Raw genomic sequence first — 57,671 nt, 5'->3', positions numbered from 1 at the left:
TGGAACAGTTCGCTGTTTGTGCAAGACACGAAAAACGAGATAGAACGGTTGATTTACCGTTGTTATGTTCGTCTTTGCACTCGGCTGCCTCGTGCCATTAATGGGCATTCCAGCACCGCTGAGACAACCTTGCTTTCTGATCTTGGAAAGCTGATTAATCGAATGCCACAATTATGTCCGGCCTATTTTTTATTGGATGCGATTCATTCGCTGTCTGACATTGCCGTCCCTTTTGAGATACAAGGGGTATTTGCAGGATTGGCCTTATCGATTGCTCCCTCTTCAAACGAAGAAGATGAACAACAAAACGTGATGTTAATGATGAGAAGTGCCGCCAGCCAATGCCATCTCACTCCGGATTCTCTGGGGGATTTCTGTTATGGGTTGGGCTTAGTCGACACGCAAATATACCAATATTATGATGCGATCCAACCGGCGTTAGATCAGATCATTTCTGAGTTTGATGAACACGATTTTCTGCACACGCTTCCCGCTTTGCGTCGCGCCTTTATGCTTATGACCCCTAATCAAATCGAAGAGTTTGGGCACTTATGTCACCAAGAGAGCGATACTTTATGGCTCAATTTAACGATACCAAGTCATGATACTTTACTTCAAGCGAATCAACTTCAACACCTAGCTGAAGAGTGGCTATCATTATGGGGGATCTCTCATGACTAATGAGCAAAATCGACGGTGGCGGTTAATCTTAGGCCAACGCTATTCACACACCCTTAATCAAGAAGACGCATTAAAAGATCAGTGTCTGGATCAACTGTATTCACAGGAATATAAAGACCGATTTACCGTGTCGTCTAAAAGTGGCATCAACAGCGGTTTACCTAGCCCAATAACATGGCTCTCAAGCGTAAAAAAAGCCTTTCCTAAATCCACCGTAGAAATTTTACAACAACACGGTTTAGCGCGCTATGGCTTAACATCGCTGCTACTCGATGAAGATACCCTCAAGCAACAAACGGCCGATTTGGATTTATTGCAACTGCTGTTATCGTTTCGCGAACAAATCCCAGCCTCTCTTCATTCTGAGCTAGAACGCATTATTCAAACCGTATGCAAAGAGTTAGAAGAGGTACTCGTACAACAAATTCGCAGTGTTTTTTCTCATCACAGAATACCGATGAGCCACGCACAACCGATGCCGTTATCCTATACGCATTGGCATCACACCATTAAACGAAATTTAAAGCACTACCAAATTGACACAGAGACGTTTATTTTAGAACGCCCTTTCTTTTATCAAACCCAACAAAATAAAGTGCCGTGGGACATTCATTTGGTGGTTGACCAAAGTGGTTCGATGTTAAATTCCTTGATCCATGCCGCTGTGGTAGCCACCATTTTTTGTCGATTGCCTATGCTCAATGTCAAACTTTATTTATTTGATACACGGGTTGTCGATGTCACCGATCATGCAGGGGATCCTCTGGCCATCTTGTTGAATTCTCAATTAGGTGGTGGGACAAACATCGGTTTAGCCATGCAATACACGCATGAACGCATCACGGATCCGGCTCGTAGCATGGTGGTATTGATCAGTGATTTCTATGAAGGTGGCTCACCCGCTTCGCTGTATCACTATACTGAAAAAATGCACCGCGATGGCGTAACCCTGCTTGGATTAACGGCATTAGATACGGCGGGCATTCCACAGTACGACAATCAAATCACCAACCAACTGTTACATAAGGGGATGGAGATAGCATCAATGACGCCCGAACATTTAAGTCAATGGGTTGCTGAGGTAATCAAATAATGACATTGCTACACTGGTCGCAACAATTAAGCGATGATTTCTTAGTTAACTGGACAAATCGCGGTTTATTACGTCGCGCCACCAAACAAAGCCAAGATATGGATATCAGTGAGTGGGACATCACCCCCTCTCACCTAAATGGCGTCATTGATCAACACCAATTAACACTCAGTGAAAAGAGCATTGATGCCTTAACTTGCTCGTGTGGTGCCATCAATACCTGCTTTCATAAAGTGGCGTTTTTTATTGCATTACGTCAATGTGAAAATCAAGCTACTCCTGAAACCACCACAGAGGTCGCCTCCTCTTTGGCGCCTTTTTCCCTTAACGATTGGTTTATACAGCACTGTGATGACCTCGCCCCTATTATGGGAAAGAGCACCGTCACCAAGGCCATTCAGCACTGGCGAAAAGGGATTACCCTTGATGTAGAAATCCATGATGAACACGCCATCGTTCAATGTCATTTCGCAAGCAGCAAATCCTTTCGTCTCTATTTCCCACGAGCGTCGCAATGGGAACTTGCCACCTGCTCATGCAAACAACACCCTTGCGTACACCAAGCGGCGGCACTGATTGCACTTTCCATACAAGGCAATACCTTAGCCATGGATGATGCGATCTTCATTGAACAAATCAGCGAAAAGCAACGCGCTCAATTACAGCAATTAGAACAATGGTTAGAAGAGACGCTCTCAGTGGGCGTGCAAAACATCGTTCCTGCACAACTGGCACAAGCGCATACTTTGGTACTTGAGTTAAACCAAGTAGATTTGCCCTCTCTGTCAGCCCAACTCAATAGTGTATTGAATACGATTGAGTATTTAGTCGCTAACTATATTGATGTTGACTACGCCACCGTCATACCGCAGATCACGGCATTAAGCTTGCAACTTCATGCTTTACAACAAACGCCGCTGCCTTGTCCACTGTATCTCTTAGCGGGTGAACACAAGCGCCGTTATCATCCAGTGAGTTATCACAACCTAATGGGGATAAGTGTGGAGTTTTGGCGCACCGATAAAGGCGCTCAAGGGTATCGTTTTTATCTTTATGATCATGTTCAGCACCAATGGACTACCATCACTGATGGTCGAAAAGCACAGCGAAATCAAGGCTGGAATAGTCAATTGGCGTTTGCGCATACTCGGTGCGATCTCAAAGCTCTGCCTTCATTGGCACTGATGTCGTTTTCGGCGCAATCAAAAATAACGCATCACAATGAGTTATCCATAAAAGATACTAAAATCACATCGTCTCCTACCGATATTGAATGGGAAACCTTGTTTGATCACCCAGAACTTCAGGTTCGTGCCCAATGGCAGCGTATGCAAACCCGTCGTTTATCAAACCGTTTTGCATCCAATACGGATCATTTAGGTTGGCTATGCTGCGAACAAGCATACCAGACGCAACACATGCCATATTGTCACTATCAAGAAGCGGAGATCGTTACCACATGCGATACAAGGGTGAATGTTCGTATCCCAAAAAATATAGACTTATCTATGAGTAATGAGCATCAGCAACTGCTCTTTGGTCGCTGGAACTGCAATGCAAAACAGAGTTATTTTGAGGTATTGGCGATGTTTACCAAAACCCCACTCTCTGATGAAAAATTCGGCTTAGTGCAAATAAAAACAAAGGACAAAAACTAAATGGAACGAAATCAACTCTCTGATTTTTTACTGAAATGGCAACAGTTATCTCACGCGATTCTACAGCAAGGGGCTCATAACTTACGCCCAAAAACCAAACAGCAACTTGAAGCGTGGCGACAGCAAGCGGCATTACTTGGTTTTCATCCACTTAATGATTATTGCTATGAATTATTACATCCTACACAGGCTGAGAGAGCACCAGCAAACGCCTTCCGCCACCTTCTGCATTACATGGAAGGGATAAATCGTACGGCGATTAGTTTATACATGCCTAATAATTGAGCATGAGCACAATTATCTTATCTTTATATATCTATGTCGCAGTTTTGGGTTGGCGACTCATGCTTTCGGTTCCAATATGCCATCGTGATCGCTAATAAAACAAGATCCTCCGTATTCTTGGTGACATAGACCAACCGACAACTTGCCGAGCGTAAAAATCCATTACAACCACCAAAAACAAAAATCCTTCGTGCGTGTAGATATAAATGATATCGCTCACCCACCACTGATTTGGCGCTAACACTTAAAACTCTCTATTGAGGCCATTATTAAAGACCGGAGTAATCCACTTTTGGACGCTTCTAACCTCGTAAAACTTTGAGGTTAGCGTTCTGCTTTAATCTCAGAACTCGATTTCTCCCACAGGCTATTTTCTCATCCTTTAAATCCAAGTGAAGATTGCGGTATCCATATAAACCACCACCCTCAAGCCAAAGCTGTTTGATTTTGAGCAACAGCTTTTTTCTTCAATATACTGCTTACTTTGTGGCTCTTTCAGCCATGTGTAATAACCACTAGGGTGTAGCCCTAAGCAGCGACACATCGCTCGGATGGGGTAGTGATGACTGCGAGATTTTATGAACGCGTATCGTTCTTTGACTCGTTGGCAAACAACCTTGCGGCTTCCTTTAAAATATACCTTTCTTGATCGGCTCGCTTGAGTTGCTTCTTCAAGCGCGCAATTTCAGTGAGAAGATCGCCATCTTGTTTACACTGAGTCGGTGGCTATTCACATACCACCTAGAAGACCGATAGTTTTCATATAACTCTCCAATCGTTATACACCACCGTGCCAGGGGTGTTTTTACAAAAAAATCAGCCACTTAAATAAGCAGCATTCAAGCGTCTTCACTATTGAGCATTGGGTAACACGAAAATAAAATCATTCCCACAAGGACCGCTACGCGATTCTCATATATCCTCGCAATATCGTTACTGCATTTCCAGAAAGCTTAACGTGCTCAGTGCTTAACAACTCTGTATGGACGACCCCACTTCTCTTGGAGGCTTGGAAGCCTTTCAGTTGCTTTTTGTTGAGCTCTTTAGCCCAGTAAACACATAAAGCGCAATGTGCAGAGCCTGTAACTGGGTCCTCATTAACACCTACCCAAGGCGCGAAGTATCGAGAGACAAAATCGGCGTCAGTGCTTGATTGAGCAGTGATGACGACGCCACGGCCTTTTTGTTTAAGCAGCGCACCAAAATCAGGGTCGAGTTGTTCAAGCACAAATTCATCATTAATGACGACCAACTGCTTATTATCAAACTGACCGTAGGCGACTACATTGGCGGCATCTAGCCCCAAACCATGAAGTAAGTCTTTGTTAATACTAGCTCGCATATCTAAAGTTGGAGCAGGAAACACCAAATGAATTTCTTCATGATCGAGTTGTGCAGTTAAAACCCCAGATAGCGTAACGAACTCAATCGTATCTCCAGTATTATATAACCCCTGCTCTTTCAGAACGTGCGCCGTTGCAAGTGTGCCGTGTCCACACAAAGCAACTTCCGTCCTCGGTGTAAACCAACGAAGTTGCATTGTACTGAGTGACAGAAATGCCGTTTCAGATAACGACATCTCGGCCGCGATAGCCAACATCGTTTCCTCATCAAGGCTTGACTCTGTGATACAAACACCCGCGGGATTACCTTTGAAAACCTCTGATGTAAACGAGTCAACCTGAAAAATTTTAACTTCCACGAAATATCCTTAAGTTCTATCAAACACGTAATTCTGTATCACGTGATTTTTAATATCTGTTGTTTGAGCGAAAAAACCTATGAAATTTTCTACCAACCTTATAGGTCTTGTTGGAAGCGCTAACAAACAGGAGAATGTAGTTAATTATGCAAAACGTAAAAAGCCATCATCAACGTGACTCAATTGGATATCTTATCGGAGTTTTCGGCGTTTCTTTAGTTCTAATATGGATTGGTATTTATAAATTCACACCTACAGAGGCCAAGCTTATACAACCGCTCGTTGAAAATCATTTTCTGATGAGTTGGTTGTATGATGTGATGTCAGTTCAAGCCGTATCAAACATCATTGGCGCAACAGAAATCATTGTCGCTATTGGATTAATCGTTGGCCTTAAAAACACACGAGTCGCTTATTTTTCTGGCATAGCCGCCGCAATTATTTTTCTTGCGACACTCAGCTTTCTAATTACGACACCGAATACATGGAAAGTGTCTGATGGGGTTTTGGTGACAAACTTCTTTTTAGTAAAAGATATTCTATTTTTAGCCATTGCGATTAGCGTCATCGAACGAAACAAGCCAAACAGAGAATAACTCTAAATAGTTCGAAATCTTGTTTTTCCAGAACGTAGCCTGAAAGATGCAAACGACTTACAAGTCGAATGGTTCTGTCAATAACTCTAAACAAAGACTCTTAAATTTAGAATGTTTAAGAGTCTTTGCCTTCTAATGATGCGAAACAACATCCTAGCGTAAAGTGAAAAGAAAAGCCTTTTACTCTACTGCTAAGGTTTATTGATACTTTGCCGAAGTAATGAACTCACCGAATGTCTCGCACCATACAACAACCGTATTGTATTCAGAAATTGAAGTGCTTTGAGGAACCTCAATAACGAAGTTATCGAACGTTTTTACATCACCAATTAAGCTCATTTCAGATTTAAGGTCATTAAACTCTTGTTCCGTTTCGACAAACGTAGGAGATAGATAGAGTTTATAGTCTGGCCCGGGAGCGAGTTTTCCTACCAACGTAATGACTTCAGAGCTCAAATGAATCTCTCCCTCTCCCCAATGAAAAGCATCGCTACCTTTGAGTTCCCTCTTAAACACTGCGCTGTATTCTGCACCTTGCTTGCTCTTAGCAACTTGTTCATCGGTCGGCGCAGGTGGTGCAATAAGGATCGGTAAAGTATAGATACCTATCGCAATGCCAATAGAAACTGCCACTAAGTGACTGATTGTTAATTTAATTATATTTTTCAAGGTCATAAGCATCTTCTTATTAGTTTTACTACTTGAAATTAGATTCAAATCGGCCTTATCTGTCTACTATCGAGCAGCATAATGTCATTAACATTATACACAAGCTATGCGCACTAAATGCAGACTGAGCGCAATTAAAAACGGCTGATAATTAATATCAGCCGTTTGCTTATCGGAAATGTCGTTGTGCCGGTTTGGTCACTATTCCGCGTCCACCAAAGCGATCTTATCGGATGTCGATTTTTCCAATTTTATCGCAATAAACTTAGAGGTTGGCGTAAACGTTCTATCCCCATAACTGTCCAAAGGAACTAATGGGTTTGTTTCTGGATAGTAAGCCGCCGCCTGACCTGCTGGTACATCATAGGCAACAAGCGTAAATCCGCTCACACGGCGCTCAACGCCATCTTCCCACAATGACACCATGTCCACTTTGTCGCCCGGTTCAAAACCGAGTTTACGAATATCCGCTTCATTGATAAACAGCACTTCGCGCATACCAAATACTCCACGATAACGGTCATTCAAGCCGTAAAGTGTCGTATTGTATTGGTCGTGTGAGCGCATGGTTTGCAAGATCAAATCTGGCTTTTGGCCTTTTTCGAGTATCGCTTCGCTGATCAACTGTTTCGGCAACTCGCTAGAGCTGAACTGTGCTTTGCCGCTTGGTGTATTCCATCGACGCTCAGCAGCAAGGTTTACCAAGTGGAATCCACCCGGGTGTTTAAGCTTATGGTTAAAGTCGGTAAAGCCCGGAATCGTGTCGGCAATCAAATCGCGAATACGGTCGTAATCTTCAATCGCCCACAACCAATCAATTGGTTTTGCCCCGAGTGTAGCATTGGCAATACCGGCAATAATCGCTGGTTCTGAACGCAAATGCTCCGAACGTGGTTTTAGCTGACCAAATGAGATATGTACCATGCTGAAGGTATCTTCAACCGTCACGCCTTGTGGGCCAGTCGCTTGCTGATCAATCTCAGTACGGCCTAAGCATGGAAGAATAAGCGCATCTTTACCTGTGACAAGGTGAGAACGATTTAACTTCGTCGAAATGTGCACGGTTAAATTACAGTTTCGCATCGCGTTGTGCGTACGTTCTGTGTCTGGCGTTGCTTGTGCAAAGTTACCGCCCAAACCGATAAATACTTTCGCTTGCCCTTCTTCCATCGCTTTAATGGCTTGCACAGTGTTGTGGCCTTCACCGCGCGGGACGGCAAAGTTAAATCGACTTTCAATGCGATCCAACAACAGATCTGAAGGTTTTTCATCAATGCCCATCGTACGGTCGCCCTGAACGTTACTGTGACCTCGCACAGGTGAAAGACCCGCGCCCGGCTTACCAACGTTACCTCGTAACATTTGCACGTTTGCGACTTCTTTAATGGTAGGCACAGAGTGACGATGCTGAGTCAACCCCATCGCCCAACACATGATCACACGTTCTGCACGTCGATACATGCTCGCCACCATCTCGATTTCACTTAAATCAAGACCCGATTGTTCCGTGATGTGTTCCCAAGCGGTTGCGTCCACTTCAGCCAAATAGTCATCTATACCTATCGTGTGTTGTTTGATGAATTCACGATCAAATACCGCTTTGCCACCGTTTTGCAATGCCTCGCGTTCCCATTGCAACAAGAATTTCGCGATGCCACGAAACACTGCCATGTCTCCGCCTAAAGCAGGACGCAGGTACGCCGTGTTGGTAGGTTCTGAGCCGTTACTCAACATCTCAATCGGCATTTGTGGGTTTTGAAAACGCTCTAATCCGCGCTCTTTCAGCGGGTTTAGACAGATAACCTGTGCACCACGTTTTACCGCTTCGCGCAGAGGTTCAAGCATTCGTGGGTGATTCGTGCCTGGGTTTTGACCAATCACGAAAATCGCGTCGGCTTCTTCAAAATCATCAAAGATCACTGTGCCTTTACCAACGCCAATGGTGTCTTTCATCCCGATTGCACTGGCTTCGTGACACATGTTGGAACAATCTGGGAAGTTGTTGGTACCGAATGCGCGCACAAATAGCTGATATAAAAACGCCGCTTCGTTGCTTGCACGACCAGAGGTATAAAACTCCGCTTGGTGCGGTGAATCCAATTGATTGAGATGCTTCGCGACAAGTGTAAAAGCCTCATCCCAAGAGACAGGCAAATAGTGGTCGGATTCAGCATCGTATCGCATTGGGTGCGTGATACGGCCTTGGTATTCCAACCAGTAATCGGTTTGAGTTGAGAGAGAAGAAACGCTGTGATTGGCAAAAAACTCAGGATCAACCAGACGATTGGTCGCCTCCCAGTTTACCGCTTTCGCGCCATTCTCACAGAAATTGACTTTACCACTATCTGGCGACTCGCCCCATGCACATCCCGGACAGTCGAAACCGCCATTTTGGTTGGTTTTGAGCATAGTGCGAATGTTTTTAACTGCATTTTCACTGCCCCACCAACTTCTGGTTACGGCTTTCAGTGCACCCCAACCACCAGCTGGACCTTTGTATGTTTTTATTTGTTCTTTTTGGCTCACGACTTTACTCCTCGCAGATATACCAGCAAGCAGGGTGCCCGTGAAAACAAGCGCGTTATTTATTGAGATAATGCGGAAGTATTGAAGGGCTTAGTTTCTAATCCATGTATTTTTTAATCCAAATAAGTAACCACTCAACATGCTCTCGCTTGTCCGAGCGTTTACTTATCTAGATTCTTGATATCGGATACCCGCCTACTGTTTCTAAGACTGGTAGATTCAATTCGCATTGTTGCGTCTTGATCTAAATCAAAGATTAAGTCGTTATTCAATATGCGTCCAATTGATAATCCTGACCGAGTGATAAACAAAATCTATGACGAATTTTTCCACTGACGGTCATCACATTTTTAATCAATACAATTTATGAGGTTAATCGTTTTCCCATTCGATTCCACCTAGTTCGCTTAACGAACTCAATAAAATCGGCCCTCTTGATAATAGATAGTATCTATCACACTATAGATACTTTAAATTTGACCCTAATTAATATCAGGAATAGCCTTGATTCAGATCAATTTTGAGTGTGGTTTTATTCTTGACTTGGTTTTGGTTTTTCATTCCCCAGTTAAAACGCTCCAGCGCTTAAAAAGTACGGTAGTGCTGTGCCCTTTTTAGGGAGCTCCCCCGTACATGTGACTCACAACGCAAGGTTAACAAGCCATTATGGATATCAAACAACTTAAATATCTCATCGCACTTGAACAGACCAAACACTTTGGTCAAGCCGCCGCATTGTGCCACATTACGCAGCCTACCTTGTCCATGAGAATCCGAAGCTTAGAGGAAGAACTCGATCTCGAATTAATCCAAAGAAGTCAACGATTTGAAGGGTTTACTGAAGCCGGAGAACGCATTTTAGCTTGGGCAAAAACCGTCTTAGCCGCTCATGATGGATTGCAAGCCGAGGCTGCTAACTGCCGTGGTCAGTTGGTCGGTTCACTTCGGCTTGGAATGGTGCCACTCGCCAGCCAAAACCCGATGGAATTGCTCAAACCATTAGCTCACCAGTTCCCTGAGTTACGCTTTCAAATACTCTCCATGACGACCGAACAGATCATAGACCAACTCAATCGCAATCAACTTGATTTGGGGATGTGTTATGTCGATCAAGTCAACACCGCTTACTTCGATGTTATCGAACTAGATTCAACCAAACTTGGCGTTTTATTCGATGAGCGTCATTTTGATTTTGCCGAATCTGAAGTGTTGTGGGAGTCACTCAATAACATTCCGCTAGGGCTGCTTTCGAAGGGCATGCACTATCGCCACTCAATTGATCTTAGCTTTGTGAGTAAAGGGCTGGTTCCGCAAACCGTCATTGAAAGTAACTCCACCTTTCACTTGATCCAAGCAGTAACCAGTGGCCTTTGTTGCGCCATTATGCCGCTGAACTGTGGATTGGAAGAGTTGAACGATACGCTTCGCATTATCCCTATCGAAGAAGCCGCCGTTCACGCCCCGCTAGGTTTGTTAAAGCGAAAACAAGAACCCTTCTCCGCGCTAACCGATCAGTGCTTCGCAGAAGCAAAAAACATATTTAATCGATAACAAGAATCCACACGTCAATTTTTGGCATACATAACGGCTTATGAGGTGATTTCATGAGATGTACTACTCAATCTTATTTTGAACTGTCCGATTTCAATCAAGCACCACCTCAACCAAGTGCGTTCAATTACCGAGAATTGATTGATGGCCGCCCAGTGCAACAAATGTCGCTGGCGAGTGAATCCGCCTTAGCTATCAGCTACAACGGCATTAGCCAAGCGGTCATGATGGTGACGCCAGGCCATCTGGAAGACTTCGTGAAAGGATTTAGCCTAAGCACAGGCATCGTCCACGACTTCAAAGAGATCAAAGACATTGAAATTGGTGGCGATCACGAATCTCACTATGCGGAAGTGGAAATCAGCAACCGCGCTTTCTGGGCGTTAAAAACACAGCGCCGAAATCTTGCCGGCACAACCGGATGCGGCATTTGTGGTGTCGAGGCTCTGGAACAAGCTTTGCCTGATTTGGCGCCGCTGACACCGTCTCTTCCTCCGCGCTCCGATGTATTCGAAGGGCTGCGAGACAAAGTCGCACTGCATCAAGAAGCCGCACGTGAATCTGGCGCGTTACACGCCGCCTTATTTGCAGATTTACAAGGCAACATCAAGTTGTGCCGAGAGGACATCGGCCGCCACAACGCGCTAGATAAGTTGATTGGCGCATTGGCCAACAATCACATCGAGCCTCAAAGTGGCTTCGCAATCATGACAAGCCGTTGCAGCTTAGAGTTGATCCACAAAGCCGTTCGCGCGCGTATCCCCACTCTGGTTTGCTTATCTGCACCTACAGCGTTAACTGTCGAATGGGCAAGAAGAAACCATTTGAACCTAATTCACTTACCAAAACACGGCTCGCCGCGTCTATACAGCCCTGCCCCTTAACACGTCAACCTAGCCGAATTCCTAATATTTCTAACAGAGACCTCTGGGTCTCTGTTGTTTGCTTCTCGTTCCCAATTGATACTTAGCGACAAGACACTATTCTCTCCAACCAAACGTGCTCACCCCTTGTCAGCACTAAGCTGCGTATATTAACCTGCTTGCATTTGAACGCTTTCCAATCCGATAAGAACCCTGTCAAAAACCCATAAATTAGTAAGGATTTTGTGTGACTCTTTTCACGCTTTTCCGCCTTCCTAGGCATTTCTAGGAATTTTTCCTAGCCGATCTAGGCAGCCATCTCATGTGCCTCACAAAACCACTCTCTAGAATTCCGCTCAGTCAAAGGTAACAAGAGCGCATAACGGTCTCCGTTGTGTTTCTAAAACAATTACAAGAGAGTTCATCATGTTAAAATTCCTCGAACAGGTGCGGAAGCCGACCCTCGATCTTCCTGTCGAAGTTAGAAGAAAGATGTGGTTTAAACCGTTCATCCAATCTTACTTGGTCGTATTCATCGGCTACCTAACCATGTACTTGATTCGTAAGAACTTCAATGTCGCGCAAAACGACATGATCTCAACTTACGGTTTGAGCATGACAGACCTAGGTCTTATTGGCCTTGGCTTCTCCATCACATACGGCATCGGTAAAACCGTTGTGTCTTACTACGCTGACGGTAAGAACACCAAGCAATTCCTCCCTTTTATGCTGATCCTTTCTGGTCTTGCAATGCTTGGTTTCAGCTTCAGCATGGGCGGCGGTAGTGCAAGCCTGTTCTTGATGGTGGCTTTCTACGCTCTAAGTGGTTTCTTCCAAAGTACTGGTGGCCCTTCTAGTTACTCAACCATTACAAAATGGACACCTCGTAACAAGCGCGGCTCTTACCTAGGCTTGTGGAACATGTCACACAACGTTGGTGGTGCGGGCGCAGCGGGTGTTGCTCTTTTCGGTGCCAACTACCTATTCGACGGCCACGTAATCGGCATGTTCGTGTTCCCTTCTATCATCGCGATCATCGTTGGCTTTATCGGTATGCGCTTTGGTAGCGACTCACCAGAAGCTTACGGTCTAGGTAAAGTAGAAGAACTTTTCGATGAAGCAGTGAGTGAAGAAGACACCGCCGCTGAAGAAAACCAGATGACCAAAAAAGAAATCTTTGTTGAATACGTTCTTAAAAACAAAGTTATCTGGCTACTTTGCTTTGCCAACATCTTCCTTTACATCGTGCGTATTGGTATCGACCAATGGTCAACGGTATACGCGTACCGAGAACTTGGTCTGTCAAAAGAAACGGCAATCTCTGGCTTTACTCTATTCGAAGTCGGTGCGCTTGTGGGTACTTTGATGTGGGGTTACTTATCTGACTTAGCAAACGGTCGCCGCGCATTGGTTGCTTGTGTATCTCTTGGTTTGATCATCGTATCGCTTGAGTTCTACCAACACGCCACTAGCGAGTTCATGTACTTAGCCTCTCTATTTGTATTGGGCTTCTTGGTGTTTGGTCCGCAACTTCTTATCGGTGTTGCCGCGGTTGGTTTTGTCCCTAAAAAAGCAATCAGTGTGGCTGACGGCGTAAAAGGTACATTCGCTTACCTAATCGGTGACAGCTTCGCGAAACTTGGTCTCGGTATGATTGCAGACGGTACACCTATCTTCGGCTTAACAGGTTGGAAAGGTACCTTCGCAGCCCTAGATACCTCCGCCATGATTTGTATTGTTTTGCTTGCTTTCGTCACTATCGCGGAAGAGAAGAAGATTCGACACGCGAAGAAGCTTCAACTTGCACAAAACCAAGCCTAGCTTCTCTGCGCGCTTTACTTCGGTAAAGCGCGCAAGATCATTAAAATGAGTTGATCAATTCAGTATCATTAAAGGTTTTTCTATTGGCTCCTGTTGGAGCTTATTGTTGTTAGTCGTCTGCTCTATTTGGTTGTAATAATGATTCATGTTGCTCTAGTTGATGATCACGTCATCGTGCGTTCAGGTTTCGCACAATTATTAAATTTAGAAAGTGATATTACCGTTGTCGGTGAATTCGGCTCTGTCGCCGAAGCGCGCAAAGGCTTGCCTGCGGTACACCCTCATGTCGTCATCCTAGATATCTCCATGCCAGATGAAAGCGGCTTAAACTTTCTTAGCGAAATACCAACTGGCATTGCCTGCGTGATGCTTAGCGTGCATGACTCCCCTGCGATGGTGGAAAAATCACTAAAGCTAGGTGCAAAAGGCTATCTTAGTAAACGCTGTAGCCCAGACGAACTTATTCAAGCCGTGAGAACCAGTGCTTCTGGTGGCTGTTACCTCACATCAGATATTGCACTTAAACTTGCAACGCCTAGCGACAACACCACCTCTCTATGCCAACTGACAAAACGTGAAAACGAGGTATGTCAGCTACTTGCCACTGGGTTGGATGTAAAGTCTGTCGCGGCAGAGCTTGGCTTGAGCCACAAGACCGTGCATGTTCATCGTGCGAATGCCATCGACAAACTCGGCGTGAAAAACAACGTTGAGCTCGCCAAACTATTTTCTCAAGAGTCCTTTTAATGCGAGCTTATGCTGTTACCACCATTTGCGGACTTTTTGTTATGGCTTGCGCCTGGTTTTGCTTGTGGGTGATTGCCTATTACTTTGTCAATGATCCCGAGCTGGCGATCTTATTGTTTCCTTTCGCTTTACGATTAGGTGTCGCCCTACACACTCGCACCGCTTATTGGCCGACGATTTACCTTTCGGAGTGGGGGCTTTCCATCGCACTTGCGATGTTACTGGGTCAACCGCAGTGGCTTACCGTGCTGATTGCGAGCATTGCCAGTATCCCGGTCACTCTGATTGCGAAAAAATACTACTACGGAGACCAAAACCGCCATTTAGCCGTGATGAGCGCAGTCATTATCATTAGCGCGTTTATTAATGTGATGGCCGTTGGTTTTCACGTTCCTTCGGTTTACATGGTATGGCTGGCTAGCATTTCTGGAGGCTTGCTCGTGGTGCCTATGTGCTACTTGTTATGGAGTTATTTGTTCCAAAGTCGTTGGTCTCCGCTTAGCTCTCTCCTACTAAGTAATGCCGTTGTATTTCAGGTGCGTCATATCGTGCTTTATGCGCTACTTTTGATCGGCAGTATTTTGGTGCAAACCAGTTTGCCTGAAGAGCTAAAACGATTTGCGCCATTTTGTATGGCGATTCCAATCATCGTGCTTGCTCTGCGTTACGGCTGGCAAGGAGCCCTGCTCGCCACCATGCTCAACAGCATTGCGCTGATTGCGGCTCGCAGCGGCGTATCAAATCTAGAAATCACCGATTTGTTATTATCTCTCTCGGCGCAAACCATCACCGGCATTATGCTCGGCTTAGGGGTTCAGAAACAAAAAGACCTCAATCACAAACTGCGCGGCGAACTTGCACGCAATCAGAATTTGTCTCGCCAGCTTATCAAAGCGGAAGAATCGGTAAGACGCGATATTGCGCGCGAGCTACATGACGAAATCGGCCAGAACATCACGGCAATCCGCACACAAGCCAACATCATTAAGCGGGTAAATAACGCAGAAACACGCGTTGGTTGCGCCGACATGATTGAAGGGCTTTCCCTCAACGTGTACGACACTACTAAGCGACTGTTAAGCAAGCTAAGACCCAAAATGCTGGATGATTTGGACTTGAAAGAATCCGTCGAGCAACTGACGCGAGAGATGGAATTCGCCAATCACGGAACGACTGTTCAACTGAACTGGCAAGGCGATTACACAAGCCTGAGTGACACACTCAAAGTAACCCTATTCCGTTTATGCCAAGAGTCATTAAATAACGCTGCCAAGTACGCAGAAGCGCAGTTGATCAATATTGAACTGACAATTGGAGAAACGGCGGTGTCATTGATGATTCACGATGATGGTGTCGGTTTCAAAGTTCAGGACAGTATGAAAGGCATGGGCGTTCGCGGCATGCAAGAGCGTGTGCACGCGTTAGGTGGAAAAATGGTTATCTACTCCACCAGCGATCAAGTGATCGGCACACAAATCAGCATTACTTTACCTAAGGTGTAACTCAAGATGTTTGGATTTTTACGTTCACCTAAATTTACTCAACCGAGTCTAAGCAACGAGCAAATCGACCAACGTTACCGCCATTGGCGTTTGCACATTATGTTGGGGATGTACATCGGCTACGCAGGTTTCTACTTTACCCGTAAGACCTTTAACTACGCCGCACCAGCGATGATTACCGACCTTGGCTTAGATAAAGGCGATTTAGGTCTTATCGGTACACTTTTCTACATCACCTACGGCTGCTCGAAGTTTATTTCTGGCACGATTTCGGACCGCTCTAACCCTCGTTATTTCATGGGATTAGGATTGATTGCGACAGGTCTGGTCAATATCGCGTTCGGTTTTTCTAGCTCACTCGCGGCTTTCATTACTCTGTGGATCTTAAACGCGTGGTTCCAAGGCTGGGGCTGGCCTTCATGCTCCAAGCTGTTAACCACTTGGTATTCACGTTCCGAGCGTGGCTTCTTATGGGCGATTTGGAACACCGCACACAACGTTGGTGGCGCGCTGATCCCTATTTTGGTGGGCTATTTAACGTTGCACTACAGCTGGCGTGAAGGTTTTATTCTACCCGGCATCATCGGGGTATTGCTCGGTCTATTCGTTTGTTGGCGATTGCGCGACAAACCCACAACAATGGGTTTACCAAGTGTCGGCCAATGGCGCAACGACGCACTAGAACTTGCGCAAGAAAATTACGGACGTGGCCTCACCTACCGAGAAATTCTGAAATCGTACGTATTTAACAACAAATACATCTGGCTGCTCGCGTTCAGTTATGTGTTGGTTTACATCGTCCGAACCGCAATCAACGACTGGGGAAACCTGTACTTGACCGAGCAGCATCACTATAGCCTGATTAACGCCAACGCTGCTCTGTCGATGTTTGAAATCGGAGGTTTTGTTGGTTCATTGGTTGCGGGTTGGGGCTCAGACAAACTCTTTGGCGGTAACCGTGGGCCAATGAACTTGCTGTTCGCTATTGGGATTTTCTTATCTGTCTCCGCGCTTTGGCTGATGCCTCTGACCAACTTTGCATTCCAAGCGGCGGGATTGTTCTCCATCGGCTTCTTTGTCTTTGGGCCACAAATGCTGATCGGTATGGCGGCGGCGGAGTGCTCTCACAAAGATTCTGCCGGCGCGGCAACAGGATTCGTGGGCTTGTTCGCCTACATGGGCGCAGCATTGTCTGGCTATCCACTGGCATTAATTCTTGAAGAATATCATTGGACAGGTTTCTTCATCACCATTTCAGTTTGTGCAGCCGTCATTGGCCTTTTGTTGCTGCCATTTTTGCAAGCGCAACCATCACGAAAAACACTCGAACCAAAACCTCGGTTGTAAATCGACTTATCGCCCTTCGGGCAAATTGGCGAGTGACCTAACCGCGCTCGCCCTCCTTATTTAACGTATCTCTGCTCAATTTTTCTTCCGATTCAGTTCGGAGGGTTAACTATGGGAAAAATTCATGAATTTGAACACTATTTCATCGCATAGCTTCTTTCAAATGAACAACAAAATCCAAAACTACGCTTGGGGAAGCACCTCTTCTATTCAAGATTTGTTTGGCTTTTCTAACGAAACGAATGAGCCTCAAGCAGAAGTATGGATGGGTACTCACCCAAACGGCTGCTCTGAAGTTCAGATTGAGCAAAACACGCTGCCTTTGTCTGAACTGATCAAACAAAACCAACCCGCTTACTTATCAGCAGAAACCGCAGCGAAATTTGGCGACCTGCCCTTTCTGTTTAAGATCTTAGCGGCCGAACATGCACTGTCGATTCAAGTTCACCCAAGCAAACAAGATGCCGAAATAGGCTTCGAAAAAGAACAAAGTGCCGGGATCCCACTAAACGCAAGCCATCGTAACTACAAGGATCCAAACCACAAACCTGAGTTGGTGTACGCGCTGACAAGTTACCAAGCCATGAACGGTTTTCGCTCGTATGCCGAGATTATTGAGGCATTTAGCCTTTGCGATATCGATGAGCTACGCGCGCCTCTTGACACATTCAAACGCGAAATCAACTCACAAGGTTTACGCGATTTCTTTGTGCACATTCTTACCATGGAAGGAGAAACAAAAGAGCGAGCACTGAAACAGCTTCTTGCCCACGCTTCACGTCAATCGGAACAAGGCACTGACAGCGACGTTTTCCAGCTCATCTTGGATCTATCCACTCAATACCCTGGCGATGTCGGCTTGTTTTCGCCATTACTGTTGAATGTCATCACGCTGCAACCTGGCGAAGCGATGTTCCTGAGCGCAAGAACGCCACACGCTTACATTAAAGGTACGGGATTAGAGATCATGGCGAACTCAGATAACGTTTTGCGTGCAGGACTCACGCCGAAACATATGGATGTTGAAGAACTGGTTAAATGCACAGATTTTGTGCCTAAGCCGTTTAACAGCCTTGTTCTTAAACCCAATGCCAATGGTTGCCAAAGCCTTTATCCGGTCCCAGTGGCAGACTTTAGTTTCAGCATTCTTAACCAACCGAACAATGAAGTGGTTGATGCCAATAGCGCAGAGATTTTGATGGCGATTGATGCCGACCTGACACTCATCAGTGATAATGGTGAGACGTTAACTGCCGCGAAGGGACAATCTGTGTTTGTTCCTGCTTACGTTGGCCATTACCGTATTCAAAGTGCGGGACGTGTGGCTCGCGCCTTCAACTAGTTTTTGAACAACCGATTCAAACTAACGTCTGACCCAAGGGACTGGGTTAGACAATTTATTCCTTTCATAGATTGAACCATTCCGCTTTTAAGGCGCTCATGCTTACACCTTGTCGAATCCAAACACCTACAGGCCAGTTTCTCTAAAAGCCATAACCTCCCGGATCTGCCATTTACTGCAACATTCATTGTCAAAACCCATTTATGTCCGGTAAATTCGTCGCTCCAATATCAAATCACTTGGATAATAAAGGCGCTTGCACAGTGGTATTTGTTGCAAAACGTATAATCAACGTTGTAATCAAAGCCTCAATCACTACAATCTCTGGTTCGATTTTTCAGTTAACGTTTGTATGCCGAAGTTAAACCAAGATAACCCTGTTCAAAGCTCCGCCCTTTCCGATATCGAAACCAGCAGTAAGATTCAATCGGCATTAGAACCGAAGTTTCACAAGCCAGAGAAACGTCTCTGCTTAAGCCCTGGCCTGTCGGATAAGCATTTGGCGCGCCGTTGGCAAGTATTGGAACACGTGACCAATAAAGATCATCTCCTTGATCCTTTCACGCAGTCACATTGCGATGCTTACTCCAACAACATCGAGCACTTCATTGGTACTGTTAATGTGCCAGTCGGCATTGCAGGCCCTTTGCGCGTCAACGGCTTGTATGCGAACGATGACTTTTTGGTTCCGCTCGCAACGACAGAAGCCGCGTTAGTCGCTTCCTACAACCGTGGCGCAAATCTTATCACCGCCGCTGGTGGCGCGAGCGCATTGTTACTAAGTGAAGGGGTGAGCCGAACACCAGTATTCGCCTTTAATCACCTTGCTGACGCCGGCCAGTTCGTCAGTTGGGTTGTGACCCAGTTTGACGTATTTCGTCAAATTGCGGAATCCACCACCTCACATGGCAAACTCAAAGACATCAATGTAAATATCGAAGGAAACCATGTTTATTTGGTCTTTGAATACGTGACTGGTGACGCTTCCGGACAAAACATGGTGACCATCGCAACAAACGAAGTGTTCCATCATATTTTGGCGACCAGCCCAATCAAACCAACTCAAGCATTCTTGGATGGCAACTTATCAGGCGACAAAAAACCAAACGCACACACACTGCGCTCGGTACGCGGTAAGAAAGTATCCGCCGAAGTGACCATTCCTGCTGAGTTGGTGGAAAAATATCTGCATACGACGCCGGAGTCTATGGTTCAATTTGGCAACATGACCACGGTGGGTGGTTTACTCAGCGGGACAATTGGCGTCAACGCGCATTACGCAAATGCCCTTGCCGCGCTTTACATTGCTTGTGGTCAAGATGCCGCTTGCGTTGCAGAGTCTGCCATTGGAATCACTCGTATGGATGTGGACGCTCAAGGCAACTTGTACGCGTGCGTGACCTTGCCAAACATCATGGTGGGAACGGTTGGCGGTGGTACTGGCCTTCCAACGCAAAAAGCATGTTTGGATATTTTGGGTTTGCACGGCAACGGCAATGCGAAAGCGTTAGCCGAAGTCGCAGCTGCGCTTTGTCTGGCTGGCGAACTCTCGATCGTGGGCGCATTTTGTGCCGATCACTTTTCTCGTGCTCACCATAAGCTTGCCCGAAAATAACCTTTGTTGCTTTGTACAAGAGAACATCCGTGTGGTTTTCTCTTGTGCAAACCAATGGACTTTATTTATTGGCTCAATAATTTCTTGAAATTAACTTAAGCCTTAACAAACATACCAATCTCTTGTTAACAGTACTTTAGCTGTCCCCCTTCTATATCTATTGCGATATCTCTGCTTATTACTCTTCACTGGCCATATTTAATATCAGTATCTTAGAAAAAATAGCATCAAAAACTTCTAGCACTATAGTACCAAATTGAACGTTTGAGTTTTTTGTTCACCACTTATAGCTACTATACTCGCCTATGCAGCTGCTTGATTTTCATAAATTTACTAAACAGCTCAAAAGAGCTTAATAACTCCCGTTAAATGGACTTAAATCGTTACTTCGGGTAAGCGAGTTAACTATGAGACGTCAGAAGCTAAATAAAATCTCTACTTGGGTACTAGGATTGGCTATCTTATTGCTGAGCTATGTGCCTAATGTATCAGCACAAATACAGCAATCCCCATCCGATCAAACCGTTGCGCGTTTTCTCTATCAAACCTCTTTTGGACCAACACCTGCGTTAATTAATGAGGTTAGGGAAAACGGGTTAGAGGATTGGATACAGGAACAAATCAACCTGCCAGCAACCTACCATCAACCACTTTATCAAACGCCTTTTTCTAAAGGTCTACAGTCAAACCGAGAAAATGCTTGGTATCAAATTGTTGTTACTGCTGAGGATCAGCTTAGGCAGCGAACGGCTTATGCATTGAGTCAGATCGTAGTCGTTTCTCGTTATGGCGGCGTTCTTTCCAGCAAACCTACAGGGTTAGTGAATTACTACGATCTGTTGGTTGAGCATGCGTTTGGCAACTACCGAGACCTGTTGTATGACGTTTCCATCCATCCAGTCATGGGGAGCTATTTGTCTATGCTCGGTAGTGCAAAAGAAAATAGTGCGACAGGAACGCTTCCCGATGAGAACTTTGCTCGAGAGTTAATGCAGTTATTCACTATCGGTTTGTATGAACTCAATTTAGATGGCAGTAAAAAGCTAAACCACGCAACAGGCAAACCTATCCCCACGTACAACCAAACTGATATTCAAGAGCTCGCGCGAGCATTAACTGGATGGAAAAATTCCGACATCGCATTCGTGAAACCGATGCGAGTTATCAGTCAAAGACACGACACCGGCGAGAAGCGATTTCTAGGGAACGTGATCCCATCGGGTCTAACCGCACAAGAAGAGCTTTCAAAAGTGATTGATATGTTGATGTCTCACCCAAATGTTGCTCCATTTGTTTCAAAGTTACTTATCCAACGTTTGGTCAGTTCAAATCCAAGCCCAGAGTACGTCGCGCGTGTTGCTACGATATTTAACAACAATGGGGAAGGAGAAAAAGGCGATCTAACCGCCGTTGTTCGAGCCATATTGCTCGACCCTGAAGCATTAGGGATGACGGATACCCCGCCTATAAAAGTGAAAGAACCGATACTGGTCCTGACTAATTTTCATCGAGCATCAGGTTTTACGATTAAAGGATCACGTTACGAAGACGCAACAACGATGATGAACATCGCTAATCAAGGGCCGCTTCGTTCTCCTTCCGTGTTTAATTTTTACTCTCCAGACTATCAGCCGTCTAACGAGTTTACGGAGTCTGGTATTAACTCTCCAGAGTATGAACTTCTCAATTGGTCTGTTTATACCGATTTGGTCAACTATATGTTAACCAGCACTCGTAGAGGAGGTGGTGATTCCTACCACTTCGATCTTAACGAGTTTTATCTTCTTCTGGACGATCACCGTGCCTTAGTCGAATTGGTTAACGAGCGTTTCTTTGCTGGAACGGCTTCTGCTGAATTGAAAGAGCTCATGCTCACCGCCCTGAATGATTATCGTGGGGATTATGTGCCAACAACAAAACTCGCTCTAGTGATATTTACCGCCATTTCTGGCGACGAATTCTATATTCAGGATTAGGAGTGAATTATGGATATTTCACGACGACATTTTATACAAAGCACGCTATCGATGGGCGCATTAGCCTCTCTTAGTCTGCCAGGTTACTCTCTCGCAGCGCCATCCAATGACTTTCGAGCATTGATATGTGTGTATTTAGCAGGCGGAAACGACGCATTCAACACCATACTGCCATTATCGGAGGCGCACTATCATCAATATTCCAAAGTCAGAGGCCCACTCTCTGTCGCCAAAGAAGACATACTCCCTATCAATTTGAGTGCTGTCGATAGCTCAAATCACCCAGTGAAGCTCGGCTTACACCCAAAGTTAAATGCGTTAACTTCCGTTTTCGAACAAGGCGATGCCAGCATCGTGCTCAATAGTGGCATTCTCAACCATCCCGTCACCAAACAAGCTATTGAGCAAGGTGAAGCATCACTTCCCGAGCAACTGTTTTCTCATAATTCTCAAACAGACGCTTGGTTACTTGGTGGAATGAGCGAGTCTAAAAATCTTGGTTGGGCTGGCAGAATGTTGGATGTATTAAACTCTGAATCAGAAATAACACCGCTATACAGTGTGCATGGCAACTCGCTTTGGTTACGGGCAATGGAACACCGCCAAACCGTCCTGAAAAAAGATCGCGCGGTTCAGCTTACCGCGATTGATAACCCTTTATACAAAGGTATCTATGATCGCCTTCTCTCTCATCAAACTGACAATCCATTTAATGGTCATTTTAATTTGATGGTTGATGAGTCGATGGTAATGAGCAGTGTACTGAGCGAGCAACTCAACCACATTGCTGACGAGCCGCTGTTTACGTCGTCGACGCTCGGCAAGCAGATGCAAACCGTGTACAAATTGATAGCAAGCCAAGATGTCCTGAAGCAGCAACGACAAGTCTTTTTCGTTAAACACTCTGGGTATGACCTACACGATTCGCAACTGGCACGTCATCCAGTGTTACTTGAGGATCTCGCGACAAACCTTTTAGCAATGTATCGTGCGGTCGAACGGTTAGGGCTAAACAAGCAAGTCACCTCCTTCACTATGTCTGACTTCGGTCGACGGATGATGAGCAACGGAAATGGTACCGATCATGGCTGGGGTGGCCATCAACTATTAATTGGAGGCGCGGTAAATGGGAAACAACCTATCGGTACATGGCCGGAACTAATACTGGGCGGAAACGATGATTACTCTCAAGGCCGACTCATACCCAAAATTGCCGCTGATCAAGTTGGTTCAACACTAGCGCAGTGGATGGGCGTGAGTGATAACGCTGCACTGGAATACGTCTTCCCGAACATCCGTAATTTTACTCATTCAAACCTGGGTTTTATGTCGTAAGATATTTTACAGGTTAGCTGTAGAACGCATCATTAAATAAGGGAGCCTCGCGCTCCCTTACCCATCTTATGTTTGCAGAGTGTCCGTTACACCTCGTCTCGACGGCGTTCGTTGCACAGCTTAATTGCGCGCTCTAACAACTCAAGTGCCGATTGCTTACATTCAGGTAATGCAGCATCACTCTCAGAAATTGGCGTTACACGGTCACCCCATTTCAATACTGCCGCCCCCCATGTCAAACCTGCACCAAACGCAGCAAGAAGCATGTTATCACCAGGGTTAACTCGACCTTGCTCTACCGCTTCACACAATGCAATTGGCACCGTCGCAGCTGAAGTATTGCCATAGTTTTGAATGTTAACAAACGCTTTGTCGTGTGGAATTCCAGACAGGTCACACAAGGTTTGAATAATACGAATATTCGCTTGATGCGGAATCACAACATCGATTTGTTCCGTCGTTAACTGTGATGCTTTCAGTACGGTTTTCGCAGCTAGCCCCATACCTTTTACTGCACGTTTGAAAATTTCTTGTCCTACAAAGTTGAAATCCCAGTAACCGTTGTCTTCCGCAAAGCGATCCATACAAGTACCAAACTTTGGTACGGACAGAATATCGCGGCCTTTTGCGTCACAACCGATTTGAGACTGTAGTAAACCCGTTTCTTTTTCCGTTCTTGATAACACAACGGCGCCCGCACCATCACCAAATAGAACAGCGGTATCTCGCATTGCCCAATCGATGTAGAAAGACAATCTTTCCGCACCAATAATGATTGCGTTACGATAGTTACCTGATTGAATCAAACGTGTGCACGTTTCTAGGCCATAGACAAATCCCGTACATGCGGCATTTAAGTCAAAGGCAGCGGCTGCACGAATATCTAGGTTCTGCTGTACCTTAGACGCGATATTTGGAATCAATGAATCTGGTGAACAAGTCGCCACAATGATTAAATCCACGTCTGTTGCATCGACGCCTGCTCGAGCTAATGCATGTTTAGCAGCAACGGTCGCCATGTCTGACGTGTTTACATGACTAATACGGCGGTTTTCGATACCAGTGCGGGTACGAATCCACTCATCGGAAGTATCGAGGAAAGTGCTAAGATCATCGTTAGAGAGCACGGCTGGCGGAACACATTTCCCCCAACCTGTAATTTCAGCGTAGTAATTTGTCATCGCAGACCTATTTATTGTTGTATTTTAATAAAATTTCTTAGAACCTTAGGCTCAAATACAAACCTGCGCTGCGTTATTTCGGCAGGTTAAAAAATAAGTATACAAATAATGAGGCTGACTGGTAAGTCATGTTTTCATCAATACGTAATAAAGGAAGAAGTCATGTCATCGTTTAAAACTCGCTGCCCTTCGTGCGGCGGTCTAAATCGTGTCCCTAATGAGCGCGTTGCCGAATCTGCAACTTGCGGTAAATGTAAAAGTGCACTTTTAGACGGCTCGCCTATCGAAGGTACACAAGATAACTTTTCTGCTCTATTACAAAGTGATATGCCTGTTGTAGTAGATTTTTGGGCCCCATGGTGCAACCCGTGCGTTGGCTTTGCTCCTGTTTTCTCTGATGTTGCTCATGAGCAAGCCGGAACGGCTCGTTTTGTTAAGATTGATACCGAAGCTCAACAACAACTTGCGACGCAATTTGGTATTCGCAGTATTCCTACCATTATGGTTTTCAAGAATGGTCAACGCGTTGATATGATCAATGGTGCGTTACCTAAAACTCAATTCGATCAATGGTTAAATCAAGCACTTACTAAATAATCTTCCACGCCAACCTTGTTTGTAGGTTGGCGTTTTTATGCAACTTATCAACCTATCTAGTTAACAAATATTATTTATCGAAACGACTTAAATTTATCATTTTACTTGCCTAACTATTAGCCTCATATTCGCGCCGAATAACCCTTAGATTTCATTTAACTTATAGGCGCAAAACAGTGGAAAACACAGTCGTTCCTGCAGCATCACCACGAGTTACAGTTCCAGTCGTCGCACTGTCTCTTTATGCGGTGGCTTCGGGCTATTTAATGAGCTTGATCCCTCTCATGCTCGGTGAATACAACATCTCAGCAGATTACGCGAGTTGGTTGGCGAGTGTGTTTTATGGCGGCTTATTAACCGGTGCTATTTTTATTGAACGTATCATACGTCAAGTTGGTCACCGTAACGCGTTTATTGGTTGCTTGGCCGTATTTTCGCTAACTATCGTCACACTACCCGTGTTTGCTAACGGATTGATGTGGCTTGCCGCTCGCTTTATTGCGGGGATCGCGGTTGCTGGTGTTTTTGTCATTGTTGAGTCTTGGCTAATGTCTGGAGACGAAGCATCGCGTGCGAAACGTTTGAGCTTGTACATGCTATCGCTTTATGGTGGTTCAGCATTAGGCCAGTTTGGTATTGGCGTGCTTGGCGTAAGTGGCGGCGTTCCGTTTATTGCGATCACGACGTTGATCCTAATGGCGATGCTGGTGCTAATGTTCATTGAGTGTGAGCAGCCAAACAGCCATGAATCAACCGCTTTATCATTTAAGCAAATTGCCAAACTAAACCATGCAGCAATTATTGGTTGTGTTGTTTCAGGTTTGACCTTAGGCGCGATCTACGGATTAATGCCAGTTGAGTTAACTAACCGTAAAATTAGCCATCAAGACATTGGTACATTGATGGCGCTAGTGATTCTAGGTGGCATGCTAGTTCAACCAATGGTGACCGCGTTAAACAAATACATGAGCCGCACAGTGCTAATGGCGTTTTTCTGTATTTTGGGTATTTTTTCGATCGGTATGACATTTATTTCCTCGTCAGCCGTGGTATTGGCTGCTGCATTATTCTTTTTAGGTGCAGCTACTTTTGCCTTGTACCCGATTGCAATCAACTTAGGTTGCGAAGGACTTGATGAACGCTTTATTGTCTCTGCGACACAAGTCATGCTGTTTAGCTACAGCATCGGCTCTGTTGCTGGTCCTGTTGTCGCTGATAAATTTATGGGCCAAGAACACGGCTTGCTAGGCTACTTGTTTGCCGCTTTGGTTGCGACTGGCGTATACATGCTACTTGCTGCGAGCAAAACCAAGCAGCGTATGGCCGCTGGCCTCTAACCACGCCGCTTCTACTCAACGAAAACGAGGGCATGTCGCCCTCGTTTTTTTATTCTTCGCATTTTTGTTTAGATAAACGCTTGTGACGGTTTGACGCGTTCGCTGCAGGCTTTTCCGGTACCATTCGCTTTTCATGAAGCAAATGACGAACCGCCAAGATGGGATGTTTCAGTAACATTCTGGGGCCAGAGTAACGCATGACCAAACGCATTTGTTCTTTCGGCTCTGGTTTGTAGCAGTGAATCGGACATTTATTACACGTCGGTTTATTCTCTCCATAAGGACAGCGGTCGAGGCGCACTTCTGCGTATTCAAGCAGCTCACGACATTCTGAGCATAAGTCACGTTTTGTTCCATGATGGTCATGACAGTAAACCTCTACCATGGCTTTTACTGTCTTAAATTCAGTGGCGAGTTTGCCAAGTAAAATATCGCTCATGCGCTATCCAAAAATCACAACATCATTGTGTAAAGTTCTAACGTGCGGCCATTATCATATTGCTGCTCAACTCGTTCAAACTCAAAGCCCAGTTTTTTGAGCAAACTTATACTACGAATATTGTCATTGTTGGTGATGGCAACCAAATTATCGAGTTTCATTTCCTCTCTAGCGTATTCCAGCACTGCGGTTGCAGACTCCGTTCCGTAGCCGTAGCCATAAGCGGAAGGTAAAAATCCATATCCGAGATCATAGTGTTGTAATGTGTCACGTTTAACCAACCCACAAATCCCGATGGGTTGCCCATCTTCTTTCTTCTCTACAACGAGTAAACTCACGCCTTTAATTTGTTGCATGCGTAGCATGTTTTCTTTTATGTAACGCGCCGCTTCATATTCGGTACGAATTTGTTTGTCTCCGACAAAACGGTAGAAGTCTGGGTGGTTATAAAGTTCTAGTATAAATGGTGCATCATCTACACTCACAAGACGCAGTATCAAACGTTCGGTGTACAGTGTTTTCATTTGGGCTCCATTAAAACGCGATAGATGATTGGACATAGGAACGTACTTGAATTTTGCGACCGATACCGGCGCTTATTTAGTTGTAACTTGATAAAAAAGTAACTATCCTGCCTCGCTAAATTAAAGGACCACCACCATGAACCGCAAGAAGAAAATCAATCAGATCTTGAAAGCGAAGCAGAAGAAGCATAATGCTAAGCTACATAAGAGCAACAAGCCGCGTTATATCTCCAAAGCTGAACGCGCGAAAATGGAAGCTGAAGAACAAAACCAAGCTTCAGAACACACGGAAAACGTTGTAGACACAGCGCAGACAGATCAAGCCTAAAAGAAAAGCCGCTTCAAGCGGCTTTTTTGATATTCGGAGAGAGTTAGCTTTAGTATTCGACACTGTAGTTCAGTGTGAATGTGCGACCTCTTCCTTTGTAGTCGTACGCTGCTGCATCGTAGTGTGCTGCATAAAGAATCTGCGCACGTTGTCCCCAAGCGGTTGTGTAGTCTTCGTCAAATAGGTTTTGAATACCAAAACCTAACTGCCCGATAGGTAGTGTTACGTTACCAAGAAGATCAAACGTAGTGTATCCATCTAGTTTGTTGTTTGCGTCATCTTCGTAATCAAACATCGTCTGGCTTTGTAGACGTAGTGAATAGCCATCCTGATAGTAAGCCGCCCACGCGTTCGCTTTTGATGTACTTGCTTTACCCGCGCTTAGATCTTCCCACTTACCGTTGGTTTTCAGCTCAGAAACCACATAGTGACCTGATGCACCTAACAAAATATCACGGTTTACCCAGTAGTTAATGTTTGCTTCGGCACCGTATACACGTTGCTCGTCATCAACATTGGTGATTAGGAGCGTCTTCTTGTCATACTTGATTGAGTTATCCGACACCGAGTAGTAACCCGCCGCTTGCAGTGCGACAGTATCCGTATCTAATCGGTAACCAATTTCATAGCTGTCCGTTTTGATGCCCGACATTTTTGAGTCAGATACATTAATGCTATTGTTCAACGCGTAGTGACCATTTGCATCCGCGGCATCGTAGCTACCTTGGCCGTAGTACTTTGCAGGATCAGCGAGTTCGAAACCTTGAGAGAAGTTCGCCCAAAGCTGAGATTCATCGTTAAGCTGATAAATAGTGCCCAAATTAAATAAGCTCACAGAGTAGTCGGTGCTGCCACCTGGTACCGCATCCGCTGATACACCATTACCCGATGCGATCTTCTTTTGTATACTATAGGCAACAAAATCATCAATCTTATTGTCCATGTATTGGTAGCGGTAGCCTGCTTGTACTGACCAATCTTGATTGATTTGGTAATCCCCCTGGACAAACATTGCGTAAGACGCCACATCAACATCTGGGTAACGTCCCACTTCGGCATAGGTTCGATTAATTAAGTTCCCAGAGCTGTTCGCAATGGTTGGATCGAACAGAGCCTGGTTACTTTCAAAACGGTCTAAGTACGCATCGACACCATAAACAAGTTTGAATGACTCCCAGCTTTTAGCTAACGCTAAGCGCCCAGCAAAAACTTCTGTTTTTTGTTGAGAGGCACTTTGGTAATAAGGAGTAAAGGTTTGGTCTTCACTACGGTAAGATAACTCGCCTATCAGTTGATGACCGAATACGCTGTCGTGAGCGTAGTTCGCACTTAAGAGAACTCGCTCTGTACCATGTTCACGGTCGGAATCGAACCCCTCTCGTACATCAACAAATTTATTGTTAACAATGTACAAACCGTATGGCGAATCTTGCTGGCTGTCATAGTATTGTGCGACAAGGTTTAACTTGCTGGCATCGGAGATTTGAATCTCGGTCGATCCCATAACATCGAGCGTTGAATTATACTGCAAAGAGCCCTGTGAAATGTCTGGGGTGACAATGTCGCCATTTGCGTCAAATGCACCTTGTGTCTCGGTGTACACAACCGAACCTCTAGCGGTAATTCGCTCATTACCACCCGAGATAGACTGAGCGAGTTTGTAATCAAAGTCATCGCTGCTATTAAAGCCTGTAGTGCCACTCACGTAGGATTCAAACGACAAGTCATCCGAGTACGCTTTCTTGGTGATAATGTTAATAACACCACCAGTAGCGCCTGCACCATAAATGGAGGTTGCACCAGATAGTACTTCAATTCGCTCGATGTTGAATGGGTCTATTGCATCTAACTGACGACTAATCGGGCGAGAAGACTGTAACGAGACACCATCAATCATTACCAACATTGCTCTACCGCGAAGGTTCTGACCATAGTTAGTTCGACCACCGGTGCCGACGTCTAAAGAAGGGATGGTTGCAGAAAGAATATCACCCAGTGTCTTGCCCGCACGATATTGCTGAGCAATCTCTTCTTGACCAACAAACCAAACCGTTCCTGGAATATCGGAGATCGATTTCGGCATCACACTGCCTACAACAACCAATTGCTCATCGCTCGGAGTCGATGTTTGTTGAAGATCTTCTGCTGCTATTGAGCTAACTGCGTATCCACTGCTCATCGCAAGTACGATGAGATTGAAAGAAAACGTCCTTTTCATCATTGTATTTATCTTTTTGTTGTCAACAAGAGCATGCAATGATACTTATTCTCACTCTCAAATCGAGCACTGTTACACAAGTTAAATAAATGTTAATTAAGAACCTTCTTGCTCATAAGCTGTCGATTTTCCTCTAAACGAAGACAATCTGCACAAAGCTTTCTGCCTTCACACTTATAGACTAAACAACAACTTTTTCTTACTAACTTTAGCGGCTGATCAGATTCCGTCTCATGAAGTGAGCGGCTATTATCAACATCCAAACCCATTGCGCTTAGCCACAAGACCGCATGCTCCTGAAGTGTCGAGTTAGTCATTTGCGGAAAGCGCTGTTGGAGACGAATTAAACAAGCCATGATTCCGTCCGACATCAATTGATGGGTGAAGCCAGGACGAATGCGTGTCCATTGACTCATCTCTTGTTGATAGAAGTCGAACAGTTCTCGGATTTGACGCCCCGCCTCTTTTATCAACGCTTCTGGCTCGCCATGTATATGCGCTTCGTCGGCGAATCGGTACCCAGAAACAAAACAAGGTTTGAGGTGCTGCGCTATCTCGCGAATGTTTGGCAACGTGTGGTAACCGTAAATAGAGATGAATGCGACATAAACTGGCTGCCAACAAAGTAAATCCCACGTTCTTGTCAACCAATATGCTTTTCCCGCTTCCGGATGAGCCTCCGAGATTTGCTGGTAAAGGCCTTGGATGATCGGGTTGATATCATTCTCGATATGGATAGCTTCTTGCCCTATCTCGCCGATATCACCGTGTAGATAAGGTGTAATCTCACTCGAAGTTTGAAACAGTTGCGGGAAAAATTGCTCAGACATGATGGCTTATTGTTGGTGTAGTCATTCTGACACCTTTATACCCAAGCACCAATCGCAATGCAAACTATTATCCTTTGCGTTTTCATAACAAAGAAGCACCTTTAGGGTTAGTTATGACTGTATTTCCGCGTTCTGTGAAACTGTAAGGTCTGGTTACGTATGCGATGAATAGCAACAAACTCTTAAACCTCTTCGCATTTAACGCTCACATGATCGCAAAAATACACAGCATAAAAACACCCTGATAAAACTGTGTTAACAGTTCCCCTGTGTAGCGTGAGTTATTGCCAATAATTGAATATTGCTGTTTCTTATCCAGCGGATTGTGAACAACATGAAGTATTTTCTTTCTGAATATCGAGACAATACAAAGAGGTAATTTGGCTATGTAGCCCTCTGTTTTGAATAAGGAAATCCACATGCTGTATCTTGAGTTTCTATTTTTGCTCGTGATGCTGTATATCGGCTCACGTTATGGTGGTATAGGCCTTGGGGTCGTATCCGGAATTGGCTTGGTGATTGAAGTCTTCATCTTTAAGATGCCGCCAACCTCTCCTCCTGTCACCGTCATGTTGATCATTTTAGCGGTGGTAACATGTGCTTCCATTCTTGAAGCCGCTGGCGGTTTGAAATACATGCTGCAAGTTGCCGAGCGTGTGCTTCGTAAGAACCCAAAACGCGTCACCCTTATTGCTCCTTTTGTGACTTACTTTATGACTTTCTTGCTCGGTACAGGTCACGCGGTTTACTCCATTATGCCAATCATTGGCGACGTTGCATTGAAAAACGGCATTCGTCCAGAGCGTCCTATGGCTGCCGCTTCTGTCGCGTCTCAAATCGCAATCACGGCATCACCAATTTCAGCGGCCGTAGTTTACTACTTGGCGCAACTCTCTGATATTCAACACGAGATCACTCTGCTCTCAATTCTGCTCGTTACTGTACCTGCAACCTTATTCGGTACGTTGTTGATGTCACTTTACAGCCTAAAGCGTGGTAAAGAGCTAGACGACGATGAAGAATACCAAGAGCGTTTGAAAGATCCTGTGTGGCGCGAAAAGATCCTCAACACAACTGCGACGTCTCTTGATGAAGTACTACCAACAAGTGCTCGTAACTCTGTATTGCTGTTCATTGCTTCTATCTTGGTTATCGTCGTTATCGCGATGTGGCCAGACATTCGTACCATCGTAGATGGCTCGAAGCCAATCAGCATGGCAGTTGTGATTCAAATGATGATGCTCTGCTTCGGCGGTATCATTTTGCTTGCGACCAAAACTGACCCGCGTGACGTACCAAATGGGGTGGTATTTAAATCTGGTATGGTGGCGGCGATTGCTATCTTCGGTATTGCATGGATGTCAGATACCTACTTCCAGTACGCTATGCCTCAATTTAAATCTGGCATCGTAGAGATGGTAACCAACTATCCTTGGACATTCGCGCTTGCGTTATTCATTGTGTCGGTTGTGGTGAACTCTCAAGCTGCAACGGCTCGCATGATGCTGCCTGTTGGTCTCGGCTTAGGTTTGGAACCTGCGCTGCTTATCGGCTTGATGCCTGCGGTATACGGCTACTTCTTTATTCCAAACTACCCTTCAGATATCGCGACTGTGAACTTCGATACCTCGGGCACAACTAAGATTGGTAAGTGGTACTTCAACCACTCATTCATGTCTGTGGGCTTAATCGGCGTGATTGGTGCGTGTTGCTTGGGTTACTTGCTAGGGCAAATGATCATTCCTTCGTAACTAGCCAAATCAAGGATAAATTAGAGGCGAGTCATTGTACGTTTCGTACAGCCTGAGTGACTCGCCTTTCTTTATTGCACTATTAACTACAGCAAGAAATCGTCATCAATCGCGACAAAATTGTCGGCACAATCAATCAGAGTTTGGGATGTTAGCTTAGGTACACCATAAACGGTCACCGTTTTATTGAAGCGCTGCTGAATTCTCTCTACTAGCAGACTAAAGTCTCCATCTCCCGAAACTAGAATCACTTCCTCAACTTCGGGAGCAATTTCAATTGCATCGAGAGTAATACCCACATCCCAATCGCCTTTCGAGCTGCCATCACGACGCTGGATGTAGGGTTTAAGCATCACCTCAAATCCAACACCACGAAGAATATGGTGGAACTGACGCTGCTTAGGGTCGTTACTCGCAATAGCATAAGCACGAGCACATACCACCTCTTTCCCTTGTGTGGCAACATACCAAAACTGGTTGTAATCAAAGTTGCTTCGATACGCTTCGCGACAGGTGTAATACACATTCTGTACATCAACCAAAATGGCGATTTTTTGTTTGCTTTCCGAACTCATCTATTTCTACGCTCAATTTATTTGCTGCCTACCCTATGCCAGTTTTGGAAAAAGCACAATGAGCCAATTCCACTAAACTTAACGTATAAAAAGTTATTTGGGTTTCTAGGGGAACTGTCATGGGCGGAAAGTTACTAGTGATACTACTTTCTTGTATCTTGTCATCGACAGCATTTGGTTATCCAGCGCACTCCAAATACTGGCCACATAGAAGTGTGCTCTACTTTGCGCCGGAAAATGATGAATACGTCAAACAATTCTTGCTAGAAACACTTATGAATGAGTGTGAGTTGGAAGACAGAGATGTCGTCACACTTGTCATTACAGAACAAGGTTATACCTTTCCTGCTTGGCTTAAAGAAGAGTTCGACTTAAAAATGCTAGCTCGTCTTTATGAGGTCGAAAAAGGTTCTCATACCGCTATTTTGCTTGGTAAAGATGGTCTAGAAAAGCACCGCTGGGGCGCAGAAACAGACTGGCCGTTTATCAACAACCTCATTGATCAAATGCCTATGCGTAAGCAAGAAATGCAGAGGCAACAAAGCCCCTGTAAAATATAGTCACTTCTGAGCAGTATTACTTTGCGAACCAATCCAACTTGTTGTGAAGTTGAGTCACGCTGCCAACCACAATCAATGCTGGGCTCACGGCTTGCTCTGCCATGATCGATAGCTCGTTCAACTTTCCTTGGAACACGCGCTGCTCTGGGCGCGTACCGTTTTCAATAATGGCGCATGACATCTCAGGATCTAACCCATGAGTGATCAGCTTATCCATAATATGGCCGCTTTGCTTCAAACCCATATAGAACACAAGTGTGTTGTTGGATTGCGCTAGTGAATGCCATTCAATCTCACGACCATCTTTTTGTACATGACCTGTGATAAATTGAACGCTTTGTGCATGGTCGCGGTGTGTTAATGGAATACCAGCATAAGCCGTCGCGCCCGCCGCCGCCGTAATACCCGGAACCACTTCGTATTTGATGCCAAATTCGGCTAGCTCTTCTAGCTCTTCACCACCACGGCCAAAGATAAATGAGTCCCCACCTTTTAGGCGCACAACGCGTTTACCCTCTTGCGCTTTCTGCATCAAGATTTGGTTAATTTGATCTTGAGGCACACAGTGAAAGTCCAATTTTTTTCCTACGTAAATCATCTCTGCTGATGCGTGAGCCAATTCAAGAATGTCTTTCGACACTAATCGGTCGTACACCACAACTTCAGCCGCTTGAATGGCTTTTAAGCCTTTTACTGTGAGCAAATCAGGATCACCTGGACCTGCACCAACAAGAGAAACAAAGCCGCTGTTTAAAGATGAGTGAGCAGTAGTCATATCAACGCCTATCGAAAAATTTAGATATAAAGAGTAACACTCGCGTTATGCACTTAGGGCTAAAACCACTCTAAGGAGTTATTACTTTTTATAGCTAAATCAATAAAATATGTCGCGAAAGTGAAAGTTAAAAATTGAAATCTAGTTAGAGAATAGTCCCGCCCATCCAGAAGCGGGACCATATTAAGCGAATTACCCGTTAATGGTTATTTAGCCATTGCAGGTTGCGCTTTTACTTCTTCTTCAGCATTGATAGAAGGCGCAGTTTTAGCGTGAGTTAGGTACAGTGGAATACAAGTCATTACTAGACCACCAACAATGTTACCTAGGATGGTTGGGATAAGGTTGAAGTTCAACCAAGTCGCGATACCAAAATCCGCACCTAGAATCATACCTAGTGGGAATAGGAACATGTTTACTACTGTGTGCTCGAATACTAGAGCGAAGAAGATGAAGATTGGGAACCACATCATTGCTACGCGACCAGATACTGAACGTGCTGTCATGTTGCCGATAACGCCTAGACATACCATTAGGTTACAGAAGATGCCGCGTACGAAACACGTGATCCATCCGTCCATACCCATGTTTTCAAAACCAAGGCTACGCGCGGTAGAAACAGCGACAAATTTCTTCGCTACTGCATTCAGTTCTAGAGAGAAGTTACCTGTTAGAGAGATAGCCACTAGGTAAGCAACGATCAGAGAACCGATAAGGTTACCCAAGCCTACAAGCCCCCAACAACGGAAGATACGACCCCAAGTGATGCCCGGACGGTTAGCAAACTTAGCCAGAGGCGCTAGACCAAAAACACCGGTTACTAGGTCATACCCCATCACACTTAGAATTACGAAACCAACGGGGAAAACAAGTGCTCCTACAAGACCGATACCCGTTTGTACAATCGCGGTAATAGCAACCACCACAGCAAGCGAAAGAATAACGCCAGCCATCGTACCGCGAAGCAGAAGATCTCGCGTGCTTGTATTGGTTTTCGCTTCACCAACATTGATCATGGTTTGCACGAATTCTGCAGGCTTAAAATCAGTAGACATGAATGTGTCCTTATCCAAAATTGAAAGTTAAAAAGTTAAAGATTTAATAGAGAAAGGCTTCCCGTTGACACCTGAACGCTGTCTACAACACCTCGCTTCCCTGTTCCCCTGAGTTGATGCTTGGAAAGCCTTTGTCTATTAAATCTAGGTTTCAGTTCATTCCCTCCCCTAAGAGGAGGGAATGAAAACCAAGCTTACGCAGAGATTTCTACTTCGCCGTTTGTTACGCGGGTTTTGTACGCTTTCACGCTAAAACGCTCGTCTTCCATGCACGCACCTGTTGTCAGGTTAAAGCGCTGCTTCTTAAGTGGGCTTGCCACCCAAAGCTCGCCTTGGTGCTCACAAATCAAACCGCGAGAAAGCACGTTTGATTGGAAGAACGGGTCAGTGTTGCTGATCGCCAGCACTTCTTCTGCTTGTGTTGGGCGAAATACCGCAACTTGCTGACCATCAACCAGTGCACAAACACCCGTGCCCGGTACGATGTCGCTGATTTGGCAAATCTTTTCAAATGACATAATCAACCTTCCCTTATGCTTCAGTGATCGCTACGTGTAGGATATCGCCTTTCGCTTCAGGGTGTTTTTCCGTGAAGGTTGCTGGGCGGTGCTGTTCACGCTCTTGTACAAACACAACGTTGTCATCGCGCTTGTCAGAGTTGATGAAGTGCGCGAAACGAGTCAGTTGTGATTCGTCGTTGATGGTCGCAGTCCACTCACACTCGTACTCGTCTACAAGCTTCGCTACGTCAGCTTCTAGTTGAGCGTTGATGCCAAGCTTGTCGTTAACAATCACTTCGCGTAGGTAGTCAACGCCACCTTCCATGTTTTCCATCCAAACTGATGTGCGTTGTAGTGGCGCAGCAGTACGGATGTAGAACATCATGAAGCGGTCGATGTACTTAATCAGCGTTTCTTTATCTAGGTCACTTGCAAGTAGGTCTGCGTGACGAGGTTTCATACCGCCGTTACCACATACGTACATGTTCCAACCTGCGTCAGTCGCGATGATGCCAAGGTCTTTACCTTGTGCTTCCGCACACTCACGAGTACAGCCAGAAACACCGAACTTCATCTTATGAGGTGTACGAATGCCTTTGTAACGGTTCTCGATGTAAGAACCTAGACCAACAGAGTCTTGAACACCGTAACGACACCAAGTAGAGCCCACACATGTTTTCGCCATACGAAGTGCTTTTGCGTACGCTTGACCTGTTTCGAAGCCAGCATCGATAAGCTTGCGCCAGATCTCTGGAAGATCGTCTTTTTGAGCACCAAACAGACCAATACGTTGAGCGCCGGTTACTTTGGTGTATAGGTTGTATTCCGCAGCAACGTTCGCTAGCGCACCCAGTGCTTGAGGTGTTACTTCACCACCCGCCATACGTGGGATAACAGAGTAAGTTCCGTCTTTTTGGATGTTACCTAGGAAGTTATCGTTCGTGTCGTGCAGCTTAACCAGTTGTGGCTTAAGAATGTGCTCACCCCAGCAAGAAGCCAAGATAGAACCAGCCAGTGGTTTACAAACTTCACAGCCGTAACCTTTGCCGTATTTCTCTAGAAGCTCATCAAACGTTTTGATCTCTTCAATGCGGATTAGGTGGAACAACTCTTGGCGTGAGTATGCAAAGTGCTCACACACGTCGTTCTTCACTTCGATACCCGATTTAGCAAGCTCAGCATTTAGAACAGACGTCACTAGAGGAATACAACCACCACAGCCTGTACCTGCGCCAGTCACTGCTTTGATGTCGCCCAATGTGTGGTGACCATCAGCAACCGCTTGTGCGATCTTGCCTTTTGTCACGTCGAAACATGAACAAATCACTGCGCTTTCTGGTAGAGCGTCTGCACCTAGTGCTGGTTTCTCAGCGCCTGCGTGTGCAGGAAGGATCAACGCATCTGGGTGCTCTGGTAGGTCGATTTCGTTCAACATAAGTTGAAGCAGATCGCCGTAGTCAGAGGTGTCACCAACCATAACCGCGCCAAGCAGTTTCTTGTTGTCTTCAGAAACGATAAGACGTTTGTAAACTTCTTGCTCTTCGTTTTGGTAAACGTAACTCTTACAGCCTTCAGTACGGCCGTTTGCGTCACCGATAGAGCCTACTTTCACGCCCAAAAGCTTCAGCTTCGCAGACATGTCAGCGCCTTCGAATTTGCTTTCTGTGTTACCTAGTAGGTGATCAACAGCAACTGTCGCCATCTTGTAGCCAGGAGCAACAAGGCCGTAGAACATTTCGTTCCAAGACGCACATTCACCAATCGCGTAGATGTTCTCATCAGAAGTCTGACAATGGTCGTTGATAGCAACGCCGCCACGAGGTGCCACTTCTAGCTCCATTTGGCGTGCTAGTTTGTCTTGTGGACGAATACCTGCAGAGAATACGATGAAGTCTGTTTCTAGCTCTGAACCGTCAGCAAAACGCATAACGTTGCGTGCGTTTGTGCCTTCTGCCGCAATCTCAAGCGTGTTTTTGCTGGTGTGAACGTTCACACCCATACGCTCGATCTTTTGACGAAGTTGGTTACCACCAGCAAGGTCAAGTTGCTCAGCCATTAGCTTTGGTGCGAACTCAACAACGTGTGTTTCTACACCTAGTGCTTTCAATGCGCCCGCAGCTTCAAGACCTAGCAGACCACCACCGACAACAACGCCTGATTTGCTCTTCTTCGCACACGCTTCGATCGCTTTAAGATCTTCGATAGTACGGTAAACAAAACAGTCTTTGCTTTCGTGACCTTTGATAGGTGGAACAAATGGGAATGAGCCAGTAGCAAGAATCAGCTTGTCGTATTGAACTTCGCGACCAGTGCTTGAGTAAACAATGCGGTTTTCACGGTTGATGTTAATCGCGCGTTCGCCGATCAGCATGTTAATACCGTGTTTCTCGTAGAAGCCTTCTTTTACTAAAGAAAGTTCATCTGCAGTATGGTGAGAAAAGTAAGAGGAAAGGTGCACACGGTCGTATGCGACACGAGGTTCTTCACAGAAAACCGTAATGTCTATATTAGACATATCAGCTTTCTCGACTAAGTCTTCAATATAACGGTGCCCTACCATACCGTTACCGATGACTACTAGCTTCAACTTGCTCATTATAATTCCTAAGGGTTAGGTTCTTATCACTGAGCTCATTGTTAATTGTGAAAGAAAATTAATACATGATGTAAATCAATTACAATTTCAAACTACCCTAAAGGGGTAGATGAACGTATTTATCTGACTATTGCGAAATAAAAAGTAATTTATTAACGGATATTGGTAGTTTTAACAAACTGAGATAACCGAAGCCATGCTAGCAACGGACTATACCGTTTTGCTTTTATGAAGTTAGGCTGACCATCGAAACCGAGCACACCTACGATAAATCCTGCTTTGCTTCTAAACGACGCACTCACTTGACTTCACCGTTTCAAGGTGATCAGAGAACAATATCTGAAGTGATTGAAAGATTTAGAAAAATCAAGCTTCACAACAAAAATTTTTTACTAGCTAAGTCGCACTATAAAGACTAAAATCAGGTTTAGTTCATATGGAATAGCGTCCATATGATTGATACCGTAATTGACATATAGAGTGCCGTCCCATTTTTGTGAGGCGGCCTTTTATTTGGGAGTCATAAAATGTCAGAAAACAATTCTATCTACATCTCAAGCTTAGATATGAACCGAATCACGGCTTTGTTGGATAAAATGCCAAACATCGCAGCGGAGCTTGTGGAATTAGAAGCAGAGCTCGACCGAGCAACAGTTCTTGAGCCAGAACAAATGCCAGATAACGTGGTCACGATGAACTCGACTGTAGAGTTTAAATTTTCAGGTGAAGATAGAACCATGACAAAGACACTGGTTTACCCTTCTGAACTGAAAAGCAGTGATGATATCTCTATTTTTGCACCCGTAGGCAGCGCACTGATCGGTTTGTCTGTCGGCCAAAAACTTGACTGGCCAATGCCAAATAATCAAGTGAAGACAATTGAAATTGTCGATATCACATACCAACCTGAGCGTTGTGGTGCACTAAACCGCTAACCCTCAGTAGTCCCGGTGCAAAGGCCTCCATTTAAGACTTTGCACCAGGAGAGCCCCTCGCTTACCCCCTATTTCCTTCTTTGTTTTCCAAGCATTTACTTTACTGCTCTTAAGTAACATCACCGATTCTTTATTATTTACCGCATATTCAATATTTATATCTCCAAGCTCAATCATAGAAATTGCAAAGTATTTTTCGTATATTGTCGCTCCGAAAACGACGTAAATTATGCGCAAAATGGAAGAATATCTAACTCGAATTGCCTGCTTAGAAAAAGAAAATGAAGAGCTGAAGCGGAAGAATGCGCGACTACAAGAAAAGTTGAATGCTGCACTCGACAGTAATGGACTGTGTTTGTGGGAGCAGCATATTCCTTCAGGTACTTTGACGATATTCAATATGCAGTGGGGAAAAATGCTAGGTTATCAGCCCCATGAGTTAACCGCGACGGTTGAAACGTGGAAAAACAATCTCCACCCTGAAGATTATGATCTTGCGGTGGGTGCATTTGAAGATCACCTAGCTGGCAAAACCGACCTTTATGAGGTAGTTCATCGCATGATTCATAAAGACGGCAGTGATAGTTGGGTCTACGATCGAGGGCGCATCGTCGAGTATGGTTCTGATGGCGAACCACTACGGATGATGGGTACTCATATCGATATTACAAAAGAAAAGCGTTATGAGCAGCAACTGGCCAAGTTGGCTTCGAGTGATCCATTGACTGGATTGTTAAATAGAAAAGCAATTGAGGAAAACTTTAATCATCAACCTCAAACCGAACCGTCTCAGCAGTCTGCTTTAGTGTTTGTTGATATAGATAATTTTAAAGCAGTTAACGACCAGCTAGGCCATCATACTGGCGACACCCTCCTCATCAATATCGCCAATAGCTTAACAGAGCTTGCGTCAAGCAAGTCTCAAGTTGGACGCATAGGAGGCGATGAATTTGTTATCTTAAACTGGCATTCAAGTCGAGAGGAAATATCCCAACTTTGCAATCAACTCTTAGATTCAATCATTCCAGCGATAAATCAAGACTTACATAAAGTAACGATAGGAATGAGTATCGGTGTTTGTCTCTTTAACAAAGGAAAGCAACCGTTTAATGAAGTGTATCAAAAAGCCGATCACGCAATGTATGAGATAAAGAAAAATGGCAAAAATGGAGTACAATTTTTCAACTTAAAAAGTTGATATCTCACCATAAATCATCATGTTATGAAATCAGTCATTTGCTACAACTTGAACTAACTAAAGATAAATTCTTTATATCTAAGCCAGTTACCGAAATTACCCCTAGGTACTCATAAATTTGGCACGATACAAATAAATCCCCTCCTCTCCTAGCATCAACCCAATAAGCAACTACACTCATTTAACTGATAGATTAATTACTACTATTATGAAGGGAGTTGTTTTTGATGGATACAAAACAGATTTCTACAGCTATCATAATTTTAGTTCTTTCTGCATTAGTAGTTGCTTATTTAAAGTTAACAACGGTATCAAATGCTATCCACAAACCTACAACAATCGGTATATCTAAGACGCCTCTGTCAGCCCCTTTTATCATTGCAGAGCACATAGGTGCGTTTGAAGAAAACGATTTAAACGTCGAACTTATCATGTGCTTTGGAGGGGTCGAATGTTCAAACCTACTTCTAGAAAACCATGTTAATTACGCCACTTTTTCTGAAAGCGTACTGATGTTTAAAAGCTTTGAATACAAAGATTTAGCATTAATCACTTCTTTTGCATCTTCTACGAATGATATTAAGCTGCTAACTAAAAAGCGGTCTGGCATAGAAAGTATAGATAAATTACCAGGAAAAAAGGTTGGTGTAATAAAAAAGAGCGCTAGCGAATATTACTTAGACTTGTTGCTACAGGTAAATGACATTGATTTAGAAAAAGTAGAAAAAATATCATCAACAACGCAGGTTATTATAAATCATTTAATGCAAGGAAACGTCGATGCAATATCTACTTGGGAGCCATACGGATTTATGGCCAAGAATAGAATAAATGAAGAAGTAAAGAACATAGGAATTATTGGCGTGTATAAACTTTACTTTTTGCTTGTATCAAAAGAAATACACATTGAAAAATCAGATCAAGAAGTAATGAAAATAATAAAGTCACTTCATCACTCAATTAACTGGATGGATAAAAACCCTCATTTAACAATGAAAATACTATCACAAAAACTTAACACAACAGTTGAAGAAATATCTTGGAGTTGGGATGATTATAACTTTCGATTAAATTTAACGAATTCTTTATTATTTACATTACAATCAGAAGCTAATTGGGCATTAAAACAAAACTATGTAGAAGGACAGATTCCAAATTACAGAAAAATATTTAAAGAAAACTATATCAATTCATATTTTGATGGTCTAGATTAAAATGCATCGTTCGTTAAACCACTATTTAGCATCACTATTCAGTCTAAGCGTAATACTATGTATCAGCGTTATAGTATACATAAGCTTCATAAAAATAGAAGATTATAAAGCCAAGAAACAATTAAACCAAATAATGGACATACAAATATCATTAGAGTCATTAAGTAGTTATCTTTGGGCTTACACTCAAAATAGGGGAAAAAACAATTTCACACAATTCATGATTTCTCATAACAAATTAAACGAATTATTATCTCAAAATGAAGATGTTTTATACCTTACTAAAGACCTAAAAAAAATGAATCTCGAACTGTATTTTTTAGTTCAATACGAAAATAATCATTTACTAGACAAAGATCGCCATTATGATTCAGTCGTAAATTATAATAAATCAAATCCTGTCATACAATCCAGAATAAACATTGTATCCCAGGATATGAATAATGAAATAATATATATTTATAAAAAAATACTTAATAATAAGTCTACAAAACTACAAAATTTAAATTATTACACTCAAGCAGGTATTATTTTTATCTCTCTGGTTGTTATGCTATTATGCTTTTATATAAAAATAAAGTTCAAGAGAAGCTTTCAAAGGTTTATAAATGGAATAAAACAATTAAGCAGGTCAAATTTTGACTATAAAATCCCTTCAGAAAATCAATTCACGGAATTTGAAAATCTGTCTTGTTACTTCAATAAAATGGCGGCATTGTTAAACCACACAACAATATCAAAATCAAAACTTAAAGAAGAAGTAGAGAATCAAACTTCAGTTCTAAATCGTCAAAAAGAAAGTTTGGTATTTTTGTCTGAGCACGACTCCTTAACTAATATCTACAATCGTCGAGCAATAGAAAAACATTTGATCCAGCTTACGCGTAATTTCAGAGGCAGTGAGAATAGTTTTAGTTTGTTTTTTATAGATTTAAATTTATTTAAGGATATTAACGATAGCCATGGCCATGAGGCAGGTGATGTAGTGTTAAAATCTGTAGCTAGTAGATTATCAAGTATTATCGACGAATCAGACATGGTAGGCCGCTTTGGTGGAGATGAATTTATTATTATTCATCGTTCACACACAACAGGTACGTCTCTGTCTGCATGTGCACTACGCTATATCCAAGAAATAGAAAAAGTAATTCATTTTAAAGGTAAAGAGTTATGCGTCGGAGCTAGCATTGGTATTGCACTCTATCCTGAGCATGGGTCGAATGTACATGAATTATTAACAGCGGCAGACAAGTCTATGTATCAGTCAAAACGTTCTAAAGCTAGCTCGTTCACTATTGTCGACAACAGCAGTTCGCTGTTAAAGAGGCCTATGTTTTAATCTAAAGTAGCTGTGGAAACGTTCTACATGCGAATATTCAACGACATCGACCACTGTGGCCACTTACAGTAATAAAGCCGCTTTTATCACATAGCAAAAGCTAAACTCATAAGCTAAACGCTCTCCAGGCATTGAAGAAAAATAATCCATTGTGAATGGTTAATCCTCCCCTTTTAAACGTCAACTTTCACCACCATATGATAGTTAAGATTCATTAACAGGCTATAACTATCCTATGTCTTTTCCTCGTTTATCTGTTCTGGATTTGGCACCCGTGTCCGACGGAACAAACTTCACCGAAACGTTCGAACGCTCCGTTGAATTAGCTCAATCAATCGAGTCCTGGGGCTATCATCGGTTTTGGATGGCTGAACACCATAACATGCCCGACATCGCCAGTGCCGCAACCAGTGTATTACTCAGTCATATTGGAGCGCACACGAACTCGATCCGTTTAGGATCAGGTGGAATCATGTTACCTAACCATGCACCACTAGTTATTGCAGAGCAATTCGGAACGTTAGAGGCATTATACCCTGGTCGTATTGACCTCGGATTAGGACGCGCACCAGGCACCGACTACCAAACAATGCATGCATTAAGGCGGGAACCAGAGCATATGGATCCTGACTTTGAAGAGCTGTTGGAGGAACTTAATTTCTTTCTTGGTCCCGTATCTCGAAATCAACCAGTCGCGGCTTATCCAGGTAACAACACATCTCTGCCGATTTGGCTTCTGGGGTCGAGTACATACAGCGCACGTTTAGCAGCTAAGAGAGGCTTACCTTTCGCATTTGCTGCACACTTTGCTCCAGATGCAATGTCTCGTGCTCTAAACTTTTATCGAGATGAGTTTGTCCCATCCGAGCATTTAGCTCAACCCTATGTGATGATTTGTGCCAACGTTATCGTAGCGGATACTCAGTCACATGCAGATTTTCTCGCGACAACAGAGAAGCAAAAATTCTTAAAAATGATTCGCGGCAATCGCGAAAAACTTCGCGCACCAGTGAAAAGTATGGCACCACTATGGTCAGCACAGGAAAAGCTTCACGTTGAAACTCAATTACGTGAATCTATCCATGGTGATCAAACATATGTAAGACAGAAAATTGAGAAACTTTTGGAACGCACTGGGGCAGATGAAATTATGGTAAACACGATGGTGTTTGAACAATCTGAGAAGTTGAGATCCTACAGGTTACTATCGGAACTCATGGACAAGTAAAAGAATGGAGGCGCCTCCCGGAGTCGAACCGAGGTCCACGGATTTGCAATCCGCTGCATAGCCACTCTGCCAAGGCGCCTTTCTGATTTTTTATCTCTGTCACCAAAGATTTTGATGGTGCCCCGGGCCGGACTTGAACCGGCACAGCGCGAACGCCGAGGGATTTTAAATCCCTTGTGTCTACCAATTCCACCACCAGGGCAACGCAATCATGCGATGGGTTAGACACCATCTATCTCGCGACCTTTGCCGTGAGAACGAGGCGTACTTTAACGGATTAATTTATCTGGTCAACAAAAAATTAGTCTTTTTTATTCAAATGGTTAAAAAGACGACTCTAACGAACAAAGGGCGATCATTTTGCTTATTTGATCATCAATACGCTTTGCTTTCGTGCCTTTTAACCTTCTCATTTTATATCAATGAAGAGCCAACAAATCGCGCAAGTTAACAGTATGGGTATAAACTTAACGTGTATTTCAGAGAACAAAATAGCGCTCATCATGTTTCGAAAACCATCATTTCACTTACCCTTACATGCCGACTCCGAACTCGACTTCGTAGTGCCCCACTTCTTCCTTACTGAATTTGATTATGCACGCTCTCTGGAGCAGGGAGTCATCGACGACTTGGATCCTGAATATACACACCAATATCGCGTCACACTGAGGCGCATACGCTCACTATGCTCACTACTTCGCGAACTGATCCCTCCTTTTGAACAGCGTATTTTGAAACCTCATTTAAGAATAATGATGAAGAAAACAAATAAGCTGCGTGATTTGGACGTATTTATCTTGGACAAAAACCAATACATTGAAATGCTCCCAAATCACAAATCGTCTCTTGAGCAACTTTTTTGCTTTATAGAATCTGAACGTGCTTACGAACAAGCAAAAGTTACGCGTTGGCTAGATACACAAGAATACACAACGCACTGCACTTTGATCAGGAATAGTATGTTGCGAAGTACGCAACACGAACCAGTGGATAGCAACGTACCTGCGTTACTTTTCGCAAGCCAAAAAATCTCCGTTCAATTTAAAAAAGTTGATAAAGCACGACGCAAAATCTCGGACAAAAGTCGTGACAGCGTGATTCATTCGATGCGGATAAAGTGCAAAGCGCTTCGTTATTTGTTAGAAGGATTTTCCACGCTCTATCCTTCCCAACAGCACAAAAACAACGTGAAACAACTAAAACTATTGCAAGACAAGCTCGGTGACTTTAACGACACTTCAAGTCAAATTGAATTTTTCGCACAACTCAAAGAAACAGCAAATCTCAATAAACAAGATCGTAAGGCTTTGAAAAAGCTAATTAACGTGCTTAGCGAACATCATGAACTCTCTCGCCAAACCATCTTGACGCATTTAAGCCAGTTTGAGTCTTTCATTCGCGATTCCAATACACAAAATCTCTACCGACCCTAAATCAAGGTTCACGTATTCTTAATATTCATTAATTACAGTCAATCGTTGGGCTCCATTAAGAAAGATAACGTGAAACCATTAAAACGATACCAATACGAGCGCTATGCGGTGCTTTGTAATCTCGCCTACCCTCGCGTCTTCAGACAAACTCAATATGGATTCGATCCTAATGGGCAACGAGTCATTAGAAATGAACACGGTAAGATTATGATTCGCGTGCTCTGGAGTAAAAAACAGAGTGAAGTGGTCGTAGTGATTAAAGGCTCACACAGTATCAGTGATTGGTTGTTGAACTTCGCGATGTGGACGAGAAGCTGTCGAAGGTTGGGACTAAACTATCGCATTCACGCGGGTTTCTATCATCTGTTGTTCCAAGAAAGTTTACCGAGCCGGAATGAAGATCGGTTAGGGTTGACCGTGATCGAACGCCTCGAAGGTATCGTTGTACCACTTATTCTCAGGGGAAAAAGAATCACTATTACTGGCCACTCTTCAGGTGGCGCGATTGGCAGTGTTTTTGCTGACTATATTGAGAAAAAATACCCCAAAAGCATTAAACGCGTGGTCACTTTCGGACAGCCCGCTGTCGGAGATTGGACGTTTAAGAAACGCTACCGTTTGGGGCACAAAACATACAGGATTTGTTGCGACATCGACATCGTGACCTTTATGCCGCCCGTACCTTTTTTGTATTGGCATGTAGGCAAAATGCTATGGTTATATAACGGGAGAATATACGAGAACACCCCAACGCTCATACGGCTTGGGCGCTCCTTATTTAGTTGGTTAATGCGACCGTTCTCTTATCACTTTATGAGTAAATACATTCGCGACAAAGACTTTTTTGATGAACGCTGAGTTAAACATCCGAAAGGTATGACGTACAGACACCAAAAAGCCGGACTTCGCCGGCTTTACGATTAAGTGGTGATCTACAGAGAGGCGATTTCTTTTTCAAGTTGATATTTGTTATCTGTGACAATTCGCTCTAACACTTCAACACGTCGCTTCAAGTCACCAATTTGCTTGTTAAGGTTATCTTGTTCTTCTCGGCTCATCGTATTACGTTCAGATATCTCCAACGCTCTTACTTCTTTACGATGGTTCAAGATTAACTTTATTATCCCGCCCCCAAATATGGCACCGAACACAATAGCCACAACCAATACATCAGCAATAGATTCCATTCTTTATCTTCCTCTAGATTATGCTCAACTATAAGTTACTCATTTGTCGAATGAATATCAAATAACACATTGATTCATTGAAGAGTTTTATCAAGAATTGCCTACTCTGTATCAAAATCACAGGAATGGATTATTCAACGCCAACCCAAACCGAGACAGATCCGCCGTTTACTGGGAACTCAGCCCAACCATTCGCATCAGTCCAAACTTCTTCAGTTCGGAGACCCAACTTGTCTACGTAGCGAGCACTTGGTTTACCCGTATACATCCACTTCGAGCCGCCAGGTCCATCACTCATGATCACGGCCATTGAATGTGGATGCTTTGCATCACCTTCTCGAGTCCAACCAATTACGTCCCAGTGGTCGAGATAAGAATGTTGTTTGCCATACGCATAATCTTTACGCAGTGTTACTAGCTCTTCAATGTAAGGCACTTTGACCATATTGATGTCATGCCCTTTATCACTGTACTGCGCGCCGTAGTAATCTGCATAAAACACGGATGGATAGCCTTCTTCACGCAATAAGATAAACGCGTAAGCGAGCGGCTTAAACCACCAATCAACCGTCGACTCCAAAGCCTGCAAAGGTTGAGTGTCATGGTTTTCTACTAAGGTTACCGCTTTGACTGAATTGTCCTTCATCAGCGTACCATCCATGATTTGACGCATATCGTAGCTACCACCCGATTTAGACGCATTGTAGAAGTTCATATGTAACGGTGCGTCGAATAGAGACATGCTGCCAGAAGTTTTGGTGATAAAGTTATGCAACTGATTAACATCGTAGTTCCAGTACTCTCCGACCGTGAATAGTTCTTTCCCTGTTTTCCAACGTAGGTGATCAATCCATTCTTGCAGGTATTGATATTTGATGTGCTTCACCGCGTCCATTCTAAACCCATCCACACCCGTCATGTTGATATACCACTCGCCCCAGTCTTTCAGCTCTTGCTTCACTTCAGGGTGATCCATGTCTAGATCAGCGTACATAAGGTAATCGTAGTTGCCTTTTTCCGAGCTAACTTCCCAATCCCATGCCTTACCCTCACCTTTGAATTTGAAGATAGCTTTTTCTTCGCCAGCATCGTCCCAATCCACGCCATCAAAGTGGTACCACGTCCAATGAAAGTTTGAGTACTTGTCGTTGCGCCCAGGGAAATCAAACTCTACCCACGCTTCAATCCATTTATCACCAAGTTCAATATTTCGGTTGTTCCAATCTACTCGCTTGGTATCAACCCAAGACTTTCCATCCGCACCACCGCGATGGTTGAACACCACATCGCCATAAATCTGGATATTGTTTTTATGGGCAGCATTGATGGCGCTTAGGTACTGATCTTTGGTGCCATACTTGGTGCGCACCGAACCTTTTTGATCAAACTCTCCCAAATCGTACATATCATAAACGCCATAACCGACGTCGTTGCTACCACCAGCACCTTTATAGGCGGGTGGTAACCATAACGCAGTAAAGCCGTTATCAGATAGTGCCGACGCGTTGTTTTCAACTTGTGTCCAGAGTGCACCGTCATTTGGCACATACCAATGGAAATACTGCATCATGGTGCCATTTTGTGCCGCCATTACAGGCGAACTGAGCAGCAAAGTTAAGGGTAAAAGTGTAGGTTTAAGGTTGAATGTTTTCATTATTTTTCTCTCACGTTAAGGACTAGAATCCTCCTTTCTGCATATACGCACCAAGCGATACTAACTATGACGCTAGCTAGGTTGCTGCCTGTAATACAAAAAGTTCGGATTACAATCGAAGAGAAACTATCACCAATCACACTATACAATTATTGAGTTGTCTAACATTTATAAAATCAATGATTAGCGCATTAAAAATATTGAATGGTGATCAAAACATGGGAGACTTTAGGAAAGCGCGAAGGGTTACGAAAAGGCGGACTAAAAACGAAAAAAGCCAGTCATTTAAGACTGGCTTTCGAAATAGTGGAGGCGCCTCCCGGAGTCGAACCGAGGTCCACGGATTTGCAATCCGCTGCATAGCCACTCTGCCAAGGCGCCTTTCTGATTTTTTATCTCTGTCACCAAAGATTTTGATGGTGCCCCGGGCCGGACTTGAACCGGCACAGCGCGAACGCCGAGGGATTTTAAATCCCTTGTGTCTACCAATTCCACCACCAGGGCAACGCAATCATGCGATGGGTTAGACACCATCTGTCTCAGCGACCTTTGCCGTGAGAACGAGGCGTACTTTAACGGATTAATTTATCTGGTCAACAATAAATTTTATCTTTTTGATTTAAGTGCTTAAAAAGCGATCTGCCTAGTATATTTGGCATTCAATTAGACCAATAAGCACCCGTTCCCTTTCATTAGCTATAAAGTCATACGCATACTAGTGCCCGACACTGCTTCGAGGTAAACACGCGACTATCAGCTATGAACGCTGATCTTTTCACCGCTGTAACATCTGTAACAATTTGATTCCCTACTCTTGGCACGACTGCGTACAGAACATCATATTTTGTTACCGATAACTTTATATCGAATGTGGTCGTACCTTTATAAAATCATTGACTTTTTTTATTTTCAAATAAAGCTCAATTCATTATCGAAAATATCAATAAATAATGGTACGTTACACGAGTTGCAGTAATTTAATGGACATATATCACATATAAGGATGTGGTTTACTTTGGCGACACAACATAAGAAAAACAAGGTATATCACTAATGTCTATCAAGAATCTTTCTATAGCGAAAAAGATATCGCTATCGTTTTTACTCATTGCCATCGTCAACATTGCATTTGGCGTATTTTTATCTACAGAGCTCAAAAGCATCAAATCTGAGCTTTTAAACTATACCGACGATACGCTTCCTGCAATGGAAAGGGTCGATTCGATTCGAGATCACTTGTCTCGCTGGCGCCGAGCTCAATTTGCTGCGTACACTTATGAAGACGCAGACCAAGTCAAAACTAAAATTTCTAACAATATTAGAGAACGCGAAAAGATCACTAGAGAGCTCAACGCTTACGGTGAAACTATCTGGCCTGGCGAAGAGCAGCAAACTTACCAGCGTCTTATGCGTCAGTGGAAAAAGTACTTGGTTACTATGGACCAGTACAATGAAGCGATGCTAGCTAACGACAAAAGCAAGGCCCACCCTATTTTGGCGAACTCTTTGTCTGCTTTCGAAGCGGTTGACTCAGAGTTAGGCGAACTAATCCGTCTCCTTAAAGAAGCTATGGACAGCAACAAAACTCATATCCTGTCCTCTGTAAATGGATTGAGTAATTCTTCAATTGCAAGTAACGTGATTATTCTACTGATCATGGTAGGCATGACATACGTGCTGACTCGCCTAATTTGTGGCCCACTTAAACTTGTTGTTGAGCAAGCAAATGCCATCGCGACAGGTGATCTATCAAGTGACATTGACCGTAAAGCAATCGGCAATGACGAGCTTGGTGAACTGGCAGACGCGACCACTAAGATGCAAGATGACTTACGCCAAGTTATCGATAACGTGATTGCTGCAGTTACTCAGTTAAGCAGCGCTGTCGAAGAGATGAACCAAATCTCCGATATTTCTGCGTCTGGTATGAAAGATCAACAGCTGCAAATTACGCACATCGCAACAGCAATGACAGAAATGAAAGCGGCCGTAGCCGATGTTGCTCGTAACACTGAAGACTCAGCGAACCAAGCTAACGAAGCAAACCGCCGCACACAACACGGTGTTCGTGAAACCCAAGGTATGGTTGACGCGATTCAAGAAGTTTCAAACGTAATTGGCGCTGCAGGCGATACCGTAGCAGAGCTTGAACAGCAATCGAATAAAATTAACGTTATAGTGGATGTTATCCGCGACATTGCCGATCAAACCAACCTACTTGCACTTAATGCAGCCATTGAAGCGGCGCGTGCTGGTGAGTCTGGTCGTGGCTTTGCCGTCGTTGCAGACGAAGTTCGAACTCTTGCCGGCCGTACGCAAGATTCAACGAGTGAAATCACTTCGATCATTGAGCAGCTACAATCACTTGCAAAAGACGCAAAATCAGCCACTGAACTTTCTAGAACCAGCATCTCAGAATGTGCAGAACAAGGCATTCAATCAAAACAGCTGATGAGCGACATTGAGCATTCGATTTCGGACATCTCAGACATGGGTACCCAAATCGCCACGGCTTGTAACCAGCAAGACTCTGTTGCGGAAGAGCTTAACCGCAGCATTGAAAACATACATTTGGCATCTCAAGAGGTCTCTCAAGGTTCGGAGCAAACCGCACAGGCGTGCCGCGAACTAAGCCAGCTATCCATTTCTCTTAAAGATGTAATGAGCCGCTTTAAACTGAGTTAAACTCAGTGGATACCTTAGTAGATACCAAATCAATCCCGATTTGCTTAAATAGAATGTCATCACTGAGGTATATTTAGGTATATATTAAATCATTATCTTAACAAACGCTCCAAAGCACCACTTGGAGCGTTTTACTTCGTCAGGTACTTTCCCCAAGTACTCAATAACATAACCAATACAAAAAACGCATACGGAGACTTTATGCGCTTAAATAAAACCTTACTATCACTGACTATCGCTGCTGCAATCGCGGTTCCTGTAATGCAAGCTACTGCTGCTCCTCTTCAAATTAGCAATACAGCAGCAAAAGCAGAGCAAGTTCAAGGTGCTAACGCTTGGCTAGAAATAAACTTAGGTCAGTTCCGCGATAATATTGAGCAGTTTAAATCGCACATGGATGGCAAAACGAAAATCTGCGCCGTGATGAAAGCCGACGCATACGGCAATGGTATCGCAGGCCTGATGCCGACTATTATCGAGCAACAAATTCCTTGCGTTGCCGTTGCAAGTAACGCCGAAGCACAAACTGTTCGCGACAGTGGCTTTAAAGGCCAACTTATGCGTGTACGCTCAGCGGATATTGGCGAGATTGAAGCCGCAATCGACCTAAATGTCGAAGAGTTGATAGGCACAGCAGAGCAAGCTAAAGCACTGTCTAAACTAGCCGAGAAAGCTGGTAAAGAAATCAAAGTTCACCTTGCTCTGAACGACGGTGGTATGGGACGTAATGGTGTTGATATGACGACAGAAGCGGGCAAGAAAGAAGCGCTAGAAATCGCTCAACAAGCTGGCGTTAATATTGTTGGTATCATGACTCATTTCCCTAACTACAATGCAGACGACGTGCGCCAAAAGTTAGCTTCATTCAAAGACAGTTCTGCATGGCTGATTAAAGAAGCGAATCTAAAACGCGACAACATTTTACTGCACGTAGCAAACTCTTACACCGCGCTTAATGTTCCTGAGGCGCAGCTTGATATGGTTCGTCCTGGTGGCGTTTTATACGGAGACTTACCAACTAACCCTGAGTACCCTTCTATCGTGTCTTTCAAAACACGCGTGGCATCCGTTCACCACCTGCCAAAAAATAGCACAGTCGGTTACGACAGCAGCTACACAACAAGCAAAGAAAGCTTAATGGCGAACATTCCTGTTGGTTACTCTGATGGTTATCCACGAAAAATGGGGAATACGGCAGAAGTTCTGATCAATGGCCAACGTGCAAAAGTTGCGGGCGTTGCTTCAATGAACACCACAATGGTAGATGTTACAGGTATCAAAGATGTTGAGCCTGGTTCTGAAGTTGTTTTGTTTGGCTCCCAACAAGGCAAAACGATTTCAGCTGCTGAGATGGAAAAACACGCAGAAGTCATCTTCCCTGAACTATACACGGTTTGGGGAAGCGCGAACCCTCGTGTCTACGTAAAATAAACCTATTCAGTTATTCGTAACAGAGCGAAAAAGCGAGCCTCTTGCTCGCTTTCTTTCTTATTTACTAATCTGTACTAGCTCGTGATGTTATCAATTAAACAGAGCTTACTATTTCTGTTGTTTTATTCTCCTTTAGCACTACCAAGCGCGACTCTCTACACTCTGTTTCTTAAAGCCGCTTGGATGGCTCAATTTTATATAGCACTTAGAGTTTGAAAGCCCCTCCAATTGATGTTAAACATGAAGTTTACAAAAGAATAACAAACACACTCGTATGGCACTGCCCCTTTGCCTGCTAGCTAGGTATCTCTATGACAGAAAATACTCAACATCTTCAACGCTCCTCCACTGAGTTGCACGAATTTAATCGGCTTGACGTCTGGAACGGCTTCACCCAACTTTTACCCCTCTCTATGTTCGTGGTCATATTTGGCCTCGCTTTCGGTGTTGCTGCGGTACAGACTGGACTAGATGTATTTCCCACTATGTTGATGAGCACACTGGTCTTCGCCGGTGCTTCACAATTTGCCACGTTAGAAATGTGGGGAGCGGAAGTCCCTTTCATTCCAGTACTTATTACTGTATTTGCGATTAATGCTCGTCACCTCTTGATGGGAGCCACACTTTATCCATGGTTACGACAACTCCCACCAACAAAACGTTACGGTGTCATGCTGGTAGCATCAGACGCTAACTGGGCAATGGCACTCAATGCATTTGGTAGAAAAGAACCAGGCTTTGGCTTGCTTGTTGGTGGCGGCTTAGCGATGTGGTCTTTTTGGATTGTTGGCACCTGGTTCGGCATTTATTTTGGTAGCGCAATCAAAGATCCGGTAGCGCTAGGGCTCGATATGGTTATGGGGTGCTTCCTGCTGTCTATGGTGGTAGCCGGGCCGAAAGACTTAAGAATCTTTGCGATTTGGGCCATAGCAGCGGCATCTTCTATGTTGGCGTATTGGTATTTGCCAGAGAATAGCCACGTAGTGGTTGGCGCCATTACTGGCGGAGTCTTGGGTGCTTGTTGGAAGGAGAAGAAAGCATGAACATCGAAACAACCATAGGTGGCACACTGCTTATCATCATCGCTATGGCGTTAGTCACGCTCATAACCCGCTGGGGCGGAGTGTATGTTATGTCATTCATTCCAATTAGCGAACGGGTTCAACGTTTCATTACTGCGATGTCAGGCTCTGTATTGGTTGCGCTTTTAGCTCCGCTAGCAGTAGAGGGTGATAACGGTGCTAGAGCAGCACTGTTTTCTACTGCCGTTGTCATGTTCATCGTGAAAAAGCCTCTACCCGCAATTGCAGCAGGCATCATCGCCGCCGCCGCAGTACGTGCTCTTTAGTCGCTGTTTCAACGCCGATACCAGTCATCAATAAAAGACCCAAAACACAAAGCCCTGATGCCACAAGTGTCATCAGGGCTTATCTTATGCTCATCATTTTAACGATGAACAACGATTATTAATCATGGTGAGACAGCACATTACGCACAGCAGTTACAATTGCGCTTATATTTGTCCATTTTACCAATACCAGGGTTAAAGGTATTGGTTGGGTCTAATTCGTGGTAAAACTTCTGCAACGAGTTTTCGGCTTCATACAAGTGACCCACGTTATGTTCTGCTGGGTATTTGGCACCACGGCTATTGAGGTGCTCTAGCATCATCTTTTTCATCAACTTCGTGTCAGTCCCTTTTTTGAAAATGTAATCTTGATGGAAGACGTAACACATAAAGTGACCATAATAGAGCGCTTGAACAAGGTTCTTACTTACCTCTTCAGGCAAAGTTTCTAGCCACTCTTCATCATTACGTCGCAAAGCAATATCAAGTGCAACGATGTCTTCTACGTCTTTTCGGTGAATCGTCTCGTAACGAATTGCTGCACCTGCTGCTGCAAAGCGATGTAAATAAGCTTTTTTACCCTCTTCCGGCGTACACTCGAAGAAATCACAGTCGTCTTCAACAGCCCAAACTTCTTTGAGGTATTTTTGCGCCTCAGCAATACCACCATCACTCATTTTCAATACCAGGTGATGCTCATACTTGTCACGGAAATCCAGCATTCGCTCTGGTAAGTGTTGTGGGAACAACTTGCTCGCGTAGTACAAAATGGTGTCTGGCAGATATTTACTGACAAACGGGATGCGCTCTAAGAAGTTTTCTACCTTAGCTTTAAGTGCGAACATTTTTGGCAGCTTATCTGTGCCTAACAAGTCGATGGATAAGAACACATCCTTGCCGTACTTCTCTGCCATGTTGAAGATATCTCGATGCAAGTATTCTCCCATCTCAGGCAAGTTATCAAACGTAGATAAGAAGTCTTTTCGCAACTTCGTTAGTTTCGCAGGGTCATTGGTGCCAAGGTAAAAAACCTGCTCTTTTTCTGGGACTGGGTAGCTGTCAACCCGAACGGCAAAAACCCCCAACTTACCAGCGCAGCCACTGGCTTCAAATAATCGGCGTTCATCGGCATTAAAGCGAGAAGGAATGTCAGAAGTCACGTCTCGAACACGTTCATCGTATTCTTTGTCTGACGCCATTCGCTCATCATGAATGATCTTCGCTGGGTCAAAGTTCCCTTCTTGCAGGTTTGTTAGAATTTCTTCTGGCGTTTCACCTAATCCTTCAATACCAAGGTGGTTCACCAAATGTAACTGGCCTTGCTTATCCACCTGCGCATAGATCGCCAGTTCCGTATAAGCAGGACCACGCTTAACTAGCGCACCACCTGAGTTATTGGCGATACCACCGACCACAGTGGCACCTAGCGATGAAGAGCCGATGATAGAATGCGGTGCTCGGTTCACTGCCTTCAACTCTTTCTCCAAAGAGTGTAAGCTCGCACCAGGCAAGCAAACCGCCTGCTTACCGCCATCTAATAAGTGAATCTTCTTGATTTTGGTAATATTGATCACAACCACATCGCGATCATAATCATTACCACTCGGAGCCGAGCCCTCTGTTAAACCTGTTTTAGCCGCCTGCATGATAATGATGCAGTTTGCTTCAACACACTGTTTAATAATCTTCCATTGTTCCAGAAGAGTGTTAGGAAACACGATAGCAAGCGCATTACCACTACCCGAACGAAACCCCGAGCGGTAATATTTCGTTTTAACCTCGTCGGTTAGAACATTTTCTTCCCCAACGATGGCTTTAAATTCTTCAATCAGCTGCTTTTGTTTCATATCCGTATCTCTAGTTATTGTACTTCGCTCACAACACCGCTTAGCGGCAGGCATGGCGTTTGAGCCACTATAAGCAGTCCATTTCTCTGCGTCTATGTCAGGCGGACGAACAATACGTAATCAATAAACAACAAACAAAATAATTCTTTATTTTTCTGTCACTTATCTTTTACATTTGAGAAATTTAATGTAAGAAACAGACCGTTTCTTAAAAGAAACAATAGCAAAACCATTTGTTAACAGTTGTGCGGGGTATCTTGTTATCAATATTAGTGAAGAAAACGAGGAGAAGCGTAAGCCCCTAAATTTAAGAGGATTCTTAGAAATGAAGATGGAAACATAAGCTCAACACCAATATAACGATCGGTGTTGAGTTATTGGCTTAAAATCGATGGTTTTGACTTTGAAAGCTTGAGTATAGATGATCGATAAAGATCTTAATTTTTTCTGGTTGCTGACGAGTGTAAGGATACACCGCATAAATACCCAAACATTTGGCGGTTTCGTCTTTAAATAACTGAATCAGACTGCCTTGCTTTAAGTCTTCATAAACCAAGACACGCGGTACATAGATGATTCCCTGCCCTAATAGCGCCACATTTCTCAATACAGAAGAATTGTTGGTACAGAGGTTACCGTCGACGGTGATTTGATATACCTCGTCTCCATCTTTAAACGCCCACTCATGCGCTCCGGTTTCTTGGTAGGAATAGACTAAACAATTGTGTTTAGCCAAGGCTTGAGGTTGTTTAGGTATGCCATGTTTAGCTAGGTATTGGGGTGACGCGCAAATGATCCAATTCGCATCCACCAGCTTTCTTGCAATCAGACTAGAATCTGGCAACACACCCGTTCTAATTGCCAAATCAAAACGTTCATTCACGATATCGACGAAACGATTATCTAGATCCATATCGATATTGATGTCTGGGTATTTCTGATTAAATTCATTAATCACTTGAGGAAGAATTAATTCACCAGAGATAGTAGGCACCGAAATTTTAATGTTTCCAGATAAGTTTTTACCTAAACCCACAATGGATTCTTCCGCCGTTGCCACCGCTTGATAAACCGCTTTTGCATGAGTAAAAAACGCTCGTCCTGCTTCAGTCAACGTTAGCGTTCGCGTTGTTCGGTAGAGAAGCTGTACACCAAGCTCTTGTTCAAGCTTGGCAATGCGTTTACTGACGACCGATTTAGTCAGTGACATATGTCTCGCGGCAGCACTGAATGAACCTTGCTCGATCAAGTGATAAAAAATGATGTAATCGTCGGTATTTCTCATGCGTCTTCGTCAAATCCTTTGGAAGCCCGTATTGTAAACTGAAATTGGCTGAGGTGCGAAACATCAGGTCACACTTAATATCAGAAACTCGTGACAGAGATGGGGTTGCTAAGCTCACAGGTAATGAAAAAGAGATGGTATGAATTTATCAGTCTTCAGATACAAAAAAACCAGCTGTCGCTGGTTTTAAGTTGATGCACTTGGCATCGAGATACCGCCATGGCCATATCTGAATAATTTGGAGCGACACACGAGGTTCGAACTCGTGACCTCAACCTTGGCAAGGTTGCGCTCTACCAACTGAGCTAGTGT

49 protein-coding genes and 4 tRNA genes (1 of these 53 running past the window's edge) are annotated in these 57,671 nt (G+C 44.1%); 31 read left to right on the top strand and 22 right to left on the bottom strand.

The window, feature by feature from the left end; all coding sequences use genetic code 11:
* The 4 genes in view from R7P36_RS17540 to R7P36_RS17525 are tightly spaced (each overlapping or abutting the next) and all read left to right on the top strand, a layout consistent with a single transcriptional unit that may run on beyond the window.
* Positions 1 to 681 carry the end of a DUF5682 family protein gene (locus R7P36_RS17540; protein ID WP_213899872.1) on the top strand. Its footprint begins 1,713 nt before the window's first position, so only the last 681 of its 2,394 coding nucleotides appear in the window; the start codon falls outside the window, past its left edge; the stop codon is at positions 679 to 681.
* Complete coding sequence (locus R7P36_RS17535; RefSeq protein WP_213899873.1) at positions 674 to 1,774, top strand: VWA domain-containing protein; 1,101 nt, start codon at positions 674 to 676, stop codon at positions 1,772 to 1,774. Before R7P36_RS17540 ends, R7P36_RS17535 begins: the two co-directional genes overlap by 8 nt.
* Positions 1,774 to 3,432, top strand: a complete 1,659-nt coding sequence (locus R7P36_RS17530) for a hypothetical protein (RefSeq protein WP_213899874.1) — start codon at positions 1,774 to 1,776, stop codon at positions 3,430 to 3,432. Before R7P36_RS17535 ends, R7P36_RS17530 begins: the two co-directional genes overlap by 1 nt.
* On the top strand, positions 3,433 to 3,717 hold the full coding sequence (locus R7P36_RS17525) for a hypothetical protein (protein ID WP_213899875.1): 285 nt from the start codon (positions 3,433 to 3,435) through the stop codon (positions 3,715 to 3,717).
* A gap of 302 nt (positions 3,718 to 4,019) precedes the next feature.
* On the opposite strand, the gene R7P36_RS24820 is transcribed toward R7P36_RS17525, so the two are convergent.
* Both R7P36_RS24820 and R7P36_RS17520 read right to left on the bottom strand, forming a co-directional pair.
* Entirely contained in the window at positions 4,020 to 4,172 is a 153-nt protein-coding gene (locus R7P36_RS24820; RefSeq protein ID WP_213899876.1) for an IS3 family transposase, read from the bottom strand.
* A 446-nt stretch (positions 4,173 to 4,618) separates the two neighbouring features.
* A complete protein-coding gene (locus tag R7P36_RS17520; protein ID WP_031781164.1) occupies positions 4,619 to 5,419 on the bottom strand; it encodes a PhzF family phenazine biosynthesis protein in 801 nt (266 codons plus the stop codon).
* 146 nt (positions 5,420 to 5,565) lie between these two features.
* Between R7P36_RS17520 and R7P36_RS17515 the strand changes: the two genes are divergently transcribed.
* Positions 5,566 to 6,015: a YkgB family protein gene (locus tag R7P36_RS17515; protein WP_213899877.1), complete on the top strand. Its 450-nt coding sequence runs from the start codon at positions 5,566 to 5,568 to the stop codon at positions 6,013 to 6,015.
* A gap of 198 nt (positions 6,016 to 6,213) precedes the next feature.
* Here the strand turns inward: R7P36_RS17515 and R7P36_RS17510 are convergent, their stop codons facing one another.
* Positions 6,214 to 6,690 carry a DM13 domain-containing protein gene (locus R7P36_RS17510; RefSeq protein WP_213899878.1) on the bottom strand — a complete coding sequence of 159 codons (477 nt, stop codon included), beginning with the start codon at positions 6,688 to 6,690 and terminating at the stop codon, positions 6,214 to 6,216.
* Between the two features lie 195 nt (positions 6,691 to 6,885).
* Positions 6,886 to 9,210, bottom strand: a complete 2,325-nt coding sequence (locus R7P36_RS17505; protein WP_213899879.1) for an FdhF/YdeP family oxidoreductase — start codon at positions 9,208 to 9,210, stop codon at positions 6,886 to 6,888.
* A 666-nt stretch (positions 9,211 to 9,876) separates the two neighbouring features.
* Here R7P36_RS17505 and R7P36_RS17500 point away from each other — a divergent pair.
* From R7P36_RS17500 to R7P36_RS17455, 10 genes are all read left to right on the top strand, one after another.
* Positions 9,877 to 10,761: a LysR family transcriptional regulator gene (locus R7P36_RS17500; protein ID WP_005388011.1), complete on the top strand. Its 885-nt coding sequence runs from the start codon at positions 9,877 to 9,879 to the stop codon at positions 10,759 to 10,761.
* A 53-nt stretch (positions 10,762 to 10,814) separates the two neighbouring features.
* The gene (gene fdhD / locus R7P36_RS17495; protein WP_017447522.1) at positions 10,815 to 11,645 is read left to right on the top strand and encodes a formate dehydrogenase accessory sulfurtransferase FdhD; all 831 of its coding nucleotides are present in this window, start codon (positions 10,815 to 10,817) and stop codon (positions 11,643 to 11,645) included.
* A 405-nt stretch (positions 11,646 to 12,050) separates the two neighbouring features.
* Positions 12,051 to 13,445: a hexose-6-phosphate:phosphate antiporter gene (gene uhpT / locus R7P36_RS17490; protein ID WP_318122240.1), complete on the top strand. Its 1,395-nt coding sequence runs from the start codon at positions 12,051 to 12,053 to the stop codon at positions 13,443 to 13,445.
* 138 nt (positions 13,446 to 13,583) lie between these two features.
* Positions 13,584 to 14,192 (top strand): transcriptional regulator UhpA, encoded by a 609-nt coding sequence (gene uhpA / locus R7P36_RS17485; protein WP_005376090.1) that lies wholly within the window; start codon positions 13,584 to 13,586, stop codon positions 14,190 to 14,192.
* Positions 14,192 to 15,694, top strand: a complete 1,503-nt coding sequence (gene uhpB / locus R7P36_RS17480) for a signal transduction histidine-protein kinase/phosphatase UhpB (RefSeq protein ID WP_138940303.1) — start codon at positions 14,192 to 14,194, stop codon at positions 15,692 to 15,694. The genes uhpA and uhpB overlap by 1 nt, the downstream gene beginning before the upstream one ends.
* A 6-nt stretch (positions 15,695 to 15,700) precedes the next feature.
* The gene (locus R7P36_RS17475) at positions 15,701 to 17,041 is read left to right on the top strand and encodes an MFS transporter (protein ID WP_318099215.1); all 1,341 of its coding nucleotides are present in this window, start codon (positions 15,701 to 15,703) and stop codon (positions 17,039 to 17,041) included.
* 124 nt (positions 17,042 to 17,165) lie between these two features.
* Complete coding sequence (gene manA, locus R7P36_RS17470; RefSeq protein ID WP_318099211.1) at positions 17,166 to 18,383, top strand: mannose-6-phosphate isomerase, class I; 1,218 nt, start codon at positions 17,166 to 17,168, stop codon at positions 18,381 to 18,383.
* A gap of 352 nt (positions 18,384 to 18,735) precedes the next feature.
* Entirely contained in the window at positions 18,736 to 19,998 is a 1,263-nt protein-coding gene (locus tag R7P36_RS17465) for a hydroxymethylglutaryl-CoA reductase (protein ID WP_213899881.1), read from the top strand.
* A 407-nt stretch (positions 19,999 to 20,405) separates the two neighbouring features.
* Positions 20,406 to 21,974 carry a DUF1800 family protein gene (locus R7P36_RS17460; RefSeq protein WP_213899882.1) on the top strand — a complete coding sequence of 523 codons (1,569 nt, stop codon included), beginning with the start codon at positions 20,406 to 20,408 and terminating at the stop codon, positions 21,972 to 21,974.
* 9 nt (positions 21,975 to 21,983) lie between these two features.
* Positions 21,984 to 23,309: a DUF1501 domain-containing protein gene (locus R7P36_RS17455; RefSeq protein ID WP_158173096.1), complete on the top strand. Its 1,326-nt coding sequence runs from the start codon at positions 21,984 to 21,986 to the stop codon at positions 23,307 to 23,309.
* Positions 23,310 to 23,395: 86 nt separating this feature from the next.
* Here the strand turns inward: R7P36_RS17455 and R7P36_RS17450 are convergent, their stop codons facing one another.
* On the bottom strand, positions 23,396 to 24,490 hold the full coding sequence (locus R7P36_RS17450) for a ketoacyl-ACP synthase III (RefSeq protein WP_318099208.1): 1,095 nt from the start codon (positions 24,488 to 24,490) through the stop codon (positions 23,396 to 23,398).
* A 162-nt stretch (positions 24,491 to 24,652) separates the two neighbouring features.
* Here R7P36_RS17450 and trxC point away from each other — a divergent pair, with 162 nt between their 5' ends.
* Both trxC and R7P36_RS17440 read left to right on the top strand, forming a co-directional pair.
* The gene (gene trxC / locus R7P36_RS17445; RefSeq protein ID WP_005387991.1) at positions 24,653 to 25,087 is read left to right on the top strand and encodes a thioredoxin TrxC; all 435 of its coding nucleotides are present in this window, start codon (positions 24,653 to 24,655) and stop codon (positions 25,085 to 25,087) included.
* 176 nt (positions 25,088 to 25,263) lie between these two features.
* On the top strand, positions 25,264 to 26,424 hold the full coding sequence (locus tag R7P36_RS17440) for an MFS transporter (RefSeq protein ID WP_318122239.1): 1,161 nt from the start codon (positions 25,264 to 25,266) through the stop codon (positions 26,422 to 26,424).
* A 49-nt stretch (positions 26,425 to 26,473) separates the two neighbouring features.
* Here the strand turns inward: R7P36_RS17440 and R7P36_RS17435 are convergent, their stop codons facing one another.
* Positions 26,474 to 26,863 (bottom strand): nitrous oxide-stimulated promoter family protein, encoded by a 390-nt coding sequence (locus R7P36_RS17435; protein WP_005387988.1) that lies wholly within the window; start codon positions 26,861 to 26,863, stop codon positions 26,474 to 26,476.
* Positions 26,864 to 26,877: 14 nt separating this feature from the next.
* Positions 26,878 to 27,387 carry a GNAT family N-acetyltransferase gene (locus R7P36_RS17430; RefSeq protein ID WP_005387984.1) on the bottom strand — a complete coding sequence of 170 codons (510 nt, stop codon included), beginning with the start codon at positions 27,385 to 27,387 and terminating at the stop codon, positions 26,878 to 26,880.
* Between the two features lie 136 nt (positions 27,388 to 27,523).
* On the opposite strand from R7P36_RS17430, the gene R7P36_RS17425 reads away from it, so the two are divergent.
* A complete protein-coding gene (locus tag R7P36_RS17425) occupies positions 27,524 to 27,715 on the top strand; it encodes a DUF2986 domain-containing protein (RefSeq protein WP_005376066.1) in 192 nt (63 codons plus the stop codon).
* A gap of 49 nt (positions 27,716 to 27,764) precedes the next feature.
* Here the strand turns inward: R7P36_RS17425 and R7P36_RS17420 are convergent, their stop codons facing one another.
* Both R7P36_RS17420 and R7P36_RS17415 read right to left on the bottom strand, forming a co-directional pair.
* Positions 27,765 to 29,936 carry a TonB-dependent receptor gene (locus R7P36_RS17420; RefSeq protein WP_017634648.1) on the bottom strand — a complete coding sequence of 724 codons (2,172 nt, stop codon included), beginning with the start codon at positions 29,934 to 29,936 and terminating at the stop codon, positions 27,765 to 27,767.
* A gap of 89 nt (positions 29,937 to 30,025) precedes the next feature.
* The gene (locus R7P36_RS17415; protein WP_318122237.1) at positions 30,026 to 30,763 is read right to left on the bottom strand and encodes a siderophore ferric iron reductase; all 738 of its coding nucleotides are present in this window, start codon (positions 30,761 to 30,763) and stop codon (positions 30,026 to 30,028) included.
* A gap of 419 nt (positions 30,764 to 31,182) precedes the next feature.
* Here R7P36_RS17415 and R7P36_RS17410 point away from each other — a divergent pair, with 419 nt between their 5' ends.
* Positions 31,183 to 32,514, top strand: coding sequence for an anaerobic C4-dicarboxylate transporter (locus tag R7P36_RS17410; RefSeq protein ID WP_005376060.1), 1,332 nt, complete (start codon positions 31,183 to 31,185; stop codon positions 32,512 to 32,514).
* A gap of 86 nt (positions 32,515 to 32,600) precedes the next feature.
* Here R7P36_RS17410 and R7P36_RS17405 read toward each other — a convergent pair whose 3' ends face one another.
* A complete protein-coding gene (locus tag R7P36_RS17405) occupies positions 32,601 to 33,089 on the bottom strand; it encodes an NYN domain-containing protein (protein WP_017634650.1) in 489 nt (162 codons plus the stop codon).
* Positions 33,090 to 33,208: 119 nt separating this feature from the next.
* On the opposite strand from R7P36_RS17405, the gene R7P36_RS17400 reads away from it, so the two are divergent.
* Complete coding sequence (locus R7P36_RS17400; protein WP_005376058.1) at positions 33,209 to 33,649, top strand: DUF4174 domain-containing protein; 441 nt, start codon at positions 33,209 to 33,211, stop codon at positions 33,647 to 33,649.
* A 16-nt stretch (positions 33,650 to 33,665) separates the two neighbouring features.
* On the opposite strand, the gene cobA is transcribed toward R7P36_RS17400, so the two are convergent.
* From cobA to nirB, 4 genes are all read right to left on the bottom strand, one after another.
* Positions 33,666 to 34,424, bottom strand: coding sequence for a uroporphyrinogen-III C-methyltransferase (gene cobA, locus R7P36_RS17395; protein ID WP_213899884.1), 759 nt, complete (start codon positions 34,422 to 34,424; stop codon positions 33,666 to 33,668).
* 206 nt (positions 34,425 to 34,630) lie between these two features.
* Positions 34,631 to 35,479: a formate/nitrite transporter family protein gene (locus tag R7P36_RS17390; RefSeq protein ID WP_005387971.1), complete on the bottom strand. Its 849-nt coding sequence runs from the start codon at positions 35,477 to 35,479 to the stop codon at positions 34,631 to 34,633.
* Positions 35,480 to 35,673: 194 nt separating this feature from the next.
* Positions 35,674 to 35,997, bottom strand: a complete 324-nt coding sequence (gene nirD, locus R7P36_RS17385; RefSeq protein WP_005387969.1) for a nitrite reductase small subunit NirD — start codon at positions 35,995 to 35,997, stop codon at positions 35,674 to 35,676.
* Between the two features lie 13 nt (positions 35,998 to 36,010).
* The gene (nirB, locus tag R7P36_RS17380; protein ID WP_017634652.1) at positions 36,011 to 38,575 is read right to left on the bottom strand and encodes a nitrite reductase large subunit NirB; all 2,565 of its coding nucleotides are present in this window, start codon (positions 38,573 to 38,575) and stop codon (positions 36,011 to 36,013) included.
* Between the two features lie 527 nt (positions 38,576 to 39,102).
* Between nirB and rnk the strand changes: the two genes are divergently transcribed.
* The 5 genes from rnk to R7P36_RS17355 all read left to right on the top strand — a co-directional run bounded on the left by rnk (position 39,103) and on the right by R7P36_RS17355 (position 44,489).
* Positions 39,103 to 39,510 (top strand): nucleoside diphosphate kinase regulator, encoded by a 408-nt coding sequence (gene rnk, locus R7P36_RS17375; RefSeq protein WP_005390213.1) that lies wholly within the window; start codon positions 39,103 to 39,105, stop codon positions 39,508 to 39,510.
* 238 nt (positions 39,511 to 39,748) lie between these two features.
* On the top strand, positions 39,749 to 40,708 hold the full coding sequence (locus R7P36_RS17370; protein WP_025767735.1) for a GGDEF domain-containing protein: 960 nt from the start codon (positions 39,749 to 39,751) through the stop codon (positions 40,706 to 40,708).
* Between the two features lie 227 nt (positions 40,709 to 40,935).
* Positions 40,936 to 41,922 (top strand): ABC transporter substrate-binding protein, encoded by a 987-nt coding sequence (locus tag R7P36_RS17365; RefSeq protein WP_065275336.1) that lies wholly within the window; start codon positions 40,936 to 40,938, stop codon positions 41,920 to 41,922.
* Positions 41,923 to 42,220: 298 nt separating this feature from the next.
* Entirely contained in the window at positions 42,221 to 43,261 is a 1,041-nt protein-coding gene (locus tag R7P36_RS17360) for a diguanylate cyclase domain-containing protein (RefSeq protein ID WP_250155008.1), read from the top strand.
* A gap of 235 nt (positions 43,262 to 43,496) precedes the next feature.
* Positions 43,497 to 44,489 carry an LLM class flavin-dependent oxidoreductase gene (locus R7P36_RS17355; protein WP_005376038.1) on the top strand — a complete coding sequence of 331 codons (993 nt, stop codon included), beginning with the start codon at positions 43,497 to 43,499 and terminating at the stop codon, positions 44,487 to 44,489.
* 5 nt (positions 44,490 to 44,494) lie between these two features.
* Here R7P36_RS17355 and R7P36_RS17350 read toward each other — a convergent pair.
* Both R7P36_RS17350 and R7P36_RS17345 read right to left on the bottom strand, forming a co-directional pair.
* Positions 44,495 to 44,568 (bottom strand) — tRNA-Cys (locus R7P36_RS17350).
* Between the two features lie 36 nt (positions 44,569 to 44,604).
* Positions 44,605 to 44,691 (bottom strand) — tRNA-Leu (locus tag R7P36_RS17345).
* A gap of 301 nt (positions 44,692 to 44,992) precedes the next feature.
* Between R7P36_RS17345 and R7P36_RS17340 the strand changes: the two genes are divergently transcribed.
* Entirely contained in the window at positions 44,993 to 45,922 is a 930-nt protein-coding gene (locus R7P36_RS17340) for a CHAD domain-containing protein (protein WP_021707732.1), read from the top strand.
* Between the two features lie 69 nt (positions 45,923 to 45,991).
* The gene (locus R7P36_RS17335) at positions 45,992 to 46,780 is read left to right on the top strand and encodes a lipase family protein (RefSeq protein ID WP_005375991.1); all 789 of its coding nucleotides are present in this window, start codon (positions 45,992 to 45,994) and stop codon (positions 46,778 to 46,780) included.
* 74 nt (positions 46,781 to 46,854) lie between these two features.
* Here the strand turns inward: R7P36_RS17335 and R7P36_RS17330 are convergent, their stop codons facing one another.
* The 4 genes from R7P36_RS17330 to R7P36_RS17315 all read right to left on the bottom strand — a co-directional run bounded on the left by R7P36_RS17330 (position 46,855) and on the right by R7P36_RS17315 (position 49,267).
* A complete protein-coding gene (locus tag R7P36_RS17330) occupies positions 46,855 to 47,109 on the bottom strand; it encodes a hypothetical protein (RefSeq protein WP_005375990.1) in 255 nt (84 codons plus the stop codon).
* A gap of 130 nt (positions 47,110 to 47,239) precedes the next feature.
* Positions 47,240 to 48,763, bottom strand: coding sequence for an alpha-amylase (amyS, locus tag R7P36_RS17325; protein WP_053303665.1), 1,524 nt, complete (start codon positions 48,761 to 48,763; stop codon positions 47,240 to 47,242).
* 307 nt (positions 48,764 to 49,070) lie between these two features.
* Positions 49,071 to 49,144, bottom strand: a tRNA-Cys gene (locus R7P36_RS17320).
* 36 nt (positions 49,145 to 49,180) lie between these two features.
* A tRNA-Leu gene (locus R7P36_RS17315) sits at positions 49,181 to 49,267 on the bottom strand.
* A gap of 549 nt (positions 49,268 to 49,816) precedes the next feature.
* Here R7P36_RS17315 and R7P36_RS17310 point away from each other — a divergent pair.
* The 4 genes from R7P36_RS17310 (at position 49,817) to R7P36_RS17295 (ending at position 54,227) form a co-directional block, all read left to right on the top strand.
* Positions 49,817 to 51,448, top strand: coding sequence for a methyl-accepting chemotaxis protein (locus tag R7P36_RS17310; protein ID WP_005375988.1), 1,632 nt, complete (start codon positions 49,817 to 49,819; stop codon positions 51,446 to 51,448).
* A 201-nt stretch (positions 51,449 to 51,649) separates the two neighbouring features.
* A complete protein-coding gene (alr, locus tag R7P36_RS17305; protein ID WP_033907027.1) occupies positions 51,650 to 52,879 on the top strand; it encodes an alanine racemase in 1,230 nt (409 codons plus the stop codon).
* A gap of 311 nt (positions 52,880 to 53,190) precedes the next feature.
* A complete protein-coding gene (locus tag R7P36_RS17300) occupies positions 53,191 to 53,922 on the top strand; it encodes an AzlC family ABC transporter permease (RefSeq protein ID WP_213895317.1) in 732 nt (243 codons plus the stop codon).
* Complete coding sequence (locus R7P36_RS17295; protein WP_005375985.1) at positions 53,919 to 54,227, top strand: AzlD family protein; 309 nt, start codon at positions 53,919 to 53,921, stop codon at positions 54,225 to 54,227. Before R7P36_RS17300 ends, R7P36_RS17295 begins: the two co-directional genes overlap by 4 nt.
* A 140-nt stretch (positions 54,228 to 54,367) precedes the next feature.
* Here the strand turns inward: R7P36_RS17295 and dld are convergent, their stop codons facing one another.
* Both dld and R7P36_RS17285 read right to left on the bottom strand, forming a co-directional pair.
* Positions 54,368 to 56,074, bottom strand: coding sequence for a D-lactate dehydrogenase (dld, locus tag R7P36_RS17290; protein WP_213895316.1), 1,707 nt, complete (start codon positions 56,072 to 56,074; stop codon positions 54,368 to 54,370).
* Positions 56,075 to 56,456: 382 nt separating this feature from the next.
* Entirely contained in the window at positions 56,457 to 57,359 is a 903-nt protein-coding gene (locus R7P36_RS17285) for a LysR family transcriptional regulator (RefSeq protein ID WP_047101034.1), read from the bottom strand.
* Positions 57,360 to 57,671 lie beyond the last annotated feature (312 nt).

It is taken from the genome of Vibrio sp. 397, assembly GCF_033339395.1.
In the GTDB taxonomy this organism is placed as follows: Bacteria; Pseudomonadota; Gammaproteobacteria; order Enterobacterales; family Vibrionaceae; genus Vibrio; species Vibrio alginolyticus.
Note: the sequence above shows the minus strand (reverse complement) of the source record. Positions and strands in the feature narration are given on the sequence as shown.

Bases quoted from the DNA above. Each gene is read 5' to 3' on its own strand.
- R7P36_RS17415 (WP_318122237.1), bottom strand. From the start codon at position 30,763: ATGTCTGAGCAATTTTTCCCGCAACTGTTTCAAACTTCGAGTGAGATT.
- R7P36_RS17525 (WP_213899875.1), top strand. From the start codon at position 3,433: ATGGAACGAAATCAACTCTCTGATTTTTTACTGAAATGGCAACAGTTA.
- manA (WP_318099211.1), top strand. From the start codon at position 17,166: ATGAATTTGAACACTATTTCATCGCATAGCTTCTTTCAAATGAACAAC.
- dld (WP_213895316.1), bottom strand. From the start codon at position 56,074: ATGAAACAAAAGCAGCTGATTGAAGAATTTAAAGCCATCGTTGGGGAA.
- R7P36_RS17510 (WP_213899878.1), bottom strand. From the start codon at position 6,690: ATGACCTTGAAAAATATAATTAAATTAACAATCAGTCACTTAGTGGCA.
- R7P36_RS17530 (WP_213899874.1), top strand. From the start codon at position 1,774: ATGACATTGCTACACTGGTCGCAACAATTAAGCGATGATTTCTTAGTT.
- R7P36_RS17355 (WP_005376038.1), top strand. From the start codon at position 43,497: ATGTCTTTTCCTCGTTTATCTGTTCTGGATTTGGCACCCGTGTCCGAC.
- uhpA (WP_005376090.1), top strand. From the start codon at position 13,584: ATGATTCATGTTGCTCTAGTTGATGATCACGTCATCGTGCGTTCAGGT.
- alr (WP_033907027.1), top strand. From the start codon at position 51,650: ATGCGCTTAAATAAAACCTTACTATCACTGACTATCGCTGCTGCAATC.
- R7P36_RS17535 (WP_213899873.1), top strand. From the start codon at position 674: ATGACTAATGAGCAAAATCGACGGTGGCGGTTAATCTTAGGCCAACGC.
- rnk (WP_005390213.1), top strand. From the start codon at position 39,103: ATGTCAGAAAACAATTCTATCTACATCTCAAGCTTAGATATGAACCGA.
- R7P36_RS17455 (WP_158173096.1), top strand. From the start codon at position 21,984: ATGGATATTTCACGACGACATTTTATACAAAGCACGCTATCGATGGGC.
- R7P36_RS17410 (WP_005376060.1), top strand. From the start codon at position 31,183: ATGCTGTATCTTGAGTTTCTATTTTTGCTCGTGATGCTGTATATCGGC.
- nirD (WP_005387969.1), bottom strand. From the start codon at position 35,997: ATGTCATTTGAAAAGATTTGCCAAATCAGCGACATCGTACCGGGCACG.
- trxC (WP_005387991.1), top strand. From the start codon at position 24,653: ATGTCATCGTTTAAAACTCGCTGCCCTTCGTGCGGCGGTCTAAATCGT.
- R7P36_RS17310 (WP_005375988.1), top strand. From the start codon at position 49,817: ATGTCTATCAAGAATCTTTCTATAGCGAAAAAGATATCGCTATCGTTT.
- R7P36_RS17365 (WP_065275336.1), top strand. From the start codon at position 40,936: ATGGATACAAAACAGATTTCTACAGCTATCATAATTTTAGTTCTTTCT.
- R7P36_RS17300 (WP_213895317.1), top strand. From the start codon at position 53,191: ATGACAGAAAATACTCAACATCTTCAACGCTCCTCCACTGAGTTGCAC.
- R7P36_RS17360 (WP_250155008.1), top strand. From the start codon at position 42,221: ATGAATCTCGAACTGTATTTTTTAGTTCAATACGAAAATAATCATTTA.
- R7P36_RS17420 (WP_017634648.1), bottom strand. From the start codon at position 29,936: ATGATGAAAAGGACGTTTTCTTTCAATCTCATCGTACTTGCGATGAGC.
- R7P36_RS17460 (WP_213899882.1), top strand. From the start codon at position 20,406: ATGAGACGTCAGAAGCTAAATAAAATCTCTACTTGGGTACTAGGATTG.
- amyS (WP_053303665.1), bottom strand. From the start codon at position 48,763: ATGAAAACATTCAACCTTAAACCTACACTTTTACCCTTAACTTTGCTG.
- R7P36_RS17340 (WP_021707732.1), top strand. From the start codon at position 44,993: ATGTTTCGAAAACCATCATTTCACTTACCCTTACATGCCGACTCCGAA.
- uhpT (WP_318122240.1), top strand. From the start codon at position 12,051: ATGTTAAAATTCCTCGAACAGGTGCGGAAGCCGACCCTCGATCTTCCT.
- R7P36_RS17400 (WP_005376058.1), top strand. From the start codon at position 33,209: ATGGGCGGAAAGTTACTAGTGATACTACTTTCTTGTATCTTGTCATCG.
- nirB (WP_017634652.1), bottom strand. From the start codon at position 38,575: ATGAGCAAGTTGAAGCTAGTAGTCATCGGTAACGGTATGGTAGGGCAC.
- R7P36_RS17405 (WP_017634650.1), bottom strand. From the start codon at position 33,089: ATGAGTTCGGAAAGCAAACAAAAAATCGCCATTTTGGTTGATGTACAG.
- fdhD (WP_017447522.1), top strand. From the start codon at position 10,815: ATGAGATGTACTACTCAATCTTATTTTGAACTGTCCGATTTCAATCAA.
- R7P36_RS17435 (WP_005387988.1), bottom strand. From the start codon at position 26,863: ATGAGCGATATTTTACTTGGCAAACTCGCCACTGAATTTAAGACAGTA.
- R7P36_RS17500 (WP_005388011.1), top strand. From the start codon at position 9,877: ATGGATATCAAACAACTTAAATATCTCATCGCACTTGAACAGACCAAA.
- R7P36_RS17515 (WP_213899877.1), top strand. From the start codon at position 5,566: ATGCAAAACGTAAAAAGCCATCATCAACGTGACTCAATTGGATATCTT.
- R7P36_RS17475 (WP_318099215.1), top strand. From the start codon at position 15,701: ATGTTTGGATTTTTACGTTCACCTAAATTTACTCAACCGAGTCTAAGC.
- cobA (WP_213899884.1), bottom strand. From the start codon at position 34,424: ATGACTACTGCTCACTCATCTTTAAACAGCGGCTTTGTTTCTCTTGTT.
- R7P36_RS17295 (WP_005375985.1), top strand. From the start codon at position 53,919: ATGAACATCGAAACAACCATAGGTGGCACACTGCTTATCATCATCGCT.
- R7P36_RS17370 (WP_025767735.1), top strand. From the start codon at position 39,749: ATGGAAGAATATCTAACTCGAATTGCCTGCTTAGAAAAAGAAAATGAA.
- R7P36_RS17450 (WP_318099208.1), bottom strand. From the start codon at position 24,490: ATGACAAATTACTACGCTGAAATTACAGGTTGGGGGAAATGTGTTCCG.
- uhpB (WP_138940303.1), top strand. From the start codon at position 14,192: ATGCGAGCTTATGCTGTTACCACCATTTGCGGACTTTTTGTTATGGCT.
- R7P36_RS17465 (WP_213899881.1), top strand. From the start codon at position 18,736: ATGCCGAAGTTAAACCAAGATAACCCTGTTCAAAGCTCCGCCCTTTCC.
- R7P36_RS17390 (WP_005387971.1), bottom strand. From the start codon at position 35,479: ATGTCTACTGATTTTAAGCCTGCAGAATTCGTGCAAACCATGATCAAT.
- R7P36_RS17285 (WP_047101034.1), bottom strand. From the start codon at position 57,359: ATGAGAAATACCGACGATTACATCATTTTTTATCACTTGATCGAGCAA.
- R7P36_RS17430 (WP_005387984.1), bottom strand. From the start codon at position 27,387: ATGAAAACACTGTACACCGAACGTTTGATACTGCGTCTTGTGAGTGTA.
- R7P36_RS17330 (WP_005375990.1), bottom strand. From the start codon at position 47,109: ATGGAATCTATTGCTGATGTATTGGTTGTGGCTATTGTGTTCGGTGCC.
- R7P36_RS17425 (WP_005376066.1), top strand. From the start codon at position 27,524: ATGAACCGCAAGAAGAAAATCAATCAGATCTTGAAAGCGAAGCAGAAG.